The organism is Lactobacillus sp. ESL0246 (assembly GCF_003692965.1).
In the GTDB taxonomy this organism is placed as follows: domain Bacteria; phylum Bacillota; class Bacilli; order Lactobacillales; family Lactobacillaceae; genus Lactobacillus.
This window is the reverse complement of the sequence record NZ_REHC01000006.1, coordinates 115343-173013: the sequence shown is the minus strand read 5'-3', so window position 1 is coordinate 173013 and position 57671 is coordinate 115343. Positions and strand designations below refer to the sequence as shown.

The window sequence follows — 57671 nt, the reverse complement described above, 5'->3', positions numbered from 1 at the left end:
AAACAAAGACCTCACATTAAATGTGGGGTCCTCTGCTTATAACAGCATTGTTTTTACTTTGTTTCAATCAAACCGTATTGACCATCATTTCTACGATATACAATACTAGTTCCATTTGTTTCAGCATCTTGGAATACAAAGAAATCGTGTTCCAACATGTTCATTTGTAAAATTGCTTCTTCAGGACTCATTGGCTTCAAGCCAATCTGTTTATTGCGTACAATAGAGAATCCACTGCCATCATCATTATCAATGTCACCGGTATCTGTATCCGAATTTTCAACTAAGAAATCATTGATTCCCTTTTCCCGACTCTTTCGATTAATTTTGGTCTTGTACTTTCTAATCTGACGTTCCAGTTTTTCAGAAACAAAATCTATGCTTCTATACATATCATCGCTTGTTTCCTCTGCTCTCAATACTAAGTACGGTAGTGGGATAGTAATTTCAACTTTAGCCGTATGATCACGATATACCTTAAGATTAACGTGGGCAACAACATCTTGATTCAAATCAAAATATTTCTCCATTTTCTTTAGGCGTTTCTCGACATAACTTCTCAAAGCATCAGTTACCTCAATATTTTCACCACGAATATTATACTTTAACATATGAGATTCTCCTTTCAATTGTTAATGCAACTTTACTTAATTATATTATAACAAATCTTGAAAGCGCTGAACAAGATTAAACTATCTATAAATTGTAAAACTGCTTATTTGAACAGACGGATACCTTTTGATAATTGCATCACGTGCATGATACAACGTTCTTCCCGTAGTATAAATATCATCCAAAAGTAATATTTTTTTATTGTTTAAGTTTACTTTAAAGTCTTTCTTTATAAAAAAGCTTTGTGGCGTTTTCAATCTTTCACTACGATTCTTCTCGCCCTGTGCGCTTAGTCCACCATGCTTATCCAACACAGAAGTTAACAAAACCAAATCATCAAAAATACTGGTTATTGTATCAAACTGACGACTAGCACAATGTTCTGGTGAAGTCGGAAGTGGAACGTAAAAATCTGCATGAATTTTTTTCAAGTTAAGATAGCACAATTGCTGCAATACTTTTGCCAAAACAAAATCACCATAACGTTTATAATTTACCATTAAATCATGTGCAGCTTGATTATACTGATAAACTGCATGATTATGTATTAGGTTATCGCCATAAAGGTGGCGCCAATTTTGACAATCCTTGCAAATTATATTTTTATCCAATTCACGATCACAAAACTGACATCTTGGTTGACTTAATTTAGTAAATTTTGCTTTGCAAGACCTACACAGGTATTCTTCAGGCTGTTTTTTCCAATAAAGTATCTGACAAAATGATATTTGTGGCGTAAATTGTTGTCCACAAACAAGACATAACTTCATTTATTAAGCTCCTTGATTTGTTTTACAGCACTTTGAATACTACGAGTATATTTTTGATAACAAAAAAGAACTAATCCTCCTACATCATCTTGTGCGCGACCTACACGGCCAGCAATTTGAATTAAACTTGAGGTCGTAAATATTGCGTCATCTGCCTGGACAATAATTACCCAGACATGTTTAAAAGTAACCCCTCGTTCTAAGATCGTTGTTGTGACCAGAAGCTGTATTTTACCTTCACGAAATTGTTGGACTTTACTCAAACGCTTTTTATCTGCAGCATAAACTCCTTCTATATTAATTTGATGTAATTCAGGAACTTTCTTCAAAGCAGATAAATACAACGAAATTTGTTCAATTCGTGGTACAAATAATAGTAAGGGATGTTGTGATTTTATTACTCCAATTATTTCTTTTATTAGTTTTGGGTGCAGATGACCTTTATTTAAAAAGGGGCGCAAAAATAATTTTTCGCGAGGTATCGGCAACAAGCCCCCATGAAAACGACGATTTAACTTTAGAACTCTAATTTTACCAGCCTCAACTTCTTGAAGAATATCACGTGTTGGTGTCGCAGTTAAATAAATACGAATTCCACTAGTTTTAATAGCATTTTTCGCACCAAAATGAAGCTGAGAATTATCTATATATGGGAAAGAATCTGCTTCATCAATTATTAACAAATCAAATGCATGGTAAAACTTAAGAAGTTGATGCGTAGTACATAAAGTTAACTGCTCTAATTCAGGTTCTTTGAATTCACGACCATGATACTTCCCAATTTTCAATCCTTGAAATGCCTCTTGAATTCTAGGATAAAGTTCATTAATAACATCAATTCTTGGAGAAGCGATACAACAACGTTGTCCTAAACTAAGACACTCTGCAATTACTGCAAATAACATTTCGGTTTTTCCTGCACCAGTAACTGCATGAACTAAAGTTGCTCGCCTTTTTTTAAAATTTTCTACTAACTTTATTGACACTTGCTTCTGAGCCGGAGTTAACTGTCCTCGCCACTTTAAAATATCTTTTTTCTTTTGAAAAAAAACTTCACTTTCGTCACGCACAAGAAAGTCGTCCTCAGTAACGCGTCCTAAACCAATGCAGGCACGGCAATATGTCTTACCATTAGGCAATCGCTCCTTCACAGTTGTCCCACATCGATTGCAACGCTGATTTGAAATTGCTTTAATTGTTGTTAACCCCTTAGTTATGCTAAAATTTTTTTGTTGACTGATCCATTGACGACCAGCAAGATATGCGAGCTTCTCCATCTTTCATCCTCCATATATTAAATACGCTAAAAGGAGAGAAATTTTTTTGATGAAAAAGGAAAACTTTTTAACAATTAAAGAAAACGGTAGTCATGAAATAATAATTAAAAAGAGTCGTTTTATTACTTCATTTGTACGTGTATCTACTATCGATGAAGCCGAAAAAGCCATTTCAACCATTTCCAAAAAATATCGCGATGCTACACACAATACTTATGCTTATATAGTCGATAATCATGTAAAAGCCAGCGATAATGGTGAACCAGCTGGGACTGCAGGAGTGCCAGAATTAAACGCTTTGCAATTATTGAAGCTACAAAATATTATAGTTGTTGTTACTCGTTACTTTGGCGGTATAAAACTAGGAGCTGGTGGCCTAATTCGTGCTTATTCAAATAGCGTTACCCAAGCCGCAAAAAAAATTGGAATAGTTGAATGTATTCAACAACAGGAAATTAGCTTTAACATTGCCTATACCTATTTTGATAAGATAAACAACTATCTATCTAAAAAGAAAATTTCAATTGCTAAAATTGATTATGGCGTCGATGTGTGCTTGCATATTTTTGTTTCTGAAAAAGAGCAAGCTGAACTGCTTACAAATTTAACAGATCAATTAGCTGGACAAGTTCAGTTTATTAAAGGAAAAACACGGTATATTGAAATACCTGTCAATACTAACAAAGAGCATTAAAAAAGAGGCCTTAACTAAAAAGGGCTCTTTGCCAGAGAAAATGACTCTTAAAAGTTTAACTATTAGATTTATAATTAATTAAAGCTTGGTTCCAAGATTCGATTGGAATCAGGTTTTTAATTTACTCTTAGTTCGGTCATTGTTGCAATAACCAATATACTCAAACAGCTGCTTACTTTAATTTTTCAAAATTATGATAGCTAGTAATCTGACCGTAAAATATATCTGACTTTACAATCAAAATAAATTCTCTCTCAAGTAGCTATCCATTGAATTAGTGGTATGTCATGCTGTTTTAAAGTTCTTTAATAAATCCAAATTTTTCTTTATTAATTAATTTGATTATAAAAATAAGTCCCGGAAATTGTCTGATTTCCGAGACTCATATTACAAGAAAACATTCTTTTTAATGTTGATTATGTTTGTTTTTTAATTGTTCTGGTTTTTCTTGACCTAAATGCCAAACTTCAACAGTTGGGTCTTTCTTGCTACGTGAGTTAATTACTTTTTGAATCAGTGATAATAGCGGCTTGTATTTTTCACCTAAAAGTCCAATTGATTCGACAAAGATTTCTAAAGCAACCACTAATCCTGCAATTAAAAGCCACATACCCCAAATTGGTGATAGTAAAAATAATAGCGAAATGAATGAAAAGATTAGTGAAAGAGAATAAATTGCAAGAACAGTTTGACGGTGCGTTAACCCCATTTTCATTAATTGATGATGAAGATGATGCTTATCTGCTCGTGAAACTGGTTGATGATTAAGTTTTCGTCTTATCATAGCATAAATAGTATCTGTAATTGGGACACCTAGTATGGTTATAGGCACTAAAAGAGAAATAAAGGTTACATTTTTTAAGCCTTTCAGCGAGAAAACAGCAATCATAAAGCCGATATATAATGCCCCTGTATCACCAAGAAACATTTTAGCAGGATGAAAATTGTATGGTAAAAATCCTAATAAACAAGCTGCTAACATAAAGCAAGAAATTGGAATATAAAGTTGATCAGTATGTAAAAAGAAATATCCAACGATACCCATCGTTATTAGAGAAATCAATGAAACTCCGTCAGCTAAACCATCAAGCCCATCAATTAAATCAACAGCATTAGTCAAAGCCAAGATCCAAAAAATGGTAATAGGTAAACTCCACCAACCTAAATTAATTTGCTTATTCAAAAATGGCAGATTAAGAACATTCATTTTAATACCTGCCAAGAAATAAATAATTAAGGCACCAATTAAAATGCCAAACATTTTTTGACGCGGCTTAAGTTCTAAAATATCATCTATAATTCCTGTCAAAACAATGACACTAGAAGCTAACAACACACTAAAAGCTTCGTGTGTTGGAAATTGTTCTCGGAGAAGAACAAATGTACCGATATTATAGGTAACAAATATGCCTAAGCCCCCTAGTGTTGGCATCGGCTTTTTATTAACGCGTCTAGCATTTGGAATATCAACAGCTCCTAAGACAAAGGCTAATCGCCTAATAAATGGCGTAATTGCTGCTTGAATAATTACTAAAAAGAACAATTCAACAATAATTTTAAACATAGTCGACTACTTTCATAATAAGTTGCTTTAATTATACAGGCTTGACTAAAAATGCACAAATTGTAGTTTAGTTAAAGCAAAAAAAGGTTGAATTTCCAATTCAACCTTCTGCTTTATCTAGCAACTGCAACAACTCGTTTTTCACGAATAACTGTTATTTTAATATTACCCGGGTAATCAAGCTGTTTCTCAACTTGTTTCTGGATATCGTGTGCCAAAACAGTAATCCGATCATCTGAAATTTTTTCTGGTTCAACCATCACTCGAACTTCACGTCCAGCCTGAATGGCATAAGCCTGTTTAACACCATCATACTTTTTGGCAATTTGCTCTAATTCGGTTAACCGCCGAATATAGTTTTCCAAACTTTCACTTCTAGCACCTGGACGTGCCGAAGAAAGTGTATCTGCTGCAACAACTAGTTCAGCAATAAATGATAACTTTGGAACATCTCCATGATGAGCTGCAATTGCATTAACTACTATATCTGATTCATGGTATTTTCTTGTCAATTCCACACCAATTTCAACATGTGAACCTTCAATATCATGATCGATTGCTTTTCCTATATCGTGTAATAATCCCGCGCGAACCGCTAATTTTTCATTTAAACCAAGCTCAGCTGCCATTGTCCCAGCCAATTTAGCAACTTCAATTGAATGTCCTAAAACATTCTGCCCATAAGATGTGCGATATTTTAGGCGACCAAGTATCTTAACTAGTTCAGGATTCATCCGGTGAATCCCTAATTCCATTAACGCACTTTCACCTGCCTCATAAATATCGTCGTTTACTTCTTTACGAGCCCTATCAACTATTTCTTCAATTCTAGCTGGGTGAATTCGTCCATCTTTTACTAATCGCTCCATTGCTCGTTTAGCAATTTCACGTCTAATAGCATCAAAGCCACTTAAAGTAACCACTTTAGGAGTATCATCAATTATTAGATCAATTCCCGTGAGTGCTTCAAAAGACCGAATATTGCGACCTTCACGTCCAATAATTCTTCCTTTCATTTCCTCATTTGGTAAATCAACTACTGATACCGTCGTTTCGGCAACTGTATCTGCAGAACTACTTTGAATAGCATCAATAATTACCTTACGTGCATAATGATCAGCTTTAGCTTGAACTTCTTCATTACTATTTCTTATCATTTCTGCTCGTTCTTTAACTAGATCATCAGATAATTTACTTAGAACTAATTTTTTAGCTTGCTCCTTATCTAAATGAGCAACTTCATAAAGTTTTTGTTGACTTTGATCAACTAATTCATTTGCAGTCTGAATTTTTTGCTTTAATTCATCCTGTTGCTTCCCTAGTTGACTTTCTTTTTTGTTAAATTCAATTTCCTTTTCAGCTAATAAAGAATTTTTATGATCAAGTGTATCTTCTCGCTGTTTTAAGCGATTACTTTCACGCGCATTGGCGTCACGCTTGATATTTAATTCATCCTCAACCTTTTGCCGGTAATCTTGAATTTTTTCTTGAGCTTCAAGAATTTTCTCTTTCTTAGTATTTTGAGCACTTTGCTTAAAAGCTTCTGCTGCTTGTTTTTGTGCATCGGCCTCAGCTTTTGCAGCAACCACTTGAGCATTGGCTTGCGCTAAAATATGGTCAGCATCATTTTGAGCATTTTTCGTATTCATTTCCCAAATGCTTTTTCTAATTGCATAACCAATGCCAATGCCAATTAAAACTGAAATAATAGCAATCGCGACGGGAATCAAATTATTATTTGTCATGATCACTATCGCCTTTTTTACTTTTTAGATTATTCACACAATGATAATAATAAATAACCACGTGACCTATGTCAATCAACTAGAAAAAAACCTTGATCAAAATTTATAGATCAAGGTTGATTTCTTCAATTTTAACTACTTTTGCTATCGGCTTCCTTTTCTTCAGAAGCCTCCTTTTCCTTTTTCACTCTCTCAGGATCTTCTCTTTCTGATATTGAAACTTCATCAATACCATAGGCGTGGCGCACCTGCTGTTGGACTTCGTCGTAAATATCTTGATGCTCTTCTAAATATTTCTTGGCATTTTCACGTCCTTGACCAATTCGCTCATCCTTATATGAGTACCAAGAACCTGCTTTAGCAATTATGTCATGCTCAGCCGCCATATCAAGTAATTCACCACTTTGAGAAATACCTTTACCATACATCATGTCCACTTCAGCAACCTTAAATGGTGGAGCAACTTTGTTTTTGACTACCTTAATCTTAACCCGATTACCAGTAATCTCGCCACCTGTCTGTTTTATTTTTTCTGCCCTTCTAATTTCTAAACGAATAGTTGCATAAAATTTGAGAGCCCTACCACCAGGAGTTGTTTCAGGATTACCAAACATAATCCCAACTTTTTCACGAATCTGGTTAATAAATATTGCAATGGTTTTGGTCTTATTAATGTTACCAGAAAGTTTACGTAATGCTTGACTCATTAATCTGGCTTGCAATCCAACATGACTGTCACCCATTTCACCATCAATTTCAGCTTGAGGAACTAAAGCTGCAACGGAATCAACAATCAAAATATCAATCGCTCCACTACTAATCAGAGTATCTGCAATTTGCAGTCCTTCTTCACCCGTATTAGGTTGAGACAAAATTAATGAGTCAACATCAACTCCTAAGGCTTCTGCATAAGCCGGATCCATTGCATTTTCAGCATCAATATATGCAGCTGTACCACCACGTTTTTGTACCTCAGCCACTGCATGCAAAGCAACAGTCGTTTTTCCTGAAGATTCTGGTCCATAAACTTCTACAATTCTACCACGTGGATAGCCACCGACTCCCAGTGCTGCATCAAGTGCAAGCGAACCAGATGGAATAGTCGAAATCTTTGTATCTGCTTTATCGCCCATTCGCATTACGGCACCTTTACCAAAGTTTTTTTCGATTTTCTTTAGTGCAGTTTCTAATGCAGCTTTTTTTTCATCTTTTGGCAAGACTTTTCCTCCTCTTATTAAACTGACCAAATTTATTTTTATTAATTATACTTTGAATCAATGGTTATTTGCAAGAAATAGCGAACAAATGTTTTTTGTTTATTTGCTTACATTATTAAATACGCTTAAATAGCTTAAATTCTTCAAAAATTATTTTTGTAATCCTTTAGGTTGTAACCATTTTTGTAAAAAATTTAAAATAATATCTGAAAAAATTGCCATCAAAGCTGTTGGCACTGCACCAGCCAAAATAATTGCACTACCATTCGTTGCGTTAGTGCCGCGAATAATAATATCACCTAATCCTCCAGCACCAACAAACGAACCAATTGAAGTTATCCCAATCGCAATTACCAATGCATTCTTTAATCCAGCAATAATTACAGATAATGATAAAGGTAATCGTACCATATAAAGCAACTGAAATTTAGTCATTCCCATACCTTGAGCAGAATCAATAACATTTTTATCGACATTTTTTATGCCCGTGTAGGTGTTTTTAATAATTGGTAGCAAAGAATAAACAGTCGTTGCGCAAATGACAGTCATCACTCCCAAACCCATCCCAATCATTAAAATTGAAAGCATTGCAAGTGAAGGAATCGTTTGAATAAAATTAGCAATTTCTAGTACAAAATTCCCCAGATAATAATAACGAGAAATAATAATACCAATAGGAATTCCAATAATTGCAGCAAGTAAAACCCCATAAATTGATATCAAAAAAGTTCGGTTGAATTGTTGCAGTACATATACACCATTATGTTGATAATAATAGATAAATTGCTGCCATAAAGATAACTTTGCCATCACTCTTGCCCCCTAAAATAGTTGTGCTTAACTAAAAATTCATGTGCTACTGTTGCAGGTTCTAATAATTCATCATCGACCTGAAAATTCATTTTACGCATATCATGAACACTTATCTGCCCTACTAAACGCTCCAGAATTGGCTTAAGTTCGGGGTGTTCACGCAATAAATAATTATTAATTAACATACCGCAATTATATGGTGGGAAGAAATGCTTATCATCTTTAAGCAAGTGAAGTTTATAACTATCAATTCGGCCATCAGTCGAGTAACCCAAAATAACATTCATCTTGCCACTTTTTAGAGAAGAATAAACAAGCCCTGCATTCATTGGCCGCATCTTGCTAAAAGTAATACCATACGATGTTTGAAACGAAGGATAGCCAACCCCCGGTGCATTAACCCATTCAGATGAAACACCAAAAGAAAGTTGGCTTTGCACCCTTTTTAAATCCGAAATTCGATGTAAATTATACTTTCTTTGAGTTTTACCATCGACCATAAAGGCGTAATTATTTGAAAAGCCATAGGTATGTAAATAGGTTTGATCCCATCTTCTTTTTACCTCTCGACGAACAGTATCATTTGCCTTTTTCGAATCTTTAATAGCTGGCAAAAGTAAGTTAGCAGTTAATTCACCACCATCATAAGCAACTGCTTGTATATCAGCATCATGCCGGTATAACGCCTGATGCTGCATTGGCGCTGAACCAAGATTGTTAACAATCGTAGTTTTATAAGGCGTTTCATGTTCAATTAATTCTGCAATAATATTAGCCATCACTTGTGATTCTGTTGTTGTTAATGCAGTTATACGAATAACATTACTACTCCCCATCGAGTCAGCTAACCCTGGAAAACCACAACCACTTGCAATAGTCATTATTACAAGAATAATAGTTGTAAGAATTGATCTCTTTAAAAATTTTCCCATAATGCTCACCTATATACCTTTAGGGGTAAGTAATTGTTCAAGCTTGCCAATCAAATAATCAGTTAATAAAGCCAAAATAATTACAGGTATAGTTCCGCCAAGAATTAAATTCGGCTGAAATAAACTTAGACCATTAAAAATAAAGTCTCCTAAGCCCCCAGCACCAATATATGATGCTAAAGTTGCCCAAGCGATTACATATATGGCAGATAATCTAATACCAGCCATGATAACTGGCATTGCTAATGGAATATCAACTTGGGTAATAATTTGAATTCTAGTCATACCCAGTCCGCGTGCAGAATCAATCGTGTTTTGATTTACACTGGTTAACCCAACATAAGTATTGCGTAAAATTGGCATCAAACTATACAAAAATAATGCAACAACTGCAGGTATAGGTCCAACTCCTAAAAAGGGAATCATCATTGCGAGAAGTGCCAAAGCTGGAATTGTCTGCAAAACACTTGCAATCGAAATAACTACTTTAGCGGTACGTGGAAATTTTAATAAAACTACACTGAGCGGTACTGCAACAACAATTCCTAATATCAAAGCACTAGCCGAGATATAAATTTGCTGCCAAGTTTTAACAATTAATTCCGAACCATGTTGTGCAAAAAAAGAAGTCATTTTATTTCGCCTCTTTTACTGAATCAGAACTATCTAAGGTTGTACTGCCCCAAATTTTAGCATAAACGACATTTACCAAACTGGATCTAGTAACAATTCCAACTAATTTTTTATTTGCATCAATTACAGGAATATATTGCTCCTTTCGGCTCAATATTCGGTTGAAATTATCGCGTAAATATTCTTCTGGTCCTACAGTATAAACTTGTTTTTGTAAAATATCGCTTACACTATTAACCTGTGGATAATTACGTTGAAGAATTTCAATAGAAACATAGCCTTTAAAATGATCATAATTATCAACCACAAGTAAGGTATCAACATGTTTCTTTTTCATCATAATAAGAGCTTCGTTTAAAGAAGCACCCAAATTAATTTTAGCGGGATTCGTTAACATAACATTCTTAACTTTGACTGTTTCATATTTTGCATCTGCAAGACGTTCTTTACCAATTAACGCTTCAACATATGAATCAACTGGATTATGTAAAATATCATCAGGAGATCCAATTTGAATAACTTTTCCATTATGTAAAACCACAATCTTAGTTGCAAGTTTTAATGCTTCATCCATATCATGAGTAACAAAAACAACTGTTTTTCCTAAACTTTTTTGTAAGTTTTGAACCAATTTTTGCAAACTTTCTCGTGTAATCGGATCAAGTGCTCCAAAAGGTTCATCCATTAAGATCAGATTTTGATTCGCAGCTAAGGCACGCATGACACCAACTCTCTGCTGTTGACCACCAGACAATTCAGTCGGATAACGATCTAAATAGCTATCTGGCAACTCCGCCATTTTAATTAATTCTTTTGCCTTGCTTAGCAATTTTTCTTTAGGCCATTTCAATAGTTTTGGAACTAATATTAAATTTTCACGAATTGTCATATGAGGCAGCAAGCCATTATTTTGAATTACATATCCAATATGCCGCCGCAATTCAACCGGATTAAAAGCTTTAACATTTTTGCCATTGACCAAAACCTCACCTTTAGTAATATTAGTCATCCGATTAATCATTCTCATCAAGGTAGTTTTACCCGAGCCTGAAGTGCCGATTATACAACAAAATTCACCTTTTTTTATATTAAAATTTATATCTTCGACCGCTGCTGTTTTACTTTTAGGGTAAAACTTGGTTACATTTTTAAACTCAACCAGTGGTAATTGCTTGACCATAAAAATCCCCCTTTTCATAAACCTATAATTCAATCGTAACAATATAACAAAACTTAATCAAAAATTTACTATTATTACACAGTAGTTGAGAATTTTTAAAGAATTACATGCTGTTAATTTAAAGTATTTTATGTTTTCGTTCTTAAAAGTTAAAAAGCGTTGAAAATATTCAACGCTTTTTTATTCTATATTTAATTATTATAGTATTTTAAAATGCTACTACTACATTGAACCTTCAAATACACTCCATGAATTGTGGAAATAATCCCATCCGGAATAAATAGTAAAAATTAAGGCCAGATACAATAAAATTGTCCCAATACGATAAAAATCGCCAATTAGGAGAAAAATAATTGCCAACATTTGACAAGTAGTTTTAATTTTACCCGGCATCTCGGCCGCCATTACTTGACCTTTATTCTGAGCAAGAATCAAGCGTAGCCCCGTAACTGCTAATTCACGACAAACAATAATTGCAACAATCCATGCTGGAGCTAATTTCAATGAAACCAACATAATGAATGCTGTCATCGTCAACATTTTATCAGCTAATGGATCAGCAAATTTACCAAAATTTGTAACCAAGTTACGTGATCTTGCAATATGACCATCAAACCAATCAGTTGCAGAAGCAACAGCAAAAATGATAGCTGCAATTACTAATCTCCAGTAAACCGTTGTTCCGGCAACTTTAATGCTAGCGTCTCCTCCAAAAATGACGATTAACATAAAGACTGGAATTAATAAAATTCTAAAAACCGTTAATTTGTTTGGTAAATTCATTCTTAACTTTTCCTCCTGGATGATAATTATTGATTACCATCATTGTTAGAGCCACCATTTTGGCCATTGTTTTCAGTATGATTTGTTTGGTTATTATGATTGCTTTGCTGATTTGTTTGATTGTTTTGCTGACTATTAGTAGTTTCATTGCTATTAGTAGCATTGGATTGCTGCTCAGAGTGAGACTGCTGATTGCCAGTATGCATCGAATTAGAATTACTATTTGTAGTATTATTGTTTTGATTAGTATTTGTTTCTCTGGATTGATTTGATTGTAGACTATTTCTTTTACCAATATAGAAAGTCAGGGTTTGTGTTGTACTTTGAGCCTCATATGGCACCCTTTTCCCTCCAATAGAGACCGAAGTTCCTTGGGCATTGCTAAACGATACAGATAATGTTTTTACAGTCTCCGGAATCCGCAACGTATGTTTTTGACCAGCTACTAGAGTTTGGCTACTCTGATTAATACCATTCATCATAATAGTGACCGTTGTAGCCTGATCACCAGCTCTAACTACTAAATTACGCCTATTTTTCAAACCGGTAACTTGGTATTGGTTAACAGCAAGCTCCTTAATTTTTACCGGATTTTGGATAACCCTTTTGGATTTAGCACGTTTATTAGTACCCGTAGAAACCGACACATCACTTGTAGCATCGTTATTTTGATTACCTGTTGATGAAAAATGTGCATAAACCACGTAGCATATCAATACAATTGCAATAACTCCTAAACCAACAATAATTCGTGGCAAGTATGTTTGCCATATTTTTTTCTTACTGTTAGTCGTTTTTTGAACTTCTTCACTCTTATTATCAATAGAGTCTTCAACGTATTCATCTGGTTCAGCTTTAGGAACTTCTTGATGATACTCACCAAGAAGCTTCTTACCATCCAATCCAACAACTTGAGCATATTGTCTGATGAAAGCCCGCACATAAAAGTCGCCAGGAAGTTTTTCAAAATCATTTTGCTCAATTGCTGTCAGATATCTACCTTGAATTTTAGTTGCTTTTTCAATATCTTCAATTGAAAGTTTTTTTGCCTCTCTGGCACTACGTAATTTGTCTCCGATATCTGCCATAGTTACCTCTTTAACTTCTTTTAACTTATATCTTGAGTATAACATATACTACTAATTATTTTTACCATTATATGAGCCATCCACCACTAACATATATTGTTTGACCAGTTAAATAGCTTGAACGAACATCCAGTAAATTTTTAACCCAAAAGGAGATATCTCCGCCCTCAGCTATTCGTCCCACAGGTATTTCTCCTTTTACTTCTTCCAAAGCTTCAGGAGCAAGCGTTGCGTTCATACTAGTATCAACAGCACCCGGAGCAAGCACATTTACAGTCAAATTTGCTGAAGCAACTTCACGTGCGTAACTTTGCGCAAAACGTGAAATTCCAGACTTAGAGGCACTGTATACGGCTTCCATTGCACTGCCATCACCACCATAAACCGAACCCAAATAAACTATTCGACTAAAATCATTTTTAATTAGTAGTGGTTCAAGCAATCCCGTTAGCTTAATTGGAGTGGTTAAATTAATATGCATGATCCTATCAATTATGTTCAAATCTTGACTACTGACAAAGTTATAATCTGTAATCCCTTGCCCAAAAACAGCTGCATTAACTGGTAATAAAGTATTGACAAATGCTGTTAAGTCACTATTTTCAACTGAAAAGTCAAGCTTAACTGGAATAAAATCTTGGCGCGGATATTTATGACTTAAACGTTGACTTATTTCACAGGCTATTCGCCAATTTTGATTGCAATGAATATAAAGAGACCAACCAGCCTGTGCCAACTCGACACAAATTGCCTGACCAATCCCACCAGTAGCTCCAAATACAATTGCTCGTTGCAATTACAACATTCCTTTTTATTATTTATGAACCATAAATGTAAATATAACTTATATAGTAATCACTTAAACATTACTACCATTTCATCTAAGCCCACATTTAACTAATTCTAACATTATTTCCAAGTGAAATTGTGCTAAATTTCGACATGATAAACTTTCTTAAAAATTAGTTATTTGTCTCATCCTTTTTTGGCGGTAATAAAACTTGACGCGGCTTTGAACCTTCTGATGGTCCAATAACTCCCCTATTTTCCATTTCATCGACTATTCGTGCTGCTCGATTGTAGCCAATTCGAAAGCGTCTCTGTAACATGGACACACTTGCACTTTGTTGTCTTCTAACTAGATCAACGGCTTGATTATAAAATTCATCTTCTGGTTCATCATCCGTAGAATTTGCTGACTCATCATTTTTTTGCGGAATCATCCCTTCATCATAGTCTGGCTTTTGTTGTTCTTTTACCCATGAAATAACTTTCTCAACTTCATGGGAAGAAACATATGCACCTTGGATTCTTTCTGGTTTAGAAGCTCCGACCGGCATATATAACAAATCACCACGTCCAAGTAATTTTTCAGCACCTGTTTGATCCAAAATGGTCCTTGAATCGACACCACTAGAAACCGCAAATGAAATTCTTGAAGGCACATTAGCTTTAATTAATCCCGTGATAACGTCAACGCTAGGGCGTTGTGTTGCTAAAATCATGTGTATTCCAGCAGCACGAGCCATCTGCCCTAATCGAACAATCGCACCTTCGACATCATGGCCACCGACCATCATCAAATCACTTAATTCATCAACAACAACCAAAATATACGGTAAAACACGCATTACTGGCTTAGTTTTATCCTGATTGTTGATCCGTACCTTTTCATTAAATTCAGTCATGTTCCGTGCCCCACTTGCAGCGAATAGTTTATATCTTCGCTCCATTTCTTTCACTGCCTTGCTTAATGCGTTAGCAGCCAACTTTGAATCTGTTACAACCGGAATTAATAAGTGGGGCACACCATTGTAAACAGATAATTCCACCATTTTAGGATCAATCAAAATCAACTTAACCTGATCCGGATTTGCCTTCATTAAAATACTAGTCAAAATTGTATTAATTGCAACTGATTTGCCTGAACCTGTTGAACCTGCAATTAACAAATGAGGCATTTTAGCCAAATTAGCTGAAATTGTTTTTCCACTAACGTCCTTTCCAAGGGGAACTTCCATTGGATCGTTATGAGCCTTTGAATCCTGATTTTGCATCACATCTTTAAAGGCCACGACTGAAGTCGTACGATTAGGCACCTCAATACCAATAAAAGGTTTACCAGGTATTGGTGCTTCAATTCTAATATCTTTAGCAGCAAGGGCAAGAGCTAAATCATCAGCTAAGTTAACTATTCGGCTTACCTTAACACCAACTGCTGGTTGAACTTCATACCGAGTAATCGTTGGCCCTAAGATAGCTTTTTTAATAATCACATTTACACCAAAACTTTTAAATGTTGCCTGCAAAGTCTGCGTATTTTTAATGATCAAATTTTTATCTGTACTTTGATCGGCACTTTTAACAGCATCAAGCAAGCTTAACGGTGGTTTTTTATATTGCGTGTTAGTCGCTTTGTTCTGTTTAAGTTCATCATGATCTACATTCTCAAGTTCCTGACGTATTTTTTTATCTTCTTCAGCAAACGAATGTGATTTAGGCAATTCTTCATTTTTTAGTTGCTCATTTTTGATTGACTCATCTTGATTTTGGTCAGAAAATTGAATCTGTGGTTCTTGCTCTGAAGTAGACTCAATGGAACTGGAATTTTCCTGAAGCGATTCTGATGAATCGTTCTTTTTCTCTTGGGAATGGTTTGCTTTATTTTCAACCTTAAAATCATCAACATTAGGAAAAAGCGATGATTCTGAATCTAACGGATCAGACAAATCACGCGCTTGCTGTCGTTCTTTTTTTTGTGATTGTTTTTCTCGCATAATGCCATACTTTTTTTTGAGCTTAGTACCAGCCTCATGATTCTTTGTAATAAAAAGTTGACAAAACAACTGAAACTTTTGAATCACATCGGCAAATTTAACGTCAAAGAACATTAAAATACCAGTCGGAATAAACAAGATCGCAATTACTCGTAAACCAGTATGTCCAAGTAATGGATAAAACATCTGGTAACACAGAGCACCAATCACCCCGCCACCAATCGGCTTTGTAATCGCTGCTCGACTAAATTCAGCACTCATCTCATACCAAAAAGCATTCATAAAGGCATTATTAACTAATTCACGCTCAAAATATAAGCTACTTTGAATCAAAAGAAAGCCCAAAATCGCAATCATTAAACCAATACTTCGTTTAAAGTTAAAGTGCATCGGTTTATTATAGATCAACATCACTAAGCCAAAAATTGCACATAATCCAGCCGCCAATAAATATGAATCACCAAAAAACAGCCGGAATACATTTGCGACTTGTTTACCTAATATACCAAATTTAGCAAAAGCCAAAAAGACAATAGCAAGTTGTATAAGACCGATAATTGCCCAAGTGATTCCTGTATTTTGCACCTTCTTACTTTTTTTAGGCGTTTTGTTTTTTTTCTTAGGCATACCTTCCACCTAATCAAAAATTAAAAGTTAGCTTCGAAGTTTAAATTAACCGGTTTTTCCAGTGTAATTTGCGTAACTTCATAAGTTAAAGTTTCAATATATTCAACTAGTGGCCGGCTAAGTAACTTATAGTCAGTATTATCCAAGTCATTACCGTCACCAAAATAATCCTTAATCTGAACAATTTGACTAATCATTCCACTGACAGAAAATTGTCCAGGTGCGGGGGCAACATCAAAAACCACAGTTATCTCAAAGTAGTTGCCGTCCTCACCCTTATCAGTAGTTCCATCTTCATTCTGCTTTTCAACTTTTTTCAAACCAAAGTTTACCTTGTCCTTAGTTTTTGGTTCTTCATTAATGTCATAATGAAAATTCTTAACTAAAATTGGTGTCTCTTTTTTAAAATCCATTTTATTCTCCTCCTAAATTTCTCTGATAACGCTGCGGTCGATTATAATTATCTTTTAATTTGTCATTTTCATAATGATGCTTTTTTTCCATTAGTGGAAACCCTTGTTGGCGCAATGCCTCAAGCAAAACGATTGCTACTGAATTAGCCAAATTATAACAGCGAATATTATCAGACATTGGGATCCGCAAATTGCGATCATAATATTTTCGCATAAACGTTTCCGGTAAGCCAGTTGTTTCTTTGCCAAAAATAAAATAATAGTTTTTATTGGGATCAGTATAGGAAACTTCCGCATAATTTTTTGACGAAAATTTAGAAATCAAATACATTTCATCTTGCGAACCTAAAGTACTAAGGAAAGCTGCTAAATCGTCATGTAAATGAACTTCTACTTTATCCCAATAATCTAATCCAGCCCGTTTCATTTTCTTATTATCAATCTGAAAACCAAGTGGTTCAATCAGATCAAGCACCGTGTTTGATCCAGCACAAGTTCGGGCAATATTACCAGTATTAGCTGGCATTAGTGGCTCAAATAAAACAACGTGATTTGTCAATCTTTTATCTCCTCAATTTAAAAAGTCATAATAACGATTATACCTATACATTCCACTACTTTTTTATTTTCTTAGAATCTTTTGTCACTAGCGAACTATCTTCATCTTCACGAAAAACTTGGGAAACTTTCCTATAGTAGTTATATACCCGCATTGTAATAATTTTTAAAACAGCATAGATCGGAATCCCAAAAACTACTCCCCATAGCCCCCAAACTGAACTTGAACCGATTAAAAGCAGAATCGTTGTTACGGGATGCATCTCCATTTTGTTTCCCATAACAAGTGGGCTAATTATTCGAGATTCGATAGTCTGCTCGATGATAAATACAATCAAAACTTTAATCACCATCGGCACCGACATCATAATCGCTATTGCAATTGCCGGAATAAAAGCTATGAAGGTACCAAAATATGGGATCAAATTCAAAACTGCACTCAAAACCGCAAGTGCAATTCCGTATTGTAACCCAACTATACTATAACCAATACCAAACATGATTCCAACCCAAAAAGCAACGGTAATCTGGCCTCGAATATATGCTGCCAAAGCAGTGTTAATTTCATATAACAATTGACCAAAACCTTTTTGCCAACGACTGGGAGCAAATTGTGTCAGATATGGCCGCAAGTTATGTGCATCTTTAAGCATAAAAAACAAAATAAACGGCGCGGTTAAGACTGTCATAAAAATAATCGTCACAATACTAATTGCAGAAGAAATATTGTTTAATGTAGTATTTATCGTAGTTTGTCCTGATTTAAAAATTGTATTCTGTGCTCTAGTAATAGCATCATTAATATTATTTCTAACACTATGAAGCTGTGGTGCATTTAAAGTGTTCTGTATTGCATTAGTCGCATCATTCCAAATATACGGCCAGTGCTTGATTAAGGAGTTAATCTGTCCTTGAACAATTGGCAATAAGGTGTTAACTGTCCAGACCAATAATAATGCAACTAACATAAACAAGCCAATAATAGTGACAACTCGAGGGATCTTAAATTTACGTTCAAGCAAATCCACTAACGGATTCATAATATAAAATTGAATGAGTGCAAGAAGTAGCGGAGGTAATATCGCACTTACAAACAATCTTGCCGGATTCAATACGAAAGACACCTTGTTAAACAACCAAATTACCAAAAAGAATAATAAAATATTTAACAATGCGATACTAAAACGGTTATTCAAAAACCATTTTTGAAAAACAGTTTCTTTTTTATGTTTTCTTAAATTGTCCATTAACCCCATCCTAATCAAATATGTTCATAAAAAATATGATCATCAACTTTAAAAACCGGTAGTCTCTGAGACGCACTTGAAGTTAAATAAATTGCGTTTGCCAATGGTTTCTTGGAATTTAAAGCAGTGAAAAAAAACGTAACATGTCCCAATGTCTTAATATTATTTTCAACCATTGCTCCGACATAATTGGCCACATAAGTTTTACCACCAATCGTGATTGTATCACCAGTGTTAAAAACAAAATTGTCAAGTGGAATTTGTTGATCAAACTTCTGAATTACTGATACTTCAACTAAATCAGGCGATACATTATCACCAAACAAAAGAACCATTTCATTTTTCGGCTCAATTGCTTGTCTACCTATTTTATTAATTGTTGCAATCCATTTCATTGTCTTATATACTCCTTAACATTTAATTTTAACATAACAAAAACCGCTTAACTAAATAATAAGCGGTTTTATTAACAGTTCTTTACTTATGATGATACAAAAGCAATTTCTTTAGTTCATCTAGCAGAACTAACGGAATTGGAAGACAGAATAGGAAAATCCAGTCTATTGGCATAAGGCTAGTAGTATTAAACAATTGCTGTAATACTGGGGTCATAGTTAAAATAAAGAATAAGAAAATTTCAAATCCTATACCAAACCAAATACTTGGATTACTAAATACCCCTTTCTTAAAGATTGAAATCTTATTAGTCCTGCAGTTTAAAACATTAGCAATTTGAGTGAAAATAATTGCTCCTAACACCATTGTTGTGGCTCGTAAATAAACTTGACCACTTGAAGCCAGTGGAATATGAGGCCATCCATTTTGATAGTTAACAAAGAAATAAGCTGCAATTGAAATTACACTTGAAATTAGTCCATACCACAAGAATGCTTTTTCAATAACCCGTTTATTGAGTAAGTGTTCACCTCGACTTCGCGGTGCTTGTTTCATTACATCCGGATCGACAGCTTCACTCCCTAATCCCAATGCTGGTAACATGTCCGTTCCTAGATCAACGGTTAAAATCTGCATTACTGTCATTGGTAGTGGAATCAAACCACCCGAAAATAGAAACAATATTGATGGAAAAGCTTCAGGAACATTAGATGTTAGTATATAAGTTAAAAATTTACGAATATTACTATATACAGCTCGTCCCTCTTCGATTGCAGCAACAATTGAGGCAAAATTATCATCAGTTAAAATAATATTAGCCGCGTCCTTTGCAACATCAGTTCCTGTCATCCCCATAGCAATACCAATGTCAGCCTGCTTCAAAGCCGGAGCATCATTGACACCATCGCCAGTTGAAGCAACGATTTCGCCATTCTCTTGTAATGTTTTAACAACTTTATATTTTTGTTCAGGCGCAACTCTAGCAAAAATCACCTCGCCCTTTAATGCTTCACGTAACTCACTGTCATTCATTTTTTGTAATTCATCGCCAGAGATCACACGAGCATGCTCAGAGGTTAATCCAATTTGCACTGCGACAGATTTTGCTGTCAATTTTGAATCACCGGTAACCATAATGATCTTAATTTTTGCTTCATGACAACGTTTGACGGCATTATAAATTTCTGGACGCGGTGGATCGCTCATAGTCGTCAGACCAACAAACACCAAATGATTTTCTGCAGTTTCAATTGTTAACTTAGTAACATCTGTACTATCTTTATCAACAATCCGATAAGCCATCGCCATACTACGTAAACCTTTAGCGGCGTATCCAGCATTATATTTTTCGGCTCTTTTTTTATCATCAGCAGTCATCGATCGAACTTGTCCATTAACTTGAACTTGATCGCACTGCTTGATTACATCACTAAAAGATCCTTTCGTAAAAATAATATACTGATGATCATTCCAGCGATGAATCGTCGACATCCGTTTACGATCTGAATCAAACGGTAGTTCTCGTAAACGGGGATATTTGACCAACACTTTTTGACGATCAAAGCCAGCTTTTTGTGCCATTATAATTAATGAAGCTTCGGTTGGTGTTCCTAAAATTTTGGGTTTTTCCCCTTTAACGTTGCTTGGCTGAATAGAAGTATCATTATCGAGCGCTGCAATCTGTATCAACTTATGCAAATCGGGATTTTCTTCATACCATAATTGCTTTTTATTAAGTTCAATTTGACCGTTATTCTCATAACCATTCCCTGTAACCTGAAATTCATTTTGCGGCGTCCAGATATAATGAATCGTCATTTGGTTTTGAGTCAATGTTCCTGTTTTATCAGAGCAAATAACTGTTGTCTCTCCCAGAGTTTCAACTGAATTAAGTTCTTTAACTAAGGCATGTTTTTTTGCCATCCGCTTAACACCTTGAGCAAGGCTTAATGTGACTGTTGGTAATAAACCTTCAGGAATAAATGCCACAATCATCCCCAAAGCGAAAATAAAAGCTTTCGCAAAAGGATACTTCACAAAGAAAATCGCTGCAATTAAGAAGATCATTCCAATTGACACAGCAATTATTGATAATTGTTTTGTCAACCGATTTAATTCTCTCGTTAATGGGCTATCAACCTTTGTTTGTTTTTGGGTCAACTGTGCAATTTTACCAAATTCAGTATTCATCCCAGTGGCAAATGCAATCGCACGAGCAGTACCTGACCCAACCGTTGTTCCTGAATATACTAAATTAGTTTCGGCATAGCTACCCTCACCGGGTGCATAATCAATTGTCTTAGATTCAGGAACAGATTCACCATTTAATGCACTTTGATCGACCTGCATAGAATTAGCCGTAATTAACCGAGCATCTGCTGGTATAGCATTACCTGCTTGCAAAACAAAAACATCTCCAGGAACCAATTCCTTAGAATCAATTTGCATCTTTTTACCATCACGAATAACTTGAACATAAGTAGGGAGCATACTATTCAATGCGTCTGTTGCCCGTTTAGCTGCTCGTTCTTGCCAGAAACTAAATAATCCATTAATAATGTTGACCATCCAAATAGCAATACCTAACTCCGGTGTTCCACTGAAAATGGCTACTAATCCAGAAATCCATAATAATATTGCCATCATACTGACAAAGTTTTTAAAGAATGTTTTCCATTCAGATTCTTCCTGAGATTTTTTAATCTCGTTTGAACCAAACTTTTTTAGTCTATCAGCTGCCTCTGACGAGCTTAACCCCGTAGTAGACGAGTGAAGATTAGTAAAAACTTCTGAAATTTCATTCTTAGCATAAAGCTCTCGAATTTTATTTTCATCCATTCACGTATACCCCTTATTAAAATTTTACTGCTTATTTTGTTAGCAGTTCTGACACCATACTTTAACACTATTTAAGAAAATTGGTTACTATAAATCTTTACAATTGTGTGTCATGCTATAATGATGATTGAACTTATTCTCATTAAAGCAAAATGGAGGCGTAAAATGAAATTACTAATTGGTGGGTATACTAAAAAAAATGCTACTGGAATCTATCAATTGCCATTAATTAAATCTGATAACAGTTTACAACTTGGAGAGGCTCAAGAAATAATTCGAATCGGAGGACCAACATACTTTGTCCAAGATAATGATTTGATTTTTTCAATCAATAACACGGGTAACCAAGGCGGAATTAGCTCTTTCAAATTATCTAATAACAATTATTTAGCTCAAGATTCATACTTAACAACTGGTTCTTCTCCAGCTTATATTGGTATCAATCGTAAGCAAAAATTGCTCTATACAGCAAACTATCATACCGCAGTTTTGGCAGTATTTTCTTACGATGCTAATGGTCAAATAAAATTGCTTGATTCAATTAAACACACAGCTGATACCCTCGGTCCTTGTCCAGAACAAGCAGACGGACCGCACCCACATTTCTTTGACCAAACACCGCAAGGCAACCTAGTTAGTTGCGATTTAGGTAATGATTGCGTTGATTTTTATAGTTTTGAGCATAACCATTTAAATCATTTAGCAAAATATCAAAATGAAGCTGGTTTTGGCAGTCGGCATATCGTGTTCAATAAAGACGGAAATTATTTCTACGTTGTAGGTGAACTTTCAAGCAAGGTTAATGTTGTACATTTTGATGAACAAAACTGGACCTTTACCAATATTGCCACCTATTCGACCATTCCAGAAGATTTTACTGCACATAATGGTGCAGCTGCTATTAGAATAAGCAATGATGGAAAATTTGTTTATGTATCTAACCGCGGACATGATTCAATTACTGTATTTGCAGTTAAAAATGATCATACCTTGGAACTACGCCAAACAGTTTCAACCTTCGGCGAGTTTCCGCGGGATTTTAATTGGGATAATGAACAAAAATTCGTTGTTGTAGCTAATCAGAATACTGATAATGCCACACTTTATACTCGAGACGGTAATAGCGGTTGCTTAACCCCTATTCAAAAAAATATATCTGTTCCTGAAGGTACTTGTGTTCTTTTTTGCAACTAAATTTTAAAAACAAAAAGAGTTAGAACATTGAAGTTACTTCATAGAGTTCGTTAACATTAATTTATATTCGCTAAGGTCGTATTCCGATATTCAATTGGGATGCGTCCTTTTAACGTATGTCTGATTCTACTTTTCAAATTTATTAGTGTAATTTCATAGCTATAAATATTTACTTGCCCAGTTAAAATAACAGTCTGCAAAAATTTACATTGGTCCACGCCAATTTTAAAGTAAGCACTTTATTATATACTTGGTTTCCGAAAAATATGTTAACATATAAATAATTTTCAAAGAAACGTAATCGATCATGGAAGTTAAACCCAAGAATTTTAAAGTTCTAACTAATAAAGAAAGAGCAACGATACTTGGAAAGCTCAAGCAGATTATAATTTGGGTTATGAAGTGGGTCATGCTATTCACAAAGTCAACAAACATCTTTCTCAACCATCTTGTTGAGTTATGTATATTAAGTATTTCTAAGCTTCTGGAGATATAGGAAAGGATTTTATAGCATTATGAAACAACTAGGACAAATTATTTTATATTTATTAAAAGCGGCTGCCTACTTCTTTTGGTTTTTAGTTACTTTTCTTCTTATGCAGGTGCCAACACTTGCAGAAAGATTAAATGAACATGAAACAAGAAATAACGTAAATATTTTACACCATGTGCTTATTCTTATAATTGGTTGCCTAGTTGGTTTTGTAGCTGTCTATATTTTTTATAAGAAGATTAATGGAACACCAATCCTGTCAGTAAAACTACGTGTTAGAAATTTGTTGAGTTCTTTAGGTATTACAACAATTTCATTTTTAATACAACTGATAATTGGAAAGATTGGTAGTATAGGTAACACAGACAATGATTTAATCAGATTGTTGCACACTCGATTAGGGATAATTGTATTTTTTACTCTAGTTATATCAGGTCCTATTTTAGAAACATTATTTTTTCAAGGTGGATTACAGGGGGGGATTTTCAAAAAAATGAACCCTTGGCTGGCAGTAATTTTAACTAGTCTGATTTTTGCTTTAGCTCATGGGGAAGTAATTTCATGGGCAGCATTACAATTATTCGTTAGTGGATTGGGTTTCTCACTAATATATTTAGTAACTAAAGATATCAAAATGTCTATTCTTAGCCATAGTTTGATAAATTTAATTATTTGGATATTGAGATTTTTTTAAATATAAAGGAGATAAGTAAAATGAGTAATTTTAAACAAATAAATGGTTATGAAAGCTTAACAGAAAACCAAGCAAAAAAGTAATCGGCGGAAACGATTGATAAGTATCCAGGTCGATCACGTTTGATAATGTTTGATAATGGTTCAGAATTCACAGATATAGTTCAAATTAAAAATGCAAGACTACTTTACTCACTCATGTTCGCCTTAGGAAAGATGAAGTAATGAAAACTGCAATAGTCTGCTCAAGCTGTCCTTTCTAAGAGTTAAAGTATGCAGGATAAGATAGATAATTACGTTCAAAAATAACTAAAGTGATTAACCGTAAATATCGGCGCATCCTCCATTGCCAAACAGCAAAAATCTACTCAAGTTATATGTTTCTTCAGACTAATAACTATTACACTTAATTTGCCGCAAATTGTGGTATAACATTTTTGATAGCTAATCATGATTAGGAGGTATATATCATGAAAAACAAAAAATGATTGTGACTTTTTTAGTGACCGCATCATTAGCTTTAGGTTTAAGTGTTTCTACTACACAGGTTCATGCCGAAAAATATCATTGGGTACGAAACTATTCATACTCTGCTAGACCGTATCATGCCAAAGACCCTCAAGCGAGTGTAGCCGTTTGGAATTGGAATCACACACATAAGTTACATGATTTAGTTAATTTTCCACATACAACTTGGTATGCGACTTCTTCAGTAACCATGCGCCACGGCTCTACTAAGGCTGTCTATTATAAAGTTATTAGTGGTAATAAAAAGCATAGTGGTTATATTTGGCGTGGCTTTTTAACAAAGGGTACCTATATTGACCCAGCTGATACAGATAAAGGGATAGTCTTACCCGATCCAGCTGAGAGATACTATAATCCGCTGATACCAGAAAGTTGGGTAGAAAAGAAAAATATTGACAGTCATTGAATGATCAAGTTTCTGCTTTATTTACCGGAACAGAACCAGACAAGCAGGTACAATTGGCAGCAGATCTAGCTGGAGATGACTATTTAATAACAGGTAAACCTTTGTTAAAACTTCAAAATGATATTTTAGGTACTGAAAATGCTGCTAATATAATAAGTATAGCTGGTACTAGCAAATATAAAGGTCCAGCTGACGGATTATTTCAATTCGTGAAAGAGCAAATAAACCAGCAACTAGCTGCGCAAGGCAAAACAATCTCTGATTTTGCGAATTATAAAGTTGGTTCATATGTTTATCCCAGCAATAATAAAAACTGCGGTCAATTTATGATTTTCTTGATTCCAAAAAGTGCAACCTTACCTAAATTAGGAGATGTCTATTATGATCCAAATAATACGAGTTTGGCTGTTCCTACCGATTCAATTGATAATAATTTGAATAACCAAATAGCAGATTTGCTCCCTGGTACAATTAAGGATAGTCAAGTACAATTTGGTGCTAATTTAGCAAGTCTTGTATTTGGAGGAGATGCTGACCGCGGTAGAGATATAGTATTAGATGATATCGTTGGTGATGGTAATCATGATAATTACTTTGAATCTCACGAAAGTATACTGGCTCTTCCAATGGTCTTATTGAATTTGAAAAAGAGCAACTAAAGTATGAGTTAGCACTAAGGGGAAAAACATTTTCAGATTTTAAAGGCTATAAGATTGGTGTTTATGTAGTTCCTCAAACTGTAAATAAACTACAATATGGAAACTTTTTAGTAGTCCTAGTTCCACCGAAGGCAAAACTGCCTGCAGTACCTCCTAAACATATTTTTAGCGTAAATGATGTAAATTAAAAGATCAATTCTAAGTTTCGGTAGAATTGATCTTTTTTAGTGCATAAGTTATTTTTTGAGATTATCTAAAAAGCAACGGTTGCCAAGCCAACCCAATAACTTTTTTCATTAGCTTTAAGCTCTATTCTTATAGCAGCCTCACAGTTGGCATAAACAGAAGTAAATTACATTGTAAATGATAGATATATTTTGTTTCTAGTTTTATCCTTAAGAACATAGCTACTGAATAAAGCAATACTTACTTCATTACGATTGCTAGTAGTTTCAATTAGATGATGTAATGCTGAGGGGACGATTCTAAGGAGCTTTTTATTAACTTACATTGATAATATTTTACCGTAATTATTCTTAGAATTGCGATTCTATATTTAAAGCAAAAATTTTAGCCAAAATCTACTAAATCAAGAAGGTTTGCTTGTTGATAGACACGATATGCGCCAGTCTTTCGCATAGTGTGAGTTCCAAGATAATCAATATGAAGATTTTTCCCTACCCTATTCATAATCTTCCAATATTGTCGACTATCAATGTGCTTTTCTGCATGATATGCACTTGGAAAAAGCCAAGGGCTACTATAATATTGCCATTAAATGATGAATGCTGGTAACGAGGAATTTTACAAGCATTGATCTGAAAGCTTTCAAGCCAATCAAAGTATTCTTCTAAATCCTCTTGAACTGCTTTTAAATATAAAATATTGTGTTTGTTGGTCTTCTTATCAATAGTATATGCTTTACGCCTTACTCTTCCATGATTATCAAAGACATCACTCTTTTTTAAACTAAGAACGTCACTTACTCTAAGTAAAGTAGCTTTCCCAACTTGAAAAATAGTATAGTCTTTTCTACCTGTTCCTGCTCTATCTAACAAATCTTTTTGAACATATTTTAAAACCCAAGAATCTTTATAGGTTTAACTTCTTGCTTCATTTTTAAATTAGTTCCTTTTTATATATTTTTTGTAATATTTCCAAAATTAATGAAAGCGTTATTTATTTGTATAATCAAATTATAATTCTAAGAACATATACGGGTAAAAATTAATGCAAGTTAGTAAAAAGGACCTTAGAATCGTTCTCTCAGCATATGTAGCATGATTAAAATAAATAGCAAATAGAATAATTGTAAAATCAAAAAATTCTTCTTGATCTTGTACAATAGATATTATGAAAAAATTTGCTTTCTAGAGGAAATTTTATGGGCCCAATACTTTATACAAAAATAAGCCACTCAGAAACTAATCTGAGTGGCTTATTATAATGTCTGGATCGAGTTTGTATTCTAAATTATAGTGACGTTTTTGCACCTTGGATTTAAGGCGTCAACTTAATGTTCTCTTTTTTAAATTAGTGAATATAAGAAGCCCAACATTTCTATGTCTTTTTGGGCTTTTGTTTTAATTTTAATCGCTTCGCTACTGTAAATTTTTTGATTTCTTCATATGGCCAAATGTGACTCTCCCCTTGATCTTGTATATATAGATATTATAAAGAATTTGTTTGTTGGAAAGAATTTTATGGATCAACCACATTATGCAAAATTAACTGAAAAGGAAATATCTAAATTACCTTTTAACATTAAATAATTTTACTTAGGCAAGAATCTGTCTCAGACAACTAAATATCAATATTTAACAGAAATTAGATGTTTTTTTACTTGATGCTCTGTAATACTGGCATTAGTATGGCTAAAAATAATGTCGATATTTGGCTTGATACTCTAAAAAGATACTTTAGATAAAATTAAATATTTTTATACTATATATATCGCTAGCAAATAATTAATTTTTTAGAATGCGTATTTTTATTATTATGACAGATCTTTCATACACATTAACAAGTTTAGGATTCAAATTATGATTAAGAATCCTCTTCTTGGCATATGTTCCAAAGTTAAGGTTAAAATATTCTTATTGAACAGCCAAGTGATGTTTTAATTCATTTGAAATTTTAAATCGTGATTAAATCTGTTACTACCTATTATGTTGTCTAAAATGTATTGGGACTGGCTATCTTTATTTTTAATAATCCTATTCATAAACATTACATTATATGGTCACTAACTAAGAAACTGTGTTCTATGACCATAAAATCTTTTGGCTTTGGATAGTAACTATTTTTAAAGTATTAACTAAGCAAAAATTTTTATTAGGCAAATACAAACACGTGAAAAATCACATGCTAGTTACAATAACTAATCTAAAGAGCGTACTTTCTGAAAATATTATCTATACAATAATTAGTTCAAAGATAAATAAAGCTAGGTATCAGTTACAAAATTTATTTTTCACAAAAAAGGACGCTTTACAGGTGTCCTTAATTCTTTTCTTTATACTTATAAAAATTATTTTCAAAACCTGAATCAAGCATATTTTTAGAAACTTCTATTCCAGATTTATCATTTTTTCAATTCAAACTTAGAGACTCTCGACCTAAACTAACTTAAGAGAAAAAATATTTATGAGCTCTTTTGACACATGAATTCAAAGATTCCACTACTGTTAGTGACCTCAACTTTAATTGTAAAAGAAAAAATAGACAATTTATCAAGTAAATATCTAGTTCTTGACGTCAGTATTTATTTGATAAATTCAGAAATTAACTCTGATTTAAAGTTTAACAATTAGTCTACATTACAGGAAATAAATTAATTTTTAGCTGTGTTTTTATGCCATTTCCAAGCAGAAGAAATAATATCTTCAATATCCTCATGTTTTGGCTTCCAACCTAAAATTTCGCGCGCTTTAGTTGAATCTGCAACCAAAATATCTGGATCACCACCACGTCTTGGACCAAAAGTATATGGAATATCAATGCCAGTAACTTTTCTTGCAGCCTTTACTATTTCAAGATTCGAGTATCCTTGAGATGTCCCTAGATTAAACACATCAGACTTGTTAGTTTTCACTAATTTAGTTAACGCTAAAATATGGGCTTCAATCAAATCATTAATCTCAACATAATCGCGAACATTAGTTCCATCTTTTGTATTATAATCATCACCAAAGATTATAAATTTACCATCATCCTTAAGTGCACTTTTCAAGAGTACTGGGATTAAATGTGTTTCATGCTCATGCGCTTCTCCGAGAGAACCATTATCTGCTGCCCCAGCCACATTAAAGTACCGAAGAGCAATTGACTTAATGCCATTAGCTTTATCAGCCCAAGACATAATACGCTCCATCATCATTTTACTGTCACCGTATGGATTAATAGGTTCAAGCGGCGTATCTTCAGTAATTTTTTCCACTTTGGGAATACCATATACCGCAGCAGTAGAAGAAAAAATCAAATATTTAACTTGTGCATCAACCATTGCCTGAAGCAAGGAAATCATACCAGTTACATTATTATCATAATACTTCAACGGTTTTTTTACAGATTCAGAAACTAATGATGACGCTGCAAAATGCATTACTGCACCAATTTTCTTTGAACGCAAAATTTTACTTACTAAAAATGTGTTTTTTAAATCACCCTGATAAAACTTTGCCTTAGGATCTATTGCACTTGAATATAGAGTGTCAAGTACGACTACATCATATCCATTTTTAATTAATTTTTTTACTGCAACTGAACCAATATATCCAGCACCACCAATAACTAAAATACGCATAACAAAATTCGCTACCTTTCAATTTATTTTAGTAAACTACTCATTCTAATAAATACTAAATTTTCAGTTCCATATATTCCAATAATTATGACAAAATACAATTGTTTTTAGATAGTATAAATCATAAATATATTTTAAATAAAATATTTATATCACTTTAAAGCAATTATATGTTTTACATAATATTCGTAAGCTGATGGATCTAAAAGTTCTTTAAATCGTCCAGTCTTTATAATAATCAGAATTATGAGTAAAAAAGTCTGGCTTGACAGTATAAATTTTCCTCAAAAAAACATTTTTAAATTTCTTATATTTTAAAGAATCCCATTTGGTTGAGTTATCTAGAGGAAAAACGATATCAAAATTTTCTTTAGATAACATGCATCAAAAAAAGAAATATTAGCATCTGGCCTACAAAATACCGCAATATGTACCTTACCTATTAATTTGGGATTATTTTTAATCACTAAAGAAAGTGCATTAACCCTATCAACAATTGGTAATAACTTCTTTTTCTGTATAGAATCATTACACATGCTCAAAAAATCATTAGTATCCTTATCAGGATAAACAATGTGATTACAAATATTATTGTTTGGCAATATTAAAACAAAAACTTGACTCCATTCTTTGAGAATTGTTTCAAGTAAATTTACATGTCCAATAGACACAAAATTGAAACTGCCATAAGTAACTGCCAACTTCAAAATTTTACATCTGCTGAATATTGAACCTAAAAACATTTAGCAACTATTGCTACTATATCCGATAAAGATTGTCTTTCACCAATGAGTTTATTATATATACGGAACAAATTTTCTTGTATGAGGAAAGGTGAGCCGCTTTCCAAGTTGAAGTAACATTATCACCTAAGGGCTTAATTATTCCAAACCAGTTATAATTACTCTATTCAATTATTTTTCACTACCCATTCACTTACGTAGTTAGCTATTTTTTCCAAATATTCATTTCTTTTATTCATACTACTATGATCAATATTACCAAAATTTTTCCATACTCGATTTTTAAATTTAAGCTGCTTAAGTGTACTATTAATAAAAACTCCTTTAATAGCATTGCCACAAAACATCTTCAAATAAAATGTCGGAGAAGTCGAGGTTGTAAGAACTAACGTCTTTTTTATATTTTTAAGGTTTCCTATTAACCCAGTACTGCCTACATTGTAAGCAAAGTCCTTCTTCATTACCTTATCTATGAAGCCTTTTATAATAGCTGGAGTATCATTCCACCATATTGGGAAAATAAATATAACTTTATCTGTATTTTTAATAATCTTCTGGTACTTACTAACTAAAGGATCAATTGTTTTTCCAACACTAAATAAAGATAACTCTTTAGCAGAATATGTTGGATCAAATTTATCATTATATAGGTCTATAACTACATACTCTTCTTTATTATCTCTCATCGCTTTTATAACTTTATTAAGTATTGCATGGTTAAAGCTTTTTGTGTAAGGATGTGCGTATATTATTGTTGTTGTCATTACTTTATCTCTCTTGTCCTAAATTTATTGATAATATGATAATATGTAAAATATCTTTTATTTTTTCAGTATGCATACTAGAGACAAAAAATATAATTCTTGCCTCACTTTCTTTTACTGCCAGATATATCAAAGTAATTACACATCGGCTCCATAAGGAGGATGTTTTATATTACAACGCATAAAAATAGTCATGTTCAAAAACTTTGAAAAGGTAAAAATTCTTTTAGCCGCCAGTATGGACATTTCGTCTAATAGGACTAGTAAGTGCTATTAAAAAACTTCACATTTGGAACCTGTGGAGCTTTTTGGTAAAGTAAAGATATAATTTTTATCGTACATGCGTTTGGCAAGGGGCAAAAAAATGAATAAAGAGTTTGATCAAATTGTAGACAATTTTTTAGAACCTATCAAGATCTTTAAAGGCAATCTGTCTGACCTGCTCACGCCACCCAGGACAAACAATCTAACGGCTGCCTAGAAGGAGTCAACCACAGATCAAGCAAGATTTACGGCTACCGCATTTTTAGTCATTTTTGGGCTCGTATCAAGCATAAAAACTTCAAGCCGTAATCAAGCAAAGAGCCATTATAGCTATCAAATTATCATAACATTGAAAATAAAATCGCAACTTTGGTTGATTAATTTTAAGAAAAAAGAAAAAATTATTTAATTGGAGCTATATTTACAATATTTGAATAATAAGATAATTCGTCTACCCTATGTATGACACTTATAATTGTTGTGTTATCTAAGTATTTATTAATCATTAAATAGACTTTATTTATAGCTTTTTCATCTAAACTACTTGTAAATTCATCAAGTAATAAAATATCCGGCTTAGTAATAATCGCTCGCAAAAATAAAATTTTTTGGACTTCACCGCCGGAGATTTTATTTTTAAAATCTCCTGGTGTCTTATTATTTAAATCATCTTTAGTTTGAATTAAAGTATCTAAACCGATTTCTTTAACTAGGTTCAAAACTGTTTCAATGTTAGGTTTTAAACTAGGATAACAAATATTTTTATAAATTGATCTGTTAAATAAAGGAGCATCTTGTGCGATATACATTAATTTTGGTGCATTCTGAAATGGAAAAATTATTTCACCTTTACTCGGTGTGAAAAATCCACTTAAAAGTTTCAAAAGTGTACTTTTCCCAGAGCCATTTTCTCCTGTTAATGCATTCATTTTATTTTTTTTAAATGTTAAGTTTAGATTATGAAAAATTACTTGATCATTTTTATATGAGTAGTCAATATCTCTTATTATTACTTCGTCCGTGTTATCATCAAACTTAATCATATTTGGTTTTTGCTCAGATGACACATCATATTCGAGTTCAGACAAGCCTGCTCGAATGCGATTTAATAATTCCTCTATAGCTAAATATTGTGGACCAAATCCAGATAAATTCAAAATAGAATATAATAAAATTAGAATGACTGATAGTGATTGAATTTTATTACTTCCAAATATATGTTGTCCAACTAATGCAATTATACAAGCTAAAATAACTATTATTAATTGTTGCACTATTGCAGCCTGATTTGTAATACTCTGAACATATTGATATGATTTTTGCTCATTAGAAAGAATACTGTTCATGTAATTACTTTCATATTCTTCAGAATTACTAGATGATATTGTTTCAATATTTCGATAGTAGTCAATCATATACTCGTTTACAACGGATGCACTTTTTAATGAATTAGATATGTTTTTCCTATTACGCTTTGCCATCCACACAGAGATTGCTAAATAACCAGAGAAGAAAACCAAGTATAATAAACCAAGTAATATATTTTTGATGCCAATCATGATGGTATATAGTACTATCATTACAGCCATTTGAATTATAATTTTTAAACTACTTTGTTCCAACTGGCGACAGGCAAAAGAGACGTCCTTAATATAGCTTTGGACTTTACCTACAGAATGTTTTGAAAAATAGCTGAAAGGTTTATTTGTAACCTCTTCCCATAGTTCTTGTTTAGAATATTTTCTAACTGCCTGAATAAATGTATTGTTGAAATAATCAATAAACGGTATTGTCATAAGTGAAACTGACAGAGCTATTAAATTAACTAATCTGTTACTTTCATTTTTATTTGTTGAAAACAAATTAGTGATGAAATAAGGTTGCGAAAAATAAAATATATATCCCAAAAGCACAAACATAGAAAAATATGCAATTTTGCTTATACCAATTTTTTTAATTACTCGTTTTAAGTATTTCCAAATCATTTTTCTTTATCCAAATTCGACTTGCCCATGCTTTGCTTTTCAAGCTCAACAAATTCTTGCAGGTTATGACCCAGACTAGATAATGCACGTTTCAATAAAAGACTCCAGGTTTGAAAATCAGAATTGTTCCATCCACTACTTGTCTTTAAATAATCAATAATATCTCTAAAATCTTCTTGATTGATGTCTTCACTATACCTTTTTCAATTAATTGAGTTAAAGCTGCACCACTTGTAAAAGGATTAACTTCATTCACATATTTGTTAAACTGCTTTAATATGGCTGTTGACGGTAGTGACGCCATTCTATTCATTTTAAAACTAATAGTTACGTATTTAGACATTCCATTTTCCCTATTAACTTAATTGGAAATGCATAGAATATTTCTATATTCGTATCTTTTAAATGAATAGCAAATGTAAATATATTTGATCCTATTTTCTTTACATCAATTTTACTCTTAGGTGATATTTTAGAAGGATCTGCTGTAAATTGTTCTTATTCCCGAAAGTTTGGATTATAACATTCCTTTTAATTATATAATGTCAGCATTTTATTGCAAGCGATTTCGTAAAATAAAAAATGAAAAGTAACATAAAACAAGAGGTGATATAACATATGAATCTTCCACACTAACGGTTACTCAGCTTTTATATTTGGACGCTGAAGATGATGCCCCAATAAATATTTACATTAATTTCTTAGGATGAAGTGTTAATGGTGCATTTTCAATTATTGATACTAGTGGCAGGAGAGCGTAAGTTCAGAGCGCTCCTACCAAATACTCAGCTTCTTATTCATCAGCCAATAGGGTATAGGGTCTATGAGTGGACAACAAAGCGATATAGAAATTGGTGCAAACCAAATTAAAAAAGTAAGAACAAAAATTGCAAATTTAATTTCCAAAAATTCAAACCTTACTATTGAAGAAATAGACCGCGCTATTGAAAGAGATTGCTATATTAGTTCCAATAAGGCTGTAGAATTAGGATTGGTAGACAAAGTTTATTCTTGCCGATGAGATAGCAACAGTTATGATGGAAAAAATGGGTGCTCCGAAATACATGACCTCTAAAAATATTGAGTTTAGACGAATTACATAAAAACATAACATTACGTGGACTTGACCAAGGAGCTTTTCCCCAATGTCAAAATTGTTTTAAAACGCTTCCACAGTGTATATATTAGATTAATAAGCCGCATTTTGATATGACTCAAAATTTTAGAAAAAACATGGGGTGTTAATGTGACTACATTATCGAAAATTTGTTCCAAGTTAAAAACCTAACTTGATTTTTGCTTTCATATTATTCTTTACTTACCTTTACTCCGTTTTTATAAATCCTGTTCTTATTTATTTCGATTTTATCAACAATATCCTTTCCTAAGTCGCTTCCCAACATTTCGGATATACCCAGCAAAAAAATACCAACATCTGCTAATTCTTCGTTTATATTGTCAGCATCTTGCTTAAGCCATCCCTTAAAAAGTTCATTTACTTCGCCATACAATAGCAGCAATTCAAACTTGATATCTGTCGTATTAAAATTATGTCTTTTTTTATTATCTATAACTTCCTTCTGAAGTTTTTTGGTATCAATTATCATTTTTATACACCTAAATTAATAACTTGGTCATATCTGGAATTTTATTGTTCATTTAATTCATGAGCTATTTCTATAAAGCCTCTATTTATGGAAAATAAATAATTTCTAACTTTGCTAGAAGTAGCCTCATCTAATAGCAAAAACTTGTCAGTTAACAATAAAGCCCTAGCTAAAGCTATTTGCTGCTTTTCACCTGAAGAAACTTATGGACTTTTTTTATTTTCTAATTAGGGCGAGTGTTCAACTTCATTTTACAATTTACCAAAACCTTACTTTACAGTAAAATCATTTAAACTTAGTTGACGCCACAATTTAAGCATATCTTTTGCTAAAGAAGCTTTTACTTTTACAAGTTTACCTTTGACAAATGGATCAGGAAAAGATAAAAAACAACAATTTAATGCTTGTCTATCAAACTGATCATTGATTCCATATAGTGGATCACCAAATAATGGATGTCCAATTGATTGCATGTGTAATCGAATTTGATGAGTACGACCAGTATAAAGACGTAACTCAACTAAGCTTGCCTGCGGGACTTGCTCAAGTACACGATAGACAGTCACTGCCTTTTTACCATGAACAAAGTCAATACTACGTTTAACTTCTTTATTTTTCCTACCAATTGGAGCCTCAATCACACCAGTTAATTCATTTTTTGCAAAGTTGCCATGCACAATTGCATGATATTTTTTTATAAAATCTTGCTTGTTAAGCTTGCTAAATCTGCCATGAGCAATTGCATTCTTGCCAACTAGTACTAAACCAGTGGTATCACGATCAAGACGTGTAATTACGTGAGGCTTAAGGCTAGACATCTGATGTTGTTCAAAATATCCCAAAACTCGGTTAACAACAGCATTATCGTCGAAACGAGATGGAATTGATAAAAGGCCAGCAGGTTTATCAACAATCAGATAATTTGACGTTTCCTTGACAATTTCAAGAGGTTCATAAGAAGGCTTTAACCAGGGATTAGAAAGCTCACTTCCTGAAACAAAGATAACCTCATCACCTCGATGCAAACGGTAATTAGTATATCTTGTTTTGTGATTGACTATAAGCATACCATCTCGATTTTTGGCATTATTGATTGCCTGTTTTGAAAACCCGTTCTTTAACAAAAAGGCTCCCAACTCCATTGTCGATTCATTTTGAACCATAATCTTATACAGGGACATCATTATCACCAATAAAGGCACTTTGAACACGTGACCAAAAATGAGTATGTCCAAAGCGATCAAACCTAATTACTTTGTTAGAAATTCTATATATTATTTTTTTAGCATTACAAACATTAATTTGGTTACCATCGACTGTCATTACAAATTTATCTGCCTTAGGAACAATTGTTATCCATTGATCTGGTGCAATTACAATCGGTGATGATAAACTACGAAACACCCGATTATTAATTGATGCAATTTCTGCCATTTGTAAAGCTTTGAGCTGAGGGTGAATTACTGCACCACCAAGAGATTTATTGTAGCCAGTTGATCCAGTTGGAGTTGAAACACACAAACCATCCCCCCGAAAATTTTCAAATAGTTGATCATCAATATAAACATTTGCTTCTAACGTATGCGAAATTTGCTTAACTGCAGATTCATTTAGCGCTAGATAGCGCTTACGTTCATTCGCTTCTGTCATAAGTTCAACTTCAAGCAAAGGATATTTAACTGTTTCGGGTTCTCTTAAAAAGAGCGCATCAACCATCTTTTCGATTTCTGCTCCATGCCAATCAGTATAAAAGCCTAAGTGCCCAGTATGAATTCCGATAAACCTGATAGAGCTAATCTGATTTTCATAACGATGAAAAGCGTTGATTAATGTACCATCGCCACCAACAGATATCACCACATCTGGATATTTAGCATCAAAAACATATCCGGTTTTCTTTTCTAGTGCTTGCTTTAAATGCGCAACTACTTTTAATGTTTCTGAATTATTATTATGAGCAATTGTGATTCGCATTAATTTTCCTTACCCTTATTTTTGATGAAGATTTTTTGTGCTTCCTGAACTTCATCCTTAATTAATGACATTTCTTCATCAAGTCTATATGCTGTTTCAGCAGTTGACTTTAACCTTTCAGAAATATCATCTGGATAAGATCCTTGATACTTGTAATTGAGAGTATGTTCAACCGTCGCCCAAAAATTCATTGCTAAAGTCCGAATTTGGATTTCAGCTAATAATTTTTTAGAACCTTCAGGCAAATATACAGTATAGGAAATCACCATATGATATGAGCGGTACCCTGATGGCTTAGCATTTTGAACATAATCACGTTCCTCTATAACTTCCATATCATCACGCTCATGAATTAAATCAACCACTTTATAGACGTCATCAACAAATTGACATACAATCCTAATTCCCGCTATATCTTGCATATCTGTTTCGATCACATCTGGACTAATGATTCGGCGTCTCATTTTTTCTTTAATTGAATCAACGCTTTTTACTCGTCCAATAACAAATTCAATTGGTGACAATTCTCCCTTAGTTAAAAAACTTTGCCTAAGAGAACGAAATTTCACCTTTAATTCACGAACAGCCTCTTCATAGGGCCATAAAAAATTATCCCAATCAACATCCATAGAAATAATTCCTTTCTCAAACAGCATAGTCATTTTAACATAAAATAGATGATAGCAATTTCATAATTTAAAATTTATCGTTACACACTTGCTACTTACTTAATGTTTTAACAACAAAAAACTTGATATTTTGACTATCCTAGCACAATGTTAGACAATAGTTAACACTAACAACATCTTAAAAAATCATTTTATATTATAGTAATATAAAATGTAATAATTAATCTTGTGAAGGGAAAAATAACAAATTCATGTCAGAAAACACCGAAATAGAAGCAAAAATTATTATTCCAAAGTCAATTTATCAAAAATTATGTCAAGATTTTTTTAATAAAAGTAATTTTACTCAAGAAAACTATTATTTTGATACAGATAACGGCTTATTACAAACAAAAAGAATTAGTTGCCGAGTTCGCCTATTTAATGATCGCGCTGAACAAACTCTTAAAGTACCTAACCCTAATCCAATTCAGCAAGATTTTCACGAGGCAATTGAAATTAATGATTATCTTTCTTTGCCAAAAGGTCAATCTTTAATAGCTGTGGATAAAAAAGCAACCCAATTAGTTTCTTTTGAAGGAAACGTAGGCAACTATTTAAATTCCCATTTTGGCAAAAACTGTAAATTACATGTACAAACTTACAGTAAGACACAGCGGATTCTGGCCATTGGCCCCCAAAATTGTGAATTAACCTTTGATAATAACATTTATCCCGATGGCTACCAAGATTTTGAATTAGAAATTGAAAACTCTGACTCAAAATTAATCGCAACTGTTCTGAAAGATTTAAAATCAGAATATAACATTAATGAAATTCCGCAAAATACCAATCAATCAAAAATCGGACGCGCTTTCAAACATCGTGTTAAAATATAAGAATAAAAGTATATTTTTTGTTTATTAACTAGAGATTTGTTAAAGTATTAATTAATTTAGTTAATTAAGGAGGAACTTGACAATGTTTGAGATTTTTCTCTTCATCAATCCCATCGGTATTTATTGCTATGATACGGAGATTTTAATTAAAGAAGCACTCGAAGAACTCAATATTAGTTCCTGTTTTCATTTTGTTCCAATTATTAACTCGAAAGTTATACAGGAAGATATCATTAGAAGAAAAAAAAGCGGACAAAAAGTTAACAATATTTCACAATATACAATGGCTTCTTATCAAACTTTACGCAGTTATCATGCAATTAAATTTGAATATGGAAATAAAAAGGCACGTTCTTATTTGATTAATTTACAATGTGCTGTAAGTAACAATTTTAATCAATATTCAAATGAATTGGGAGAAAAAGTACTACTTGATTTAAAAATCAATTTAAATCGAATTAATGACACTCGGATTAGCAATTACGTCGATGATTCAATTCGACAAGACAAAGAACTTGCTAAAAAATTTAATGTTCGTAATATTCCTACAACCATCATTTTTAATGAAAATGGCAATTATAATGGGATACTGCTTGAAGGTAATTTGGCCCACGATAAATTGATTTCACTCTTAAACAATAACGGTTGTATCAAAGAAAGTTATTGTCCTACCAATCATCTTCATTTGATGTGAGATACAATAAAGCATTATCAATAGTATTCACTCTTCGATAATTTGTAAAAACCCACTCAGGTAAATCAGTAAGCTTTAAATTGAGTTTGTACAATAATTCCGCGATACGCATTCCTTTACGACTTTTTCTCATTATTTGTAATTGTAAATAACTTTTTTGTGATATTGGGTCTATCAAATAATTTCTAAGTAGCGGTCTAAAATGCCATAACTGTTTCAAACCATTGGCATTTAAGTCAAAAACACTTGTTTGATAACAAAGTTTCTCTGTAATAGGCTCCAATAAAATATTATATTTTAAAGATAAAAACTGCTGATAAGGATCAATTTCCAAATAATAGTCATGCCACAACTTATTTCTACGAAAGAAAATAAGTTGTGACTTTTTTATTTTTTCTCGTAAAAAATGACGTTTACCAACCACCCAAATATCAGTAATCCCAATTTGACAATACAAACGATGACGTTGAGTAAATTCTGCTCTACTTAAGGGAGCACATTGAACTTCAAAGGCCAACTTTGGACTAGCCAGCACATCAGCTCGTAATTTACCGCCAGCTAAAGGAACTTCTATTTGGGCATCTAAGTTTGCATTTGCTAGTGCACATTGCAGCAGTTGCTTACTAAGGGCATGCTCAACCCTTTCTCCTTTCATATTATTTTTTTTAGGCCAATGTTTAAAATAGGGATGTTCTTTTTTTAACACCAGTTGAACTTCTTCATGACATTTAGGGCAGTAATAATGTGGCGCTTTCAATATACTGTTAGTTTTATTAATTAAAGCCGCTTGTCTACTTGCCAAAACTAATTGATCATTTAATAATGCCGTGTACAATTTAATCACCTATGATTAAATACGCAAGAAAAAAGACAAGCATACCGCTTGTCTTTTTCTTATTAATTTCTTAATGTTTGCGTTCATTAAAATAATGATGCAGTTGAATTAAGGCATCACTAGCAATTAAACACTTGCCAATTATTTTAACACGAGCCATTTCTCCTGGCTTAATTTTGATACCATATTCATTAGCAATTGCCCAAGCATCACTTGGCTCCAACTCACCCTTATTTTCATCTTTAAAGGCCAAATCAAGATAAAATTTTCCGTGTTCAAAATAAAGACTAGAAGTCATATTATTTGTCTGTAAACTATTAGCCAATTCAGTAACTTGATCTAGGTCTGTAAAGCTGTAAGCCTGCTTGTTAGCATACCTATTAGTTATCGCAGTTGAATTGTTATTTTCTTCGTTTTTGGATATTTTTTCTTTATTTGAGTCCGATTCCAAGTCAAGAAAAGATCGCCGTGGATCCATTTTATTTTTGATATTTGATTCATTATTAAATAGATGTGATAAACTTTCTCGATCTTTATCAGTCACTTTAGTGATCAACAAATCAAGCCCACCGTTATTAGGCATTACTTGAAAAGTAATAGGTGCATCCTGGCTAAAAGAGTGATCGGTATCAATTTCATCCAAAATCGAATAAAAAAAATGCTGTATTTGGTCTTTATCCCCTAGCAAATCCAAAACTTTAAGTCCGCGTCTAGCCAATTCCGCCTTATCAATTCTCACGCGAATTGTATTTTCGTCAATATGATCTACTTGCATGAGTTCTCACCTTCATCGAATACTTACATCTATTGTAACGTACTTTACAGATAAAATAAAAGCGTTAGTTTAAATACTAACGCTTTTATTAAAATTTTTCTCTTATAAATCAGCAATCTTTTGCATTTCTTCGAGTTCTAAGCGACGTACTTTTCTTGGTAAAAAGCGTCTAATTTCATCTTCATTATAGCCTACCTGCAAACGACGATCATCCATGATAATAGGTCTTCTTAATAAGCTTGGATTCTTTTCAACTAAATCTAACAATTGATCAATTGACAAATTATCAAGATTTATTTTTAACTGTTGAAATGCTCTTGAACGTGTAGAAATTATTTCCTCTGTACCATTCTCAGTCATTCTCAATATTTGGATAAGTTCCTCTTTAGTTAAAGGCTCTGAAAAAATATTTCTTTCTTTATAATCAATATTATGTTTCTTTAACCAAGCCTTAGCTTTTCGACATGAGGTACAACTTGGCGATATATATAAATTTACCATATATTTCACGCTCCTTTGAATAATACTATGCATAGTATTATTATAACACACTACTTCTTTTTAGTAAGCAGCATTATGTGAATTGGTCATGCTTTAATGATAAGCAATAAACGTGAATAATTTATGACTTTTTTTTCAAGAAAGTTTAAAGATATTAAAAAGCGCATCAATATATTGATGCGCTTTAAAACTTTATTTGTTTACTTCTTTCATTAAGTCATTGACTAACTTTTCATTTTCTTCCGCTGTTTCAGAAACATAACAAGCCTTGTTAGCTAATTCCTTAATATCTTCAGTATTGAGTTTCTTCATCAAACTCCTAATACGTAAAATGGACGTTGCACTCATTGAATATTCATCAAGTCCCATTGAAAGTAAAATTGGGAACATAATGTTATCACCTGCGGCTTCACCACACATACCACACCAAATACCATTTTCATGCGCTGCATCAATTGTATGTTTGATTAAACGCAAAACTGATGGATTGGCTGGTTGATAAAGATACGAAACATTATCATTACCCCTATCAGCAGCCATTGAATACTGAATTAAATCATTTGTACCGATGGAAAAGAAATCTACTTCTTTAGCAAATTGATCAGCTAAAACGGCTGCGGCTGGAACTTCAATCATCATTCCAACTTGTAAATCAGAACCAACTTTAGTACCCTTTTGAGTTAATTTGGTCTTTTCTTCGTTTAAAATAGACTTTGCTTTACGCAATTCACCCAAAGTACCAATCATTGGAAACATGATCGCTAGTTTACCATACGCTGAAGCACGAAGAAGAGCACGTAATTGGGTCCGGAATATTTCTTCATTTTGCAATGATAAGCGAATAGCTCGAACTCCTAAGAATGGATTCATTTCTTCAGGTAAATCCCAATAGTCAAGGTGCTTATCGCCACCAATATCCATGGTTCTGATAACAACCTGCTTACCATTCATCCCTTCAATTACTTCTTTATAAGCTTCGAATTGGTCTTCCTCAGTTGGAAAATCCTTAGAATTCATATACAAGAATTCAGTCCGATATAATCCAACAGCCTCCGCACCATTTTCATTAACCCCTTGCATATCAGCTGGTGTACCAATATTTGCAGCAATAGTAAACTGTTTACCGTCTGCAGTTACTGATGGTTCATTCTTTAATTTATCCCATTCAGCTTTTTGCTTTAAAAAGGCTTCACTCTTTTGCTTATAATCAGCAATCTGTTCATCACTCGGTTTAATGACAGCATCACCATTCAAGCCGTCAACAACTAGTGTCTGACCATTTACAACATCTTTTGTAATTGATTCAGTACCGACAACCGCTGGTAATTCAAGAGATCGTGCCATAATTGCTGAGTGAGCTGTTCGTCCCCCAATATCAGTCACAAATCCCTTGACAAATTTTTTGTTTAATTGAGCAGTGTCACTTGGTGTCAAATCATGTGCAACTACAATTACTTCATGATCAATTGTTGCAGGATTAGGTAATTCCTTACCTAGCAAATGCGCCATGATCCTTTTAGAAACGTCACGTACGTCAGCAGCACGTTGTTGCATATAAGCGTTGTCCGTCATACCTTCAAAAATCGCAATAAATTTTTGAGCGGTTCCATCAAGCGCAGCTTCACTATTAATCTTTTTGTCCTTAATTTCGGTTTCAATTGCACCGGTGAATTCAGGATCATTTAAAATCATTAAGTGAGCTTCAAAAACTTGCGCTTCATCCTCACCTAAACTCTTTTTTGCACTGTCACGTATCTTTTCAACTTCGGCAGTTGATACCTTAATTGCATCTTTAAAACGAGCAAGTTCACTTTCAACATCACTGACACTAGTCTTAGAAAACGAAAGATCTGGTTCTACCAAGAGATAGGCTGGTGCTACCGCAATACCATCACTAGCAGCAATTCCCGTTAATTTCTTGGTCATTATTCAGCTAAGCCTTCTTTTTTCATTGTTTCCGAAATAGCATTAATGGCATCTTTTTCATCATCACCATCAGCACTAATCGTTACATCAGCATTTTTTCCAACTCCAAGAGACATAACTCCCATAATTGACTTCAAGTTAACGGATTTACCGTTGTATTCCAAATTGATATCTGAACCAAACTTAGAAGCTGCTTGTACTAATAAAGTGGCTGGACGAGCATGAATTCCCGTTTCAGCAATAACATGAAAATCGCGTTTTTCCATTATGATTATCTCCTTTAATTTTAAAAAATAAAATTGGTAATAAATACCTATTGTCCGTAACTAGCCTATCATTTTTTGGTAAATTAAACAACTTAAATGTAACAGTTTACATCATTAAAATTCTATCTTTTTACAAGTATAGATTATTCCCCCACCTCTCAAGGCTTTTCCTGTTATGTTCTGTCTTTTGCCAAAAGATCTTAGCGCAGAATGAAAGGCAAAGGCTTCCTTGGGCTCTACTTTGTAGTTTTCAAGTTGTCCATCGGCTAACTGCTCAAGAATTTTTTGGTAATCCAAGTATACCACCGTGTTTCTTTTAATTTAACATTTTCTTAGCAAATCATAATAAATTTTACTGTACCGTTTAAAAATATTGTAGCATATTTCAACTTCTTAGGATTAAGTCTCAGTCTTTAGCACTTGATTATTAAGAGTGCTAATTATATAATTTAGAAAACGTAAATTAAAGCGAAAGGCGGTAATATATTTGCTTTGTCAGAATTGTCAAAAACGACCTGCTTCTATTCACCTTTTTGCAAAGGTTAATGGACAGAGCCGTGAAATTAATTTATGTGGCCAATGTTATCAAAAACTAGAGCAACAAGGAAACATCAATATGAATAATAATATCAATGGTTTATTCTCTGATTTTGGTGATCCATTTAATAATTTTAATAATCCTAACGGTCAAAACGCTGATGAACCAACTATGGACAAGGGAAATTCTAATAATGGCGCTGGTGGTCGTTCATTACTAGATCAATATGGTACAGATTTAACAGCACTCGCTAAGAAAGGGAAAATTGATCCCGTCATTGGACGAGATAAAGAAATTGCCCGCGTAATTGAAATATTAAATAGAAGAACTAAGAATAACCCAGTATTAATCGGCGAAGCCGGTGTCGGAAAAACAGCAGTTGTTGAAGGTTTGGCCCAACAAATAGTTGATGGCTCCGTTCCAGCTAAATTACAGGATAAACGTATTGTTTCATTGAATGTTGTTTCATTAGTTCAAGGAACTGGAATCCGCGGTCAATTTGAACAAAGAATGCAGCAGCTGATTAAAGAATTACAAAGTCATAAAGATATTATTTTGTTTATCGACGAGATACATGAAATTGTTGGAGCGGGAAATGCTGAAGGCGGAATGGATGCAGGCAACATTATTAAGCCTGCCCTTGCTCGTGGTGATTTACAATTAGTTGGTGCTACAACCTTAAAAGAATATCGTGAAATTGAGAAAGATTCCGCTCTAGCACGGCGTTTTCAACCAGTTGACGTTAAGGAACCTTCTGTTAAAGAAACTATCCGAATTCTGCAAGGAATTCAAAAACGTTATGAGGATTATCACCATGTTCATTACACTGATGATGCTATTAAAGCAGCTGCAGAATTATCCGAACGCTATATTCAAGATCGCTTTTTACCTGATAAAGCCATAGACTTGCTCGATGAAGCCGGCTCTCGAATGAATCTTACCATTCCTTATGTTGATAAAGAAAAAATGCAAGAACGTATCGCAGCAGCCCAACAATTAAAGCAAGATTCACTTAAAAATGAGGACTACGAAAAAGCTGCTTACTACCGTGATCAAATTGAAAAATACAATAAAATGAAGAATCAAAATGTTGATCCTGATAAATCTCCTATTATCACAAGCAAAATCATGAATAAAATTGTGGAAGAAAAAACTGGTATACCAGTTGGAGATTTACAAAAGCAAGAAGAAAACCAACTTCAAAATTTAGCTGCTAACTTAAAGGCTAATGTAATTGGTCAAGATCAAGCTGTCGATAAATTAGCTCGTGCTATTCGTCGAAATCGAATTGGTTTTAATAAATCTGGTCGACCAATTGGCTCATTTCTTTTCGTTGGACCAACTGGTGTAGGTAAAACCGAATTGGCTAAACAATTGGCCAAGCAAATGTTTGGTTCAGAAGACGCAATGATTCGTTTTGACATGTCGGAATATATGGAATCATATTCAGTATCTAAATTAATCGGTTCAGCTCCTGGATATGTTGGATATGAAGAAGCTGGACAATTAACCGAACGAGTTCGGCGTAATCCGTATAGTTTGATTCTCTTGGATGAAATCGAAAAAGCAGATCCTTCTGTAATGAATTTATTTTTACAAATTTTAGATGATGGTCGATTAACTGATTCGCAAGGTAGGATGGTTTCCTTCAAAGATACAATTATTATTATGACTTCAAACGCTGGACAAGGAATTAAAAACACAAGCGTGGGCTTTACGGCTGAAAATGATAGTAATAAACCCGAATCAGCTCGAAACTCAATGAGTCAATTTTTTAAACCTGAATTTCTAAACCGGTTAGACGATGTCATTGAATTTAATGAGTTATCAGTTGACAATTTAGTCAAAATCGTCAACTTAATGCTAAATGATGTTAACAGTATGGTTAAAAATCAAGGATTACAAATTACTGTTACTGATGATGCCAAAAAGAAACTGGTTGATGACGGTTACAATCCAGCTATGGGTGCTCGACCTCTGCGTCGAACCATTCAGGAAGAAATAGAAGACAAAGTAGCTGACTTTAAACTTGATCACCCTACTGCTAAAAATCTTTTAGCAAGCATTGAAAACAATAATATTGTCATTACTGATCAAAAAGAAACAGCAAAATAATCTACGATAAGTAAATTAGCTAATATTGAGATGTTTTTTATTAGAGAAAAATGTTAAAATAGGTGGTGTAATTATAGCAAAAAGAAAACTATCAGAAGAAACAGGTGAATGCCATGCACTTAATAGATGTAACCAATAGTTATCGAGAATTAGTACATAGTCAACTTAATTCTACTAATGTCAACTATGTAAAGGTTTATTCTCTAGGCAATACCTCAGTTATATATACCGAAAGCGATGATGCAATTGGGGTTGTCTTGGAAAACCACTCTCGCCGAGTACGTAAAGAAGAAACCGAATTTGTTATCAAGCGTTTAGTAAAAGAAAAACCTGTGTCATATACCTTGACTTGTGATAAAAGCCAGCGAGTAATCGAAGTTCATATTGACAAGTAAATTGTTGACATATTTTAAAATAAGCCATGAAAGTTGTTTAAACTTCATGGCTTATTTTTTGTAGACTTAAAGTATTATCGTATATTTTTAATTTGTATTACCTTTTTTTGAATAGAATAACATTTTACAATATTTCTTGGGCTCTTCAGCTTCTTTCACTTTTATACTAATAATAACTTATAATAGAGTAAATACTTATATCTTTACTAAATAATAATCATTTACTTATTTTTGTACACATACTCATTTAGAAACAGTAATATACATCAAAAATTATGTGTGATTTTATGCTTTAAAGCAAAAGCAACCAAATTTAAGATGGTTAAATTCCTATACTAAAATTTTCCAGCCTTTTTTATTATAATTTTTCGGTCAGCTTAATATTAGGATACTTATCTTGAAAAAATCTTTCAGCAAATTGATTTTCAAATAAGAATAGTGGTTGATCATAGCGATCTTTCACAAGAAGATTTCGACTGCTTGACATTGCCGGATCCAACTGCTTGGGATCAATCCATCTCGCTACTCGATGACCGATATTTGTCATTTCAATTTCTGAATTATATTCGTTCTTCATTCTAAATTTGAATACTTCGAATTGCAATTGACCAACTGCACCCAAAATATATTCATCAGTTTGATAATTACGATAAAGCTGTACTGCACCTTCTTGGACTAATTGAGTCATTCCTTTGTGAAATGATTTTTGTTTCATAACATTTTTAGCATTAACCCGAACAAATAATTCGGGAGTGAATTCAGGAAGAGGTTGATAGACAATTTTACTTTTTCCTGCATAGATACTATCTCCAATTTGAAAATTACCAGTATCATATAAGCCGACGATATCACCTGCAACAGCGTCAGAAACTTGTACACGTTCACTCGACATAAACTCAGTAGCATTGTTAAGACGAATTTGCTTACCAGTTCTTGCCAAAGTAACGTCTAAACCTTTTTGAAATTCACCACTACCTACTCTGATAAAAGCAATACGATCACGATGATGAGGATTCATATTCGCCTGAATCTTGAAAACAAATCCTGAAAATTCTTCATCTTCAGGCTTAAGTGTCTGACCATCATTAATTTGATGGCTTTCTGGTGCTGGCGCTAACTTAACAAAACTCTTCAAAAAAGTTTCAACACCAAAATTAGTTAATGCCGAGCCAAAGAATACGGGAGTTTGATTACCAGCCAGAATTTTATCCAAGTTAAAAACATTACCAGCTTCTTTGATCAGTTCAATCTCACCCAATGTATCCTGAAACTGAGGATTTTGCGCGAAAGCTTCACTAACTGGCAGTGTTCCGTCATTATTCAGCTTTAAGAAACGCTGTTTACCTTCTCGATGATACAGTTCAACTTGATTATTTGCAATATCGTATAATCCTTGGAGGGTTTGACCAGAACCAATTGGCCAATTCATAGCTACGCCCTCAATTCCCAATAAATCTTCTAACTCAGCAATTAGATCTAAAGGCGGGCGCCCATCTCGATCTAGTTTATTCATAAAAGTAAAGATTGGAATGCCACGCTGCTTAACGACCTTAAATAATTTTTTTGTTTGCGGTTCAATTCCCTTAGCAGAATCAATTACCATTACTGCAGAATCGACAGCCATTAATGTCCGATAAGTATCTTCAGAAAAATCTTCATGTCCTGGAGTATCAAGAATGTTTATTCTCTTTCCTTGATATTCAAATTGCATCACAGAACTAGTGACCGAGATCCCACGTTGTTTTTCAATCTCCATCCAATCACTAGTTGCATAATGACCAGTTTTTCGCGCCTTAACAGTACCGGCATTACGAATCACACCACCGAAAAGAAGCATTTGCTCAGTTATTGTTGTTTTTCCTGCATCCGGGTGAGAAATAATTGCAAATGTTCTTCTTTTTTTAACATTATCTAAAAGCTGTTCACTCATTAACTCTTTTGCTCTTCTTCCTTATTCGTTTTTTCTGGTATTGTTAATAAGACCGTCTGTAATCTTGAACGAATCATTCTTCTGGTGGTTAGAATCATACCGTTATCTAGTTTAACAGATAATTTTTCACCTTTTGCCGGAATAATGCCCAATTTAGTAATTACAAATCCCGCTACTGTATCAACATTCTCCATTTGAAGTTCAGTACCAAATTGTTCATTAAATTCATCTAGAGGCATTTTACCATATATAACATACTTGTCAGGAGCTACCTGATTAAACAACACTTCCGTATGGTCAACCTCATCATCAATATTGCCAACTATTTCTTCAATCAAGTCTTCAATGGTTGCTAGACCCACAATTCCTCCATACTCATCCGTTAAAATAGCAAGTTGTTGCTGACTTTGTTGCATTTCAACTAACAATTCACCTAAATCGGTTGTTTCTGGTGCAAATAAGGGGGGATTCATGACATCCTCATAAGTTAATTTATCAAAGCCTTTTTCCCAGCCCTTACGTAAAACTGTTCTAATATGAATTACACCAACTATTTTATCTTTATCTTGATTATAAACCGGTATCCTTGAGTATGGCTCACGTAAAATTTCTTTCAAGTTAGTTTGAAAGCTCTCACAGCAATCTACCATAAAGGCATCGATTCGGGGTACCATTACTTCACGGACTACCCGTCCCTGAAAATCCAAAACTCCATCTAACATTGAAAATTCTGCATCACTAATTTTTTGATGATCATGTAAAATTTTTATTTCTTTTGTTAAATGTTCTTTAGTTTCTTCATCGCTTGAAGGGGAAAATTTATTCTTAAATCGTCGAAATAAATTCCCCTTAGCAGGGTCGCTTGCCATAATTGTTTCTCTCTTTCTCAAAATAACACGTTAAGTAATAACATTATATCATGTACATATCATATATGTTACAATAGCTCGTAAGAAATGAGGTTTCTCCATGAAAAAAAGTCATGTTTTACTTGTTTTTACTTTTTTATTGTTAATTCCTTATATATGCAGTCTAACAATCATCGGCATTGGTTATAATGCCTTAGTTTTGCATTCGGGTGATCTATTTCGAACCGCAATTGGGGCATTTGTTGGCGCACTGATTATGTTTGCAATTAAAGCCACAATTCAGCGTCCCGTTGACCTACTTGCTGTAGAAGTAAATGACGGTATATTTAAGCAATTGTTACGCTTTTTTAGCATTCGCCGGCGCTATTTTTTGCTCTTCGCTAATATGATTTTGGACTTTATCTTATGTTATATGGCGACATTTGTCATTCGCCACTTTCTGACTTTGGATCAAATTGTTGGCAAATCTGTTGGTATTGTATTTTTAATCATGCTTTTATCGACTTGTTTAGGTGCCTATGTAGAATACGATAACCTTTCAATTGATCCTAACCAACATTAAATTTTAATTACTGGCCTTAAGATACATCATCTGGGTCAGTTTTTTTGTAATAAGATTTAGTTCTTGAAGAAAATAGGGCGTACTACTATCTCCTGGATTTTCATAAATTGGAATTCCCTGATTACTAATCTTTTGAAAAAATAGCGGTAAAATTGAATTTAATGGTTGACTAAAGTACGACAAATTTTGATCAGGAATTTCTTCGATTGCAACTTCAGCTTGGGGAAGAACAAACTGCATTAGTCCTTGTGGAACCTCCACTTGATTAGTAACAGTTACACCATACCAATACATAAAATTTTCAGGACCAAAAATTATTAAATTACTACGATTATTTGTTAGTTGATTTATAGCCAAAAATTCTTGAAAGACCTCATCTTGTTCCATTTCTATATTAGATTGGGTATAAGTTCGCTGCTCATCCATTAATTGATCTGCAAATGGACGGCCAATAAAAATAATTTTTTCTTGTGATTTTTTCATTTTTTCTCCTAATATTTAGCAAGCTCAGATAGCGGAATAATTTCGCCAGCAATAAAAGATTCTATTTCATTACTGCTAAAACCATGAGTATAAAGGTAATTGCGCATTTTAATTTCACGTTCTTTTTGCGATAAACGTCGAAAGCGTTTATAAGCTTTTATACCTTGCTTCTTTAAAGCTTCAAGTTGTTGGCACTGGTCTAGTTGTAAATTCATTTTAGAAATGATACTGTCAGCCAATGAACTCGAAAAGCCGTGACTAAATAGTTTGGTACGCATTTTCCTTTCTAATTCACGCTGTGCTAACTTACCTACCTGATTTTTCATTGATTTAATAACCCGTGTACCAGCATCTAACCACTGGTCATCGCTAATTTTAGCCAATTGTAACTGAACAATTTCTGAGGTAATTCCTTTTTGAAGCATCTTTTGCGAAAAACTGGCGGGACCATCGGTTCCAATACGCAAATTTTGACTCAAAGCTAGTGCAACATATTTTTGATCATCCAAAAATCCCATTTCACTGAGTTGATTAACTGCATTTTGAGCAGATTCTTCATCAATATTGTGTTTACTTAAATATTGTAAAACCTCATAAATTGTACGTGGTTCATAACTCAAATACTTTGATGCTAAATTTGTTGCCTTAGCGTCAAGATCATATTGCTTAACTTGGTGTATTTTTTCTGGTACTAATTCCTGCCCCTTTAGCAGTAAGAATTTTGCAACAGTCTGCTCGCTTGCAGAAAAGGCATATTGACCATCTAAAAAGATATTATATCTACCAGGCTTTTTCTGATTGCTTACTTTAGTAATAATTGCCATTACGGTTCACCTTTCTTTTTTGTTTATTTACATGCTAGCAAATTTCTCTACTTCTTGCTAAAAAGTTTTCCTGAGTAGTACAATTAATTATTAACATTAACATTTATTGTAGAAAGAATTATTATGTCTAACAAATTAAATCAAAAAGAAACAAAAGAAAAAGACGTTATTATTACAGTTAAGCGCCTTGGAATTAATGGTGAAGGAATCGGCTACTATCGCAAAAAAATAATTTTTATTCCTGGAGCACTACCTAACGAAGTGGTTGTTGCCAAAATTATTAAAGAATTTCCACACTATATTCAAGCCGAATTAATGCGTATCAAAGAAAAGAGTCCAGATCGAGTACCATTTCCTCAAGGTGTTAATCCAGCAACAGGAGGTTTAGAATTAGCACACCTCTCTTACGCTAAACAACTTGAATTTAAACGTGATAATCTTCTCGAAGCGCTTAAAAAATTTCATCCTCGAGGATATAACAAATATAAAGTAAAACCCACCATTCCAGCTCCAGATGAATGGGGCTACCGTAACAAAGCTCAATATCAAATTGAGCAGCACCGTCATCAAATCAGTCTCGGGTTATTTACACCCAATACTCATAAACTGCAAGATTTACCATTAATGCCGACACAAAGTGAAATAACTCAGAAAACCGAGCGGCAAATTAAGCATTTAATTGAAAAACTGCATGTGCCAATCGCCGATCCTTTTCGCCATTTAGATGGTATAAAAACAGTTGTTGTCCGTCAGGCGCAATCCACCAAAGAAATTCAAGTTACTTTAATTACTATCGGTCATGTTATTAAAAATTTGCCAGCCTTAAGTAAGCAAATCATGAATCTAACCGATGTTGTTAGTGTTTATCAAAATGAAACAAATTGGCATAACCCTCAAGTCTGGGGTAATAAAACTGTTAAACTAGCGGGAAAAAATCAAATTATCGATGAAATTTTAGGCAAAAAATTTGCGCTTTCTCCGCGAGCATTTTTTCAATTAAATCCCATTCAAACTGCTACCTTGTACTCTCATGCTTTAAAGTTTTTAGATTTATCCGCCGATGATACTTTAATTGACGCATATAGTGGGGTTGGTACGCTAGGTATTCTGGCTGCTGAGCGTGTTAAACAAGTCATTGGAATCGAATCCATTCCGGAAGCCGTTGCAGATGCTAATCACAATGTTGAACTGAACCATATTAAGAATGCTAATTATATTCAAGGAAGCGTTGAAAAAATTCTGCCAGAACTTGAACATAATGGTATTGTGGTTGATGCTTTAATTGTTGATCCACCAAGAACTGGTCTAGCTAAAAGTTTAATCAAGACTTTGCTTAAAATCAAACCCAAAACTTTTGTTTACATTTCTTGCAATCCTTCAACACTAGCACAAGATCTTGTTTTATTAAGCGATAGTTACGATGTTCGTTTAATTGAAAACATTGACATGTTGCCACAAACACCACGTTGTGAATGCATCGTCAAGTTAACTTTAAGATGATTTGATCAAGTAATAATAGTCCTAGTTTAAAAACTATTATTACTAAAAAGCTTCAAGCAAAATGCTTGGAGCTTTACATTTTTGGCAAGATAAATTATAAAGATAAAAATTATTGATATCAATATTACCTTTACCACAATTCTTCATATCAATTTTAGGTGAACATTTGCAATTGTTTTAGCCTTTATTTGATATACTTATCCAAAAAAGTTTCAATATGTTTACGGTAAGCTCGTGGGTGATCGGCAAACGACTTCGCATGTTTAGCTTTAGACGTCACCCATAATTCTTTGGGCCCCTTTGTCGCTTGATAGTTAGTGTAAACCATATCTGTCGGAACAAAAGTATCGCAATTTCCATGAATAAACAACATTGGACGATGATTTTTATGCAGTTGATTGACACTAGATCCATCTTTCATAAAGTAGCCTACCTTAAGTTTATTAATGCCACTCAAAATTTCGACTAACGGAAAACGGGGAAAAGCTGGCATATGATAAAGAACTTGAGCTTCATGTTCTATTTCATCTTTAACACTTGTATAACCACAATCTTCCACAAAGGCTTTTACCTGTTTGGGTAACTCAAGTCCACTAACCATCATTGTTGTTGCCGCTCCCGCGCTCAAACCATACACGACAATTTGTTGCTTAGAACCCTCTTTTTTAATTATCAGATTGATCCACTTTTTGACATCATCTTTTTCTGGCCACCCATAACCAATATATTTTCCTTCACTCTTACCTTGAGAACGAGGATCTGGAGTTAAGGTGTTATAACCCATTTGATGAAAAAGTGCGTCATATTCACCCATATCTTCCTTAGTATCCATATAGCCTGGCAAAATAACCGCGGTCTTATAAGAACTATTGCTTGGGATATAATTAGCATCTAACCGATATCGATGATCGGCCGAACTTATATACCATTTTTGCTTATGAACTTTTTTAAACCAAGTTTTTTCTCGATATAGTGGATCCGATTTTTTAATGGTTTTACTAGATGAGTTCAGAAAACTTTTAGGTCCCGGAACACAAGCAAGTTTAAAAAAATAAAAACCCGCACCGATGAAAAGTAACAGTGTTACTAATACAAGACCAATTAATGAAAAACAAATTTTTCGATGCTTTAAGTGTTTCAATGATAAACCGCCTTCTAATTCAAATATCGAATAGTATAACATTTTTTTGAATTGTATAGAGTATAAATATGAGACTAACTGAATTATTACAATTAACCAATGATTTAAATCCACAAACAACCATTTATTTGACAGCTCAAGGCCATCCCCAACCACTAGCAAAGTTGAAAATTTCTCAAAGCGAATGCCTACTTTATTCCGGTAACAAGCCAATGACTAAGAAAAAATTAAATAATTTAATCCAACATTTGCATGACCATGAACTTCCTATATATTTTTTAAATAATCAAATAAAGATCCCTATATATGGGATCCGAATTTTGCCTGAAAGCAACTCAATCATATTAATGTAAAATTGCAGATATTCTAAATGCAACTTTATTTTTGTTTATATTGACGGATATGTTGATTTGTACCCGCAAAATACCAGTAGCCATTTTCTTCATCGCTATCTAAGAAGTGATTATCTTGGGGCAGTACTAACGATTGATTAAAGATTTGTTCATATTCGGTAATGCTTATTTTTTTTCTGCGCGCAAGCATTTGCTTATTAGTATTTGGAGTAAGCATTTTTTCATAACCAGACACAATTTTGCCTGAATAAAATTCTCCCATTGCTCCTGAGCCATAAGAGAAAAAGCCAATTAAAGAATCTGAATTAAGTTTACCTTGTTCCAATAAGCTAAGCAAACTCAAATATAGTGAAGCAGTATAAATATTCCCCACATTACGACTATAATAAGAAGATAAACCAAAATTTTGCTCTAACCTTTTTTGAACAATCTCATTTTGATTTGCTATAGCTAATTGATTGGCTTTATATCCCATTTTGACAAATGGTAAGTGATAAACAAGAGCTGCAAAATCACTAACTTGATAATTCATTTGTCGTTGATAAGCAGCAAATGTTCGAGTAAAAAAGTCAAGATATACTTCTTTAGAATACTTGCCATCAACGAGTGCAATAGGTGAATTATTCGGTCGCCAAAAGTCATTAACGTCAGCGCTATAAGCACTATAGCCAGAATTAATACTTAAAATACGCGGCTTTGCTTTTAATAAGACACTGACACTTCCTGCACCTTGAGTAACTTCTCCCGCACTACCCACGCCATATTTTGCAATATCACTGCCAATTACAATTGCACTACGATCAGGATGTGCCCGAATATAATCACATGCTGTCATAATACCTGCAGTCATCCCGAAACAAGCTTCTTTAATTTCAAATGTACGTACTTCTGGCCTCAATTTCAAGGCACTCTTGACAAACAAAGATGCAGATTTTGATTGATCGACCCCACTTTCAGTTCCCATTAAAAGCAATCCAACCTGATCACAATCAACCTGATCAATATAGCTTAGCGTAGCATTAATTCCCATTGATACTGCATCTTGAGATGAATCAGCTACACTCATTCTTTTTTGACCAATTCCGATAAGATACTTATTAGGATCTTCCCCGCGCGCAGTAGCTAAATCTACCATATCAACATATTTGTTAGGTGTATAAAAGCCAATCTGATCAATTCCTACTTGCATTATTTTCCCTCTCTAATTTTGTTCAGTAACTTAAGCGCCTCAGTTTGCGAATATTGTTGTAATTGCACCATTTGTTGCAAAACAATCTTTTTTTCATCCTCGGTTGCATTTAGTTCAGCAACAATATTTCTTGCCTGCAATTTCATGTGTCCTTGTTGAATGCCTGTTGTCGCAATAGCTAAAAGTGCTGCTAAGTTGTTAGCTAATCCCGTTGCTGCAATTACTTCCGCCAACTCCGCACTAGTAATTTCCTTACCTAAAATGCGGTAATTCTGACGAATATCATTTCTAACTTTAATTGAGCCACCAACTGTTCCTATAGCTAAAGGTACAGTAAGCTCTCCTATTAAGTTATCATCTTTAATTTGCCACTGACTTAGACTTGTGTAAGTCCCATTCTGACTTGCCCAAACACCACAAGCAGCTTCAACTGCTCTAGTATCATTTCCAGTCGCCAATAATACCCCATCAATTCCATTCATAATTCCCTTATTATTTGTCACGGCACGAAAAACATCGGTTTGCCCTATTTGACTTAATAAGGCAATTCGCTTGGCAATTGCCTTACCTCCAATTTGATCAACCCCAAGTTTGACTTTTGCTGTTGTCAGTTGACTTGGATAATTCGATAGGATTGCAAATAATTTTTGCTGAATCGTTGAAAATTTGACTAGTTCGATTGCCATAAATTCTAATATTGTATTTGCACGATTAGCTCCCATTGCTTCAGCAGGATCAATTAAGACTTTTAGATAAAGTAATTCTTGCTGGTGTTTGGCAACAATTTTTCTTACTCCTCCACCATGATTAACTAAATTCAGAAAATGCTGATTAGTTTTTTCAATTATTTCAGACAAGTTAGCAGTTAATTGATGAAGATGAAAGTCTGGTGTAACTTGCATCACAATTTGACCATAAATTCCATCACGATAACTCTTTGCACTAACACCATCACTTTGAGCAAAGAGGCTTGCTCCATGATTAGCAGCAGCCACCACCGAAGGCTCTTCTGTTGCTAACGGGACAATATAATGATGATCATTAACTATTAAATTTTTAATCAGTCCAACAGGTAAACGTAGTTGACCAACAACATTTTCACTTAATTGATTAAGACTAGATAAAACTTCGGAATCAATCCAATCAAGTTTAATTCCCTGGTTTTCAAGCCACAATCGTCTTTTTTGAGGCGATAATTCGTAAAACTTCATTTAAAAATCTCTAATTAATTCACAAGCAATTGCTTGGCCACCGCCAATGCACAAAGTAACTAGTGCTCTATACCCATTAACATATTTCATTGCTGTAATTGCTGAAGAAACTAACCGCGTACCCGTAGCTGCCAAAGGATGGCCTAAAGCAATTGCACCGCCCAAAATATTAAGCTTATCAGTTGGAATTGCCAAATCTCTTGCCAAAGCAACGCTTGGTGCTGCAAAAGCCTCATTAACTTCAATTACATCATAATCATTAACTTGTCTATCATTTTGCTTAAGTAACTTTTGGACAGCATAGTATGGGGCATAGCCCATATAAGATGGATCGTTACCAGATTCTGCATATGCACCTAAACGCGCTAAAGGCTGTAAATTTAACTCTTTTACCTTATCAGCAGTTGCTAAAATTACCATACTTGCGCCATCACTTAAAGGTGAAGAATTACCTGCTGTTATCAGGCCATTTTCTTTAAATGCGGGCTTTAATTTACTTAAAGCGGCTAAGTTGGTATTTTCACGAATATTTTCATCATGGGTAATAATTTGTTTACCACGTTTTATCGGAATAATTTCATCATTAAATAAACCTTGGTGCATTGCAGATGCAGCTTTTTGATGTGAACTAATGCTATATTCATCCATTTGTTTTCGCAAAACATGATATTTATGCGCGACTTGTTCGGCTGTCAAACCCATATGCATTTTTGAAAAAGCGTCCGTTAGTCCATTGGCAATCATTTCACTTTGAATATTTTGGCCATTTTTATCCGAA

Annotated in this window: 56 protein-coding genes and 2 pseudogenes (1 of these 58 cut by a window edge); 14 read left to right on the top strand and 44 right to left on the bottom strand. The window is 33.6% G+C overall.

Features of this window, described 5'->3' with window-relative positions; translation table 11 throughout:
- Nucleotides 1–53: 53 nt before the first annotated feature.
- The 3 genes from hpf to F5ESL0246_RS02635 form a co-directional block, all read right to left on the bottom strand.
- Entirely contained in the window at nucleotides 54–611 is a 558-nt protein-coding gene (gene hpf / locus F5ESL0246_RS02645) for a ribosome hibernation-promoting factor, HPF/YfiA family (RefSeq protein WP_122017971.1), read from the bottom strand.
- Between the two features lie 81 nt (nucleotides 612–692).
- Nucleotides 693–1382 (bottom strand): ComF family protein, encoded by a 690-nt coding sequence (locus F5ESL0246_RS02640; RefSeq protein ID WP_122017970.1) that lies wholly within the window; start codon nucleotides 1380–1382, stop codon nucleotides 693–695.
- Entirely contained in the window at nucleotides 1379–2659 is a 1281-nt protein-coding gene (locus F5ESL0246_RS02635) for a helicase-related protein (protein WP_122017969.1), read from the bottom strand. The genes F5ESL0246_RS02640 and F5ESL0246_RS02635 overlap by 4 nt, the downstream gene beginning before the upstream one ends.
- Nucleotides 2660–2705: 46 nt before the next feature.
- On the opposite strand from F5ESL0246_RS02635, the gene F5ESL0246_RS02630 reads away from it, so the two are divergent.
- Nucleotides 2706–3353 (top strand): YigZ family protein, encoded by a 648-nt coding sequence (locus F5ESL0246_RS02630; RefSeq protein WP_122017968.1) that lies wholly within the window; start codon nucleotides 2706–2708, stop codon nucleotides 3351–3353.
- 406 nt (nucleotides 3354–3759) lie between these two features.
- Here F5ESL0246_RS02630 and F5ESL0246_RS02625 read toward each other — a convergent pair whose 3' ends face one another.
- The 16 genes from F5ESL0246_RS02625 to F5ESL0246_RS02550 form a co-directional block, all read right to left on the bottom strand.
- A complete protein-coding gene (locus F5ESL0246_RS02625) occupies nucleotides 3760–4917 on the bottom strand; it encodes a glycosyltransferase family 4 protein (RefSeq protein ID WP_122017967.1) in 1158 nt (385 codons plus the stop codon).
- A 113-nt stretch (nucleotides 4918–5030) separates the two neighbouring features.
- Nucleotides 5031–6662: a ribonuclease Y gene (rny, locus tag F5ESL0246_RS02620; protein WP_122017966.1), complete on the bottom strand. Its 1632-nt coding sequence runs from the start codon at nucleotides 6660–6662 to the stop codon at nucleotides 5031–5033.
- A gap of 131 nt (nucleotides 6663–6793) precedes the next feature.
- Entirely contained in the window at nucleotides 6794–7879 is a 1086-nt protein-coding gene (gene recA, locus F5ESL0246_RS02615) for a recombinase RecA (protein WP_122017965.1), read from the bottom strand.
- A 150-nt stretch (nucleotides 7880–8029) separates the two neighbouring features.
- Nucleotides 8030–8689 (bottom strand): ABC transporter permease, encoded by a 660-nt coding sequence (locus F5ESL0246_RS02610; protein WP_122017964.1) that lies wholly within the window; start codon nucleotides 8687–8689, stop codon nucleotides 8030–8032.
- On the bottom strand, nucleotides 8689–9624 hold the full coding sequence (locus F5ESL0246_RS02605) for a glycine betaine ABC transporter substrate-binding protein (RefSeq protein ID WP_122018171.1): 936 nt from the start codon (nucleotides 9622–9624) through the stop codon (nucleotides 8689–8691). The genes F5ESL0246_RS02610 and F5ESL0246_RS02605 overlap by 1 nt, the downstream gene beginning before the upstream one ends.
- Nucleotides 9625–9633: 9 nt before the next feature.
- Complete coding sequence (locus F5ESL0246_RS02600) at nucleotides 9634–10257, bottom strand: ABC transporter permease (protein ID WP_122017963.1); 624 nt, start codon at nucleotides 10255–10257, stop codon at nucleotides 9634–9636.
- A gap of 1 nt (nucleotide 10258) precedes the next feature.
- On the bottom strand, nucleotides 10259–11437 hold the full coding sequence (locus F5ESL0246_RS02595; RefSeq protein WP_305017870.1) for an ABC transporter ATP-binding protein: 1179 nt from the start codon (nucleotides 11435–11437) through the stop codon (nucleotides 10259–10261).
- A gap of 222 nt (nucleotides 11438–11659) precedes the next feature.
- Nucleotides 11660–12220, bottom strand: a complete 561-nt coding sequence (pgsA, locus tag F5ESL0246_RS02590; RefSeq protein WP_122017962.1) for a CDP-diacylglycerol--glycerol-3-phosphate 3-phosphatidyltransferase — start codon at nucleotides 12218–12220, stop codon at nucleotides 11660–11662.
- 26 nt (nucleotides 12221–12246) lie between these two features.
- Nucleotides 12247–13308, bottom strand: coding sequence for a RodZ family helix-turn-helix domain-containing protein (locus F5ESL0246_RS02585; protein WP_122017961.1), 1062 nt, complete (start codon nucleotides 13306–13308; stop codon nucleotides 12247–12249).
- A 67-nt stretch (nucleotides 13309–13375) separates the two neighbouring features.
- The gene (locus F5ESL0246_RS02580) at nucleotides 13376–14104 is read right to left on the bottom strand and encodes an SDR family NAD(P)-dependent oxidoreductase (protein ID WP_122017960.1); all 729 of its coding nucleotides are present in this window, start codon (nucleotides 14102–14104) and stop codon (nucleotides 13376–13378) included.
- A 166-nt stretch (nucleotides 14105–14270) separates the two neighbouring features.
- Nucleotides 14271–16712 carry a DNA translocase FtsK gene (locus tag F5ESL0246_RS02575; protein WP_122017959.1) on the bottom strand — a complete coding sequence of 814 codons (2442 nt, stop codon included), beginning with the start codon at nucleotides 16710–16712 and terminating at the stop codon, nucleotides 14271–14273.
- Between the two features lie 20 nt (nucleotides 16713–16732).
- Nucleotides 16733–17125, bottom strand: coding sequence for a DUF1149 family protein (locus F5ESL0246_RS02570; protein WP_122017958.1), 393 nt, complete (start codon nucleotides 17123–17125; stop codon nucleotides 16733–16735).
- A gap of 1 nt (nucleotide 17126) precedes the next feature.
- Nucleotides 17127–17684, bottom strand: coding sequence for a tRNA (cytidine(34)-2'-O)-methyltransferase (locus F5ESL0246_RS02565; RefSeq protein ID WP_122017957.1), 558 nt, complete (start codon nucleotides 17682–17684; stop codon nucleotides 17127–17129).
- Between the two features lie 55 nt (nucleotides 17685–17739).
- Entirely contained in the window at nucleotides 17740–18930 is a 1191-nt protein-coding gene (locus tag F5ESL0246_RS02560; protein ID WP_122017956.1) for an AI-2E family transporter, read from the bottom strand.
- 14 nt (nucleotides 18931–18944) lie between these two features.
- Nucleotides 18945–19325: a PTS glucitol/sorbitol transporter subunit IIA gene (locus tag F5ESL0246_RS02555; RefSeq protein ID WP_122017955.1), complete on the bottom strand. Its 381-nt coding sequence runs from the start codon at nucleotides 19323–19325 to the stop codon at nucleotides 18945–18947.
- An 82-nt stretch (nucleotides 19326–19407) separates the two neighbouring features.
- Entirely contained in the window at nucleotides 19408–22164 is a 2757-nt protein-coding gene (locus F5ESL0246_RS02550; protein ID WP_122017954.1) for a cation-transporting P-type ATPase, read from the bottom strand.
- A gap of 165 nt (nucleotides 22165–22329) precedes the next feature.
- On the opposite strand from F5ESL0246_RS02550, the gene F5ESL0246_RS02545 reads away from it, so the two are divergent.
- The 4 genes from F5ESL0246_RS02545 to F5ESL0246_RS02525 all read left to right on the top strand — a co-directional run bounded on the left by F5ESL0246_RS02545 (nucleotide 22330) and on the right by F5ESL0246_RS02525 (nucleotide 26137).
- Complete coding sequence (locus tag F5ESL0246_RS02545; protein WP_122017953.1) at nucleotides 22330–23358, top strand: lactonase family protein; 1029 nt, start codon at nucleotides 22330–22332, stop codon at nucleotides 23356–23358.
- A gap of 515 nt (nucleotides 23359–23873) precedes the next feature.
- Nucleotides 23874–24545 (top strand): CPBP family intramembrane glutamic endopeptidase, encoded by a 672-nt coding sequence (locus F5ESL0246_RS02535; protein WP_122017951.1) that lies wholly within the window; start codon nucleotides 23874–23876, stop codon nucleotides 24543–24545.
- A 483-nt stretch (nucleotides 24546–25028) separates the two neighbouring features.
- Complete coding sequence (locus F5ESL0246_RS02530) at nucleotides 25029–25478, top strand: hypothetical protein (RefSeq protein WP_122017950.1); 450 nt, start codon at nucleotides 25029–25031, stop codon at nucleotides 25476–25478.
- Nucleotides 25475–26137, top strand: a complete 663-nt coding sequence (locus F5ESL0246_RS02525; protein WP_122017949.1) for a hypothetical protein — start codon at nucleotides 25475–25477, stop codon at nucleotides 26135–26137. The genes F5ESL0246_RS02530 and F5ESL0246_RS02525 overlap by 4 nt, the downstream gene beginning before the upstream one ends.
- A 597-nt stretch (nucleotides 26138–26734) precedes the next feature.
- On the opposite strand, the pseudogene F5ESL0246_RS02520 reads toward F5ESL0246_RS02525, so the two are convergent.
- From F5ESL0246_RS02520 to F5ESL0246_RS02495, 6 genes and pseudogenes are all read right to left on the bottom strand, one after another.
- Nucleotides 26735–27254, bottom strand: a pseudogene (locus F5ESL0246_RS02520) (tyrosine-type recombinase/integrase); the annotation flags it as partial.
- Between the two features lie 1716 nt (nucleotides 27255–28970).
- On the bottom strand, nucleotides 28971–29942 hold the full coding sequence (galE, locus tag F5ESL0246_RS02515) for a UDP-glucose 4-epimerase GalE (RefSeq protein ID WP_122017948.1): 972 nt from the start codon (nucleotides 29940–29942) through the stop codon (nucleotides 28971–28973).
- Between the two features lie 341 nt (nucleotides 29943–30283).
- A complete protein-coding gene (locus tag F5ESL0246_RS02510; protein WP_158593152.1) occupies nucleotides 30284–30643 on the bottom strand; it encodes a hypothetical protein in 360 nt (119 codons plus the stop codon).
- Between the two features lie 209 nt (nucleotides 30644–30852).
- Nucleotides 30853–31449, bottom strand: coding sequence for an NAD(P)H-dependent oxidoreductase (locus F5ESL0246_RS02505; protein ID WP_122017946.1), 597 nt, complete (start codon nucleotides 31447–31449; stop codon nucleotides 30853–30855).
- Nucleotides 31450–32114: 665 nt separating this feature from the next.
- The gene (locus tag F5ESL0246_RS02500) at nucleotides 32115–33698 is read right to left on the bottom strand and encodes an ABC transporter ATP-binding protein (RefSeq protein ID WP_122017945.1); all 1584 of its coding nucleotides are present in this window, start codon (nucleotides 33696–33698) and stop codon (nucleotides 32115–32117) included.
- A 145-nt stretch (nucleotides 33699–33843) separates the two neighbouring features.
- Entirely contained in the window at nucleotides 33844–34011 is a 168-nt protein-coding gene (locus F5ESL0246_RS02495) for a hypothetical protein (protein WP_158593151.1), read from the bottom strand.
- 404 nt (nucleotides 34012–34415) lie between these two features.
- On the opposite strand from F5ESL0246_RS02495, the gene F5ESL0246_RS08490 reads away from it, so the two are divergent.
- Together F5ESL0246_RS08490 and F5ESL0246_RS02485 are read left to right on the top strand one after the other, a co-directional pair.
- Nucleotides 34416–34568, top strand: a complete 153-nt coding sequence (locus F5ESL0246_RS08490) for an ATP-dependent Clp protease proteolytic subunit (protein WP_122017943.1) — start codon at nucleotides 34416–34418, stop codon at nucleotides 34566–34568.
- Nucleotides 34522–34719: an ATP-dependent Clp protease proteolytic subunit gene (locus F5ESL0246_RS02485; protein ID WP_122017942.1), complete on the top strand. Its 198-nt coding sequence runs from the start codon at nucleotides 34522–34524 to the stop codon at nucleotides 34717–34719. The genes F5ESL0246_RS08490 and F5ESL0246_RS02485 overlap by 47 nt, the downstream gene beginning before the upstream one ends.
- Nucleotides 34720–35005: 286 nt before the next feature.
- On the opposite strand, the gene F5ESL0246_RS02480 is transcribed toward F5ESL0246_RS02485, so the two are convergent.
- The 5 genes and pseudogenes from F5ESL0246_RS02480 to F5ESL0246_RS02460 form a co-directional block, all read right to left on the bottom strand.
- Nucleotides 35006–35305, bottom strand: coding sequence for a hypothetical protein (locus tag F5ESL0246_RS02480; protein ID WP_122017941.1), 300 nt, complete (start codon nucleotides 35303–35305; stop codon nucleotides 35006–35008).
- A gap of 41 nt (nucleotides 35306–35346) precedes the next feature.
- A pseudogene (locus tag F5ESL0246_RS08485) lies at nucleotides 35347–35493 on the bottom strand (hypothetical protein); the annotation flags it as partial.
- Between the two features lie 81 nt (nucleotides 35494–35574).
- Nucleotides 35575–36489 carry an RluA family pseudouridine synthase gene (locus F5ESL0246_RS02470; protein ID WP_122017939.1) on the bottom strand — a complete coding sequence of 305 codons (915 nt, stop codon included), beginning with the start codon at nucleotides 36487–36489 and terminating at the stop codon, nucleotides 35575–35577.
- On the bottom strand, nucleotides 36473–37279 hold the full coding sequence (locus tag F5ESL0246_RS02465) for an NAD kinase (protein ID WP_122017938.1): 807 nt from the start codon (nucleotides 37277–37279) through the stop codon (nucleotides 36473–36475). The genes F5ESL0246_RS02470 and F5ESL0246_RS02465 overlap by 17 nt, the downstream gene beginning before the upstream one ends.
- The gene (locus F5ESL0246_RS02460) at nucleotides 37279–37908 is read right to left on the bottom strand and encodes a GTP pyrophosphokinase family protein (RefSeq protein ID WP_122017937.1); all 630 of its coding nucleotides are present in this window, start codon (nucleotides 37906–37908) and stop codon (nucleotides 37279–37281) included. The genes F5ESL0246_RS02465 and F5ESL0246_RS02460 overlap by 1 nt, the downstream gene beginning before the upstream one ends.
- 251 nt (nucleotides 37909–38159) lie before the next feature.
- On the opposite strand from F5ESL0246_RS02460, the gene F5ESL0246_RS02455 reads away from it, so the two are divergent.
- Both F5ESL0246_RS02455 and F5ESL0246_RS02450 read left to right on the top strand, forming a co-directional pair.
- On the top strand, nucleotides 38160–38786 hold the full coding sequence (locus tag F5ESL0246_RS02455; protein WP_122017936.1) for a CYTH domain-containing protein: 627 nt from the start codon (nucleotides 38160–38162) through the stop codon (nucleotides 38784–38786).
- A gap of 82 nt (nucleotides 38787–38868) precedes the next feature.
- On the top strand, nucleotides 38869–39480 hold the full coding sequence (locus F5ESL0246_RS02450) for a DsbA family protein (RefSeq protein ID WP_122017935.1): 612 nt from the start codon (nucleotides 38869–38871) through the stop codon (nucleotides 39478–39480).
- On the opposite strand, the gene F5ESL0246_RS02445 is transcribed toward F5ESL0246_RS02450, so the two are convergent.
- The 6 genes from F5ESL0246_RS02445 to F5ESL0246_RS02420 all read right to left on the bottom strand — a co-directional run bounded on the left by F5ESL0246_RS02445 (nucleotide 39455) and on the right by F5ESL0246_RS02420 (nucleotide 44080).
- On the bottom strand, nucleotides 39455–40237 hold the full coding sequence (locus tag F5ESL0246_RS02445; RefSeq protein ID WP_233559205.1) for a competence protein CoiA family protein: 783 nt from the start codon (nucleotides 40235–40237) through the stop codon (nucleotides 39455–39457). The genes F5ESL0246_RS02450 and F5ESL0246_RS02445 overlap by 26 nt on opposite strands.
- Before the next feature lie 148 nt (nucleotides 40238–40385).
- Complete coding sequence (locus F5ESL0246_RS02440) at nucleotides 40386–41090, bottom strand: adaptor protein MecA (RefSeq protein ID WP_122017933.1); 705 nt, start codon at nucleotides 41088–41090, stop codon at nucleotides 40386–40388.
- Between the two features lie 102 nt (nucleotides 41091–41192).
- The gene (gene spxA, locus F5ESL0246_RS02435) at nucleotides 41193–41591 is read right to left on the bottom strand and encodes a transcriptional regulator SpxA (protein ID WP_122017932.1); all 399 of its coding nucleotides are present in this window, start codon (nucleotides 41589–41591) and stop codon (nucleotides 41193–41195) included.
- Nucleotides 41592–41783: 192 nt separating this feature from the next.
- Complete coding sequence (ptsP, locus tag F5ESL0246_RS02430) at nucleotides 41784–43517, bottom strand: phosphoenolpyruvate--protein phosphotransferase (protein ID WP_122017931.1); 1734 nt, start codon at nucleotides 43515–43517, stop codon at nucleotides 41784–41786.
- Nucleotides 43517–43783: a phosphocarrier protein HPr gene (locus F5ESL0246_RS02425; RefSeq protein WP_046306433.1), complete on the bottom strand. Its 267-nt coding sequence runs from the start codon at nucleotides 43781–43783 to the stop codon at nucleotides 43517–43519. Before F5ESL0246_RS02425 ends, ptsP begins: the two co-directional genes overlap by 1 nt.
- 114 nt (nucleotides 43784–43897) lie before the next feature.
- On the bottom strand, nucleotides 43898–44080 hold the full coding sequence (locus F5ESL0246_RS02420) for a hypothetical protein (protein WP_122018169.1): 183 nt from the start codon (nucleotides 44078–44080) through the stop codon (nucleotides 43898–43900).
- Between the two features lie 190 nt (nucleotides 44081–44270).
- On the opposite strand from F5ESL0246_RS02420, the gene F5ESL0246_RS02415 reads away from it, so the two are divergent.
- A complete protein-coding gene (locus F5ESL0246_RS02415; protein WP_122017930.1) occupies nucleotides 44271–46436 on the top strand; it encodes an ATP-dependent Clp protease ATP-binding subunit in 2166 nt (721 codons plus the stop codon).
- A 113-nt stretch (nucleotides 46437–46549) separates the two neighbouring features.
- Nucleotides 46550–46831, top strand: coding sequence for a DUF1827 family protein (locus tag F5ESL0246_RS02410; protein WP_122018168.1), 282 nt, complete (start codon nucleotides 46550–46552; stop codon nucleotides 46829–46831).
- 358 nt (nucleotides 46832–47189) lie between these two features.
- On the opposite strand, the gene F5ESL0246_RS02405 is transcribed toward F5ESL0246_RS02410, so the two are convergent.
- Both F5ESL0246_RS02405 and F5ESL0246_RS02400 read right to left on the bottom strand, forming a co-directional pair.
- Nucleotides 47190–48761, bottom strand: coding sequence for a peptide chain release factor 3 (locus F5ESL0246_RS02405; RefSeq protein ID WP_122017929.1), 1572 nt, complete (start codon nucleotides 48759–48761; stop codon nucleotides 47190–47192).
- On the bottom strand, nucleotides 48761–49630 hold the full coding sequence (locus tag F5ESL0246_RS02400; protein ID WP_122017928.1) for a hemolysin family protein: 870 nt from the start codon (nucleotides 49628–49630) through the stop codon (nucleotides 48761–48763). Before F5ESL0246_RS02400 ends, F5ESL0246_RS02405 begins: the two co-directional genes overlap by 1 nt.
- Before the next feature lie 100 nt (nucleotides 49631–49730).
- On the opposite strand from F5ESL0246_RS02400, the gene F5ESL0246_RS02395 reads away from it, so the two are divergent.
- A complete protein-coding gene (locus tag F5ESL0246_RS02395; protein ID WP_122017927.1) occupies nucleotides 49731–50192 on the top strand; it encodes a hypothetical protein in 462 nt (153 codons plus the stop codon).
- 3 nt (nucleotides 50193–50195) lie between these two features.
- Here the strand turns inward: F5ESL0246_RS02395 and F5ESL0246_RS02390 are convergent, their stop codons facing one another.
- Together F5ESL0246_RS02390 and recX are read right to left on the bottom strand one after the other, a co-directional pair.
- On the bottom strand, nucleotides 50196–50675 hold the full coding sequence (locus F5ESL0246_RS02390; RefSeq protein ID WP_122017926.1) for a hypothetical protein: 480 nt from the start codon (nucleotides 50673–50675) through the stop codon (nucleotides 50196–50198).
- 8 nt (nucleotides 50676–50683) lie between these two features.
- A complete protein-coding gene (recX, locus tag F5ESL0246_RS02385; protein WP_122017925.1) occupies nucleotides 50684–51499 on the bottom strand; it encodes a recombination regulator RecX in 816 nt (271 codons plus the stop codon).
- 123 nt (nucleotides 51500–51622) lie between these two features.
- Here recX and rlmD point away from each other — a divergent pair, with 123 nt between their 5' ends.
- On the top strand, nucleotides 51623–52999 hold the full coding sequence (gene rlmD, locus F5ESL0246_RS02380; protein WP_122017924.1) for a 23S rRNA (uracil(1939)-C(5))-methyltransferase RlmD: 1377 nt from the start codon (nucleotides 51623–51625) through the stop codon (nucleotides 52997–52999).
- A gap of 184 nt (nucleotides 53000–53183) precedes the next feature.
- Here the strand turns inward: rlmD and F5ESL0246_RS02375 are convergent, their stop codons facing one another.
- Entirely contained in the window at nucleotides 53184–54182 is a 999-nt protein-coding gene (locus F5ESL0246_RS02375; RefSeq protein WP_122018167.1) for an alpha/beta hydrolase, read from the bottom strand.
- A 26-nt stretch (nucleotides 54183–54208) separates the two neighbouring features.
- On the opposite strand from F5ESL0246_RS02375, the gene F5ESL0246_RS08115 reads away from it, so the two are divergent.
- The gene (locus F5ESL0246_RS08115) at nucleotides 54209–54493 is read left to right on the top strand and encodes a hypothetical protein (RefSeq protein ID WP_122023456.1); all 285 of its coding nucleotides are present in this window, start codon (nucleotides 54209–54211) and stop codon (nucleotides 54491–54493) included.
- Between the two features lie 25 nt (nucleotides 54494–54518).
- On the opposite strand, the gene F5ESL0246_RS02370 is transcribed toward F5ESL0246_RS08115, so the two are convergent.
- The 3 genes in view from F5ESL0246_RS02370 to F5ESL0246_RS02360 are tightly spaced (each overlapping or abutting the next) and all read right to left on the bottom strand, a layout consistent with a single transcriptional unit that may run on beyond the window.
- On the bottom strand, nucleotides 54519–55682 hold the full coding sequence (locus F5ESL0246_RS02370; protein ID WP_122017923.1) for a hydroxymethylglutaryl-CoA synthase: 1164 nt from the start codon (nucleotides 55680–55682) through the stop codon (nucleotides 54519–54521).
- Nucleotides 55682–56893, bottom strand: a complete 1212-nt coding sequence (locus tag F5ESL0246_RS02365; protein ID WP_122017922.1) for a hydroxymethylglutaryl-CoA reductase, degradative — start codon at nucleotides 56891–56893, stop codon at nucleotides 55682–55684. The genes F5ESL0246_RS02370 and F5ESL0246_RS02365 overlap by 1 nt, the downstream gene beginning before the upstream one ends.
- A protein-coding gene (locus F5ESL0246_RS02360; RefSeq protein WP_122017921.1) for a thiolase family protein crosses the window boundary here: on the bottom strand, nucleotides 56894–57671 show its 3' portion. Its footprint extends 374 nt past the window's final position; the window shows 778 of its 1152 coding nt (coding positions 375–1152); the start codon falls outside the window, past its right edge; it ends in the stop codon at nucleotides 56894–56896.

Bases quoted from the DNA above. Each gene is read 5' to 3' on its own strand.
- ptsP (WP_122017931.1), bottom strand. From the start codon at position 43,517: ATGACCAAGAAATTAACGGGAATTGCTGCTAGTGATGGTATTGCGGTA.
- F5ESL0246_RS08490 (WP_122017943.1), top strand. From the start codon at position 34,416: ATGGTGCATTTTCAATTATTGATACTAGTGGCAGGAGAGCGTAAGTTC.
- F5ESL0246_RS02450 (WP_122017935.1), top strand. From the start codon at position 38,869: ATGTTTGAGATTTTTCTCTTCATCAATCCCATCGGTATTTATTGCTAT.
- F5ESL0246_RS02610 (WP_122017964.1), bottom strand. From the start codon at position 8,689: ATGGCAAAGTTATCTTTATGGCAGCAATTTATCTATTATTATCAACAT.
- F5ESL0246_RS02495 (WP_158593151.1), bottom strand. From the start codon at position 34,011: ATGAATAGAATGGCGTCACTACCGTCAACAGCCATATTAAAGCAGTTT.
- F5ESL0246_RS02625 (WP_122017967.1), bottom strand. From the start codon at position 4,917: ATGTTTAAAATTATTGTTGAATTGTTCTTTTTAGTAATTATTCAAGCA.
- hpf (WP_122017971.1), bottom strand. From the start codon at position 611: ATGTTAAAGTATAATATTCGTGGTGAAAATATTGAGGTAACTGATGCT.
- F5ESL0246_RS02555 (WP_122017955.1), bottom strand. From the start codon at position 19,325: ATGAAATGGATTGCAACAATTAATAAAATAGGTAGACAAGCAATTGAG.
- galE (WP_122017948.1), bottom strand. From the start codon at position 29,942: ATGCGTATTTTAGTTATTGGTGGTGCTGGATATATTGGTTCAGTTGCA.
- F5ESL0246_RS02505 (WP_122017946.1), bottom strand. From the start codon at position 31,449: ATGACAACAACAATAATATACGCACATCCTTACACAAAAAGCTTTAAC.
- F5ESL0246_RS02455 (WP_122017936.1), top strand. From the start codon at position 38,160: ATGTCAGAAAACACCGAAATAGAAGCAAAAATTATTATTCCAAAGTCA.
- F5ESL0246_RS02465 (WP_122017938.1), bottom strand. From the start codon at position 37,279: ATGCGAATCACAATTGCTCATAATAATAATTCAGAAACATTAAAAGTA.
- F5ESL0246_RS02440 (WP_122017933.1), bottom strand. From the start codon at position 41,090: ATGCAAGTAGATCATATTGACGAAAATACAATTCGCGTGAGAATTGAT.
- F5ESL0246_RS02485 (WP_122017942.1), top strand. From the start codon at position 34,522: ATGAGTGGACAACAAAGCGATATAGAAATTGGTGCAAACCAAATTAAA.
- F5ESL0246_RS02585 (WP_122017961.1), bottom strand. From the start codon at position 13,308: ATGGCAGATATCGGAGACAAATTACGTAGTGCCAGAGAGGCAAAAAAA.
- F5ESL0246_RS02550 (WP_122017954.1), bottom strand. From the start codon at position 22,164: ATGGATGAAAATAAAATTCGAGAGCTTTATGCTAAGAATGAAATTTCA.
- F5ESL0246_RS02560 (WP_122017956.1), bottom strand. From the start codon at position 18,930: ATGGACAATTTAAGAAAACATAAAAAAGAAACTGTTTTTCAAAAATGG.
- F5ESL0246_RS02545 (WP_122017953.1), top strand. From the start codon at position 22,330: ATGAAATTACTAATTGGTGGGTATACTAAAAAAAATGCTACTGGAATC.
- rny (WP_122017966.1), bottom strand. From the start codon at position 6,662: ATGACAAATAATAATTTGATTCCCGTCGCGATTGCTATTATTTCAGTT.
- F5ESL0246_RS02395 (WP_122017927.1), top strand. From the start codon at position 49,731: ATGAAAAAAAGTCATGTTTTACTTGTTTTTACTTTTTTATTGTTAATT.
- F5ESL0246_RS02405 (WP_122017929.1), bottom strand. From the start codon at position 48,761: ATGAGTGAACAGCTTTTAGATAATGTTAAAAAAAGAAGAACATTTGCA.
- F5ESL0246_RS02400 (WP_122017928.1), bottom strand. From the start codon at position 49,630: ATGGCAAGCGACCCTGCTAAGGGGAATTTATTTCGACGATTTAAGAAT.
- F5ESL0246_RS02570 (WP_122017958.1), bottom strand. From the start codon at position 17,125: ATGGATTTTAAAAAAGAGACACCAATTTTAGTTAAGAATTTTCATTAT.
- F5ESL0246_RS02370 (WP_122017923.1), bottom strand. From the start codon at position 55,682: ATGCAAGTAGGAATTGATCAGATTGGCTTTTATACACCTAACAAATAT.
- F5ESL0246_RS02640 (WP_122017970.1), bottom strand. From the start codon at position 1,382: ATGAAGTTATGTCTTGTTTGTGGACAACAATTTACGCCACAAATATCA.
- spxA (WP_122017932.1), bottom strand. From the start codon at position 41,591: ATGGTAAATTTATATATATCGCCAAGTTGTACCTCATGTCGAAAAGCT.
- rlmD (WP_122017924.1), top strand. From the start codon at position 51,623: ATGTCTAACAAATTAAATCAAAAAGAAACAAAAGAAAAAGACGTTATT.
- F5ESL0246_RS02375 (WP_122018167.1), bottom strand. From the start codon at position 54,182: ATGTTATACTATTCGATATTTGAATTAGAAGGCGGTTTATCATTGAAA.
- recX (WP_122017925.1), bottom strand. From the start codon at position 51,499: ATGGCAATTATTACTAAAGTAAGCAATCAGAAAAAGCCTGGTAGATAT.
- F5ESL0246_RS08115 (WP_122023456.1), top strand. From the start codon at position 54,209: ATGAGACTAACTGAATTATTACAATTAACCAATGATTTAAATCCACAA.
- pgsA (WP_122017962.1), bottom strand. From the start codon at position 12,220: ATGAATTTACCAAACAAATTAACGGTTTTTAGAATTTTATTAATTCCA.
- F5ESL0246_RS02410 (WP_122018168.1), top strand. From the start codon at position 46,550: ATGCACTTAATAGATGTAACCAATAGTTATCGAGAATTAGTACATAGT.
- F5ESL0246_RS02500 (WP_122017945.1), bottom strand. From the start codon at position 33,698: ATGATTTGGAAATACTTAAAACGAGTAATTAAAAAAATTGGTATAAGC.
- F5ESL0246_RS02480 (WP_122017941.1), bottom strand. From the start codon at position 35,305: ATGATAATTGATACCAAAAAACTTCAGAAGGAAGTTATAGATAATAAA.
- F5ESL0246_RS02460 (WP_122017937.1), bottom strand. From the start codon at position 37,908: ATGGATGTTGATTGGGATAATTTTTTATGGCCCTATGAAGAGGCTGTT.
- F5ESL0246_RS02535 (WP_122017951.1), top strand. From the start codon at position 23,874: ATGAAACAACTAGGACAAATTATTTTATATTTATTAAAAGCGGCTGCC.
- F5ESL0246_RS02365 (WP_122017922.1), bottom strand. From the start codon at position 56,893: ATGAAGTTTTACGAATTATCGCCTCAAAAAAGACGATTGTGGCTTGAA.
- F5ESL0246_RS02605 (WP_122018171.1), bottom strand. From the start codon at position 9,624: ATGGGAAAATTTTTAAAGAGATCAATTCTTACAACTATTATTCTTGTA.
- F5ESL0246_RS02600 (WP_122017963.1), bottom strand. From the start codon at position 10,257: ATGACTTCTTTTTTTGCACAACATGGTTCGGAATTAATTGTTAAAACT.
- F5ESL0246_RS02425 (WP_046306433.1), bottom strand. From the start codon at position 43,783: ATGGAAAAACGCGATTTTCATGTTATTGCTGAAACGGGAATTCATGCT.
- F5ESL0246_RS02575 (WP_122017959.1), bottom strand. From the start codon at position 16,712: ATGCCTAAGAAAAAAAACAAAACGCCTAAAAAAAGTAAGAAGGTGCAA.
- F5ESL0246_RS02635 (WP_122017969.1), bottom strand. From the start codon at position 2,659: ATGGAGAAGCTCGCATATCTTGCTGGTCGTCAATGGATCAGTCAACAA.
- F5ESL0246_RS02470 (WP_122017939.1), bottom strand. From the start codon at position 36,489: ATGATGTCCCTGTATAAGATTATGGTTCAAAATGAATCGACAATGGAG.
- F5ESL0246_RS02390 (WP_122017926.1), bottom strand. From the start codon at position 50,675: ATGAAAAAATCACAAGAAAAAATTATTTTTATTGGCCGTCCATTTGCA.
- F5ESL0246_RS02595 (WP_305017870.1), bottom strand. From the start codon at position 11,437: ATGGTCAAGCAATTACCACTGGTTGAGTTTAAAAATGTAACCAAGTTT.
- F5ESL0246_RS02530 (WP_122017950.1), top strand. From the start codon at position 25,029: ATGATTGTGACTTTTTTAGTGACCGCATCATTAGCTTTAGGTTTAAGT.